Consider the following 43,089-nt stretch of genomic DNA (forward strand, 5'->3'; position numbering starts at 1 on the left):
ATATCGGTGATCCTCACGTGAGCAACCCCTTAGAACTTGCCGTGGCGGAGATAGGCTTCCTGCGGATCGACACCGGCGAGAATCGCGCTGCGCACGAGGTTCTCTGCCGAGATCGCCGTCTGCGCGGCATCGATTACGTCCTCGACGCGCGCCTTCGGGACACGGATCAGCCCGTCGCGATCGCCGATGAGATAGTCGCCCGGCGCGATCACCACGCCGCCGATCCGGATGTCCACCTCGACGGCGCGCGGAAGCCAGTAGCCGACGATGTCGCGGGGTGTGTGGCCGCGCGACCAGGTCTGGAATTCCATGTTGAGCAGGAACTGGACATCGCGGATCAACCCGTCGATGACGCAGCCGCGCAGGCCCTTGTTTTTCAGGGTTTCGGCCGAGAGCTCGCCCATATTGGCGATCGTCATGTCGTTGGGTTGCGACACCCAGATATGGCCTGGCTTGGCCTTCGAGAGCAGCCCCGTCCAGGCCAGCAAGGTCTCGTGGGGATCGGCCTTCGGATCGGTGCGGCCATCGATGGTGAAGGCCGGGCCGGCGAGCCGGCGTTCCGGCATCAGGGGGTGGAGCTCGACCGGCAAGGTGAAGTTCGAGTGGCCCATCGCGCGCATGACGTCATGGACAACACCGGTATAGCACTGCTCGAGGCGGGCGGAGATAGCATCAGACATCGCGTGACGGTCCTGGATTTGTGAGAGAGGCGGGCGGAGCCGAATCTGCGCCGGCCCAGTTCTTGGCATYAGAACCGGGGCAGTTCGGCGTTCTCGAAGCCCATCCATTTCTTCTGCAGCGCCTGAATCTCGCCATTGGTCCACATCATAAAGATTTGGGTGTTGAGCCAATGCAACAGGTCCGGCTCTCCGCGCTTGAGGCCGATGCCCATCGGAGCCTGCGAAACGACGAACTTGTTCTCAAGATTGGGGTTCCGGCCCCGCACCGCAGACGACAGGCCGCCGCTTGTGACGATACCGTCGACCTGACCCGAAAGCAGCGCCTGGGTGGTCGAGGCGTCGTCGTCGTAGCGCTGGACGATGACCCCTTCGACATTGGCACGCGCCATGGCGATATCGTTGGTGCTGGCGCGCGTGACGCCGATTTTTTTGCCCTTGAGCTCTGCCAGAGCGCCGGCCTTGCTGTCCTTTGGCCCGAGATAGACCTGCTGGTCGACGAAGACTGTGTTGGTGAACGCGATCGTCTTGGCGCGCTCGGCGGTGATCGAAAAGGAATAGATGACGATGTCGAGCTTGCCGCTGGTGATGTTGGGGATGCGGTTCGAGGCGACGGTATCGACGATGTTCAGCTTGACGCCGAGWTCGCGCGCGACCGCCTTGGCGAGCTGAACGTCATAGCCGTCGGGCTCCATCTTCTCGTTGGTGAGGCCGAAAGGCGGCGTGCCCAGCCCGACGCCGACATTGATCGTGCCGCGCTTGATAATGTCGTCGAGCAGGTTCTGGGCGGACGCGGCGAACGTCGAGCCCAGCAGCAGCGCCGTTCCGAGCGCAAGAGCCTGGATAGTCTTCACGTGTCTCTCCCTTTCATGGCGTGGCATTGTTCTGGGGCGCATGGATGTTCATGCGCACGCTCAGCCAGCGGCTTGTCTGCGACAGCAGCGAGCAGATGACGAAGTACAGGGCAGCGACCGTCAGATAGACGCTGAGTGGCTGGAAGGTGGAGTTGGAGACGATCTGTCCGGCTCGCGTCAGCTCGATGAAGCCGATGACGGAGGCGAGCGCTGTGTTCTTCACCACTTGCACGGAAAAGCCGACTGTCGGGGGGACTGCGAGCCGCAACGCCTGCGGCAGGATGACGAACCGCATCGCCTTGGGCCAGCTCAACGCCAGCGCGTCGGCGCCCTCCCATTGGCCGCGCCCGACCGACTCGATCGCGCCGCGCCAGATGTCGGTCAGGAAGGCTGCCGCATAGAGCGTCAGCGCGAGCCCCGCGGCAACGATGGCCGGCAAGTCGAACCCGAGATGGGATACCCCGAAATAGGCGATGAATAGAAGCACCAGCAGAGGCGTGCCCTGGATCAGATAGACGTAGATCCTGGCGATCCAGCGCAAGGGCGCGAAGATCGAGACGCGCATCAAGGTCAGTCCGGCTCCGAGCAGGCCGCCGCCGGCAAAAGCGATCAGCGACAGCAGGAGTGTCCATTGCGCTGCCTGCGCGAGGTAGCCGACATGGTAGAGGGAGTAAGTCTGGAACATCGGCGTTAGCGACCCGCATGCCGGAAGGCGAAGGCACTGCGGCCGGCCAAGGCGAATACGCCATGGAAGATGGCTGTCAGGGCGATGTAGAGGCCCGCCACGATCAGGAAGGCCTCAAGGCTGCGGAAGGTGAAGCCCTGGATGTCGTTGGCCGCACCGGTCAGCTCGGGCACCGAAATGGCGGAGACAATGCTCGATGCCAGCATGATTAGGATGAATTGGCTCGTCAGAGAGGGGTAGATCGCGGCGATGGCCGGTTTCAGCACGACATGGCGGAAGGTGAGATAGGGCGAGAGGCCCAGCGTGCGCGCCGCCTCGATCTGTCCCTTGTCGATGCTGTCGATGCCGGCCCGCACGATTTCCGTAATGTAGGCGCCGGAATAGACCGAGAGCGAGATCAGCGCCGCCGTCAGCGCGCTGATCCTGATGCCAACGGAKGGCATCCCGAAATAGATGATGTAAATTTGGACGAGGAACGGCGTGTTTCGGATGAGTTCTACGTAAGCCGCCGAGACCACGCGCAGCGGACGCACCCGTGAGCGACGCATCGCGGCGCCGACGATCCCGATCGCCAACCCCAGCGCCATCGCCATCGAGGACAGAGCTGTCGTGTAGATGCCGCCCTCGACGAATTGCGGCCAGCGAGCGAGCGCGCCAGAAAAGTCCAGATAGTTCATCGTGTTCTCCGGGATGTGCGACGGAACGCACGCGGCCCGTTCAGGGCTCTTTTGTCTCGCTGAGTTTTGAGCGGCTCACATTTTCAAGCGCGTTGTCGCGGCTGCGCAGGAGATGCCGGCGCAGAGCTTCGCGAGTCTGGTCGGGTGAGCCGACCTTCAGCGCGTCGAGAATATCGTGGTGCTCGTCGGCCGAGCGGCTGTAGTCACCGGCCAGATAGACGAAGACCGTATGGGTCTGGCCCAGGATTCGTTGGTGCCATTCGCAGATGAGCCTGTTGCCGGCAGCCGCCATAAGGGCGCTATGGAACTTGCGATCGTGGACGAGGGCGGTGGTGATGTCGTCGAGCGAGCCGCGCCGCGCGTAGAACTCATGGGTCTCAAGGCAGCGCGACAATTCGCCGAGCAGATCGGTGCTCACCGCGTGCAGCTCGAAGAGGCGGCCTACGGCGTTGAGCTCGATCAGCATGCGCCCTTCATAGAGCTCCTCCACATCTGCGAAGGTGAATTGCCGCACGACTGCCCCCTTGCGCATCGCGGACACGACGAGACCGTCCGCCTCCAGCCGCAGCAGCGCCTCCTTGATGGGCGTCTGGCTGATGGCAAGGCTGATAGCGAGCTCCTCGGGAAGGAGTCGTTTGCCGCTAGGTAGAGCCCCGGAGAGGATGCGCGAGCGCAATTCTTCATAGGCCTGATCGGACAAGGTGGCGCGGACGACGGAGTTCATGTCGCCATGATCGCTCCGCGGGCAGATAATGCAATATCGAAAATAAAAAATTTTCTATTTTATTTTGGAGAAGGCTCCGATTATGGTCCTTGCCGGAGGATCACAATGACAAGCGAGTCCCTCGCAGATTCCGCGGCGTTCGTGAGCGTGCGGAAGGCCACCAAGATGTTTGGCCCGTTCAAGGCGCTGGATGACGTCGATCTGCGCGTCGCCCGTGGCGAGAGGATCGTCGTATGCGGACCCTCGGGGTCAGGCAAATCGACCCTGATCCGCTGCATCAATGGGCTCGACCGTATTCAATCTGGCGAAATCAGCGTCGCCGGCGCGCCGTTGATGTCGAGCCGCCGCGGTTTGCTTGCGCTACGCCGCGATATCGGCATGGTGTTCCAGCACTTCAACCTGTTCCCGCACCTGACGGTGCTGGAGAATTGCACGCTGGCGCCGATGCAGGTGCTCGGCCGCCCCGCCGGAGAGGCGCGGGCCGAAGCACTCGCGATGCTACGCAAGGTGCGCATCGAGGACCAGGCTGATAAATACGCCTCGCAGCTCTCGGGCGGCCAGCAGCAGCGGGTCGCGATCGCCCGCGCCTTATGTATGAACCCCAAGGTGATGCTGTTTGACGAGCCGACCTCGGCCCTCGATCCCGAAATGGTCAAGGAAGTGCTTGACACAATGGTCGCGCTCGCCGGCGACGGCATGACGATGATCTGCGTCACCCATGAAATGGGCTTTGCTCGTCAGGTGGCCGACCGCGTCGTCTTCATGGACGCGGGCCGGATCATCGAGGAAGCGCCGCCGGAGGGCTTCTTCTCAAGCCCGCGTCATGAGCGCACCCGTAGCTTTCTCGCGCAATTGCTTCACTGAGCTCGCCCATCCCCCTCCCGGAACACTTTAAGGCCCCCATGAAGATCGTCGCCGTCGAACCGTTCATCCTGCACCTGCCACTGACGCAGAGCTCGATCTCGGACTCCACCCACAGCATCACCCACTGGGGTGTCGTCGGCACACGTATTCGGACGGATAACGGGCTGGAGGGCTACGGCTTCACGGGCACCCATGCCCATATCGCATCCGATCGCCTGATCACCTCCTGCATCGGAACCTCCTATGCGCCGTTGCTGATCGGGGAGGACGCCAACGACCGCTCGCGGCTCTGGACGAAGCTTGCGCGCTCTCCTGCGCTGCAATGGGTCGGGCGCGCCGGCATCACGCATCTGGCGCTCGCGGCCGTCGATGTCGCCCTTTGGGATCTCGCTGCGAAGCAGGCGGGGCTCCCGCTATGGAAATTCCTCGGTGGCCAGGGCGTCAAGGCGCTGGAAGCCTACAACACCGATATTGGCTGGTTGTCCTTTTCAAGGGAAAACCTGATTTCGGGAGCGAAGAAGGCCGTTGAGGTCGACGGCTTCACACGCATCAAGGTCAAGGTCGGCCATGACGATCCCAATGTCGACATCGATCGCCTCGCTGCCGTCCGCAAGGCGATTGGTCCAGGCGTGCGCATGGCGATCGACGGTAACGGCAAATGGGATCTGCCGACCTGCATGCGCTTCTGCGCGCAGGCCGAGCCCCTCGACATCTTCTGGTTCGAGGAGCCACTCTGGTACGATGATGTGGCGGGTCATGCGGCCCTTGCCCGCTCGACCTCGATCCCGATCGCRCTCGGCGAGCAGCTTTACACCCTCGACGCCTYCAAAACCTTTCTCGCAGCCGGTGCGCTGACCTACGTTCAGCCTGACGTAACAAGGCTCGCGGGCATCACCGAATACATTCAGGTCGCCGACCTCGCCCACGCGCATCGCCTGCCGGTCGTGCCCCATGCGGGCGAGATGAGCCAAGTGCATGTGCACCTGTCCTACTGGCACCCAGCCTCGACGATCCTGGAGTACATTCCCTGGATCAAGGACCATTTCCAGGAGCCGATCCGGGTGGAGGGCGGCCTCTATGCGCTGCCGCAGCAGCCCGGCGCGGGAACCACGCCGCTGGCTGCGAGCTTCGAGAGATTTGGCAAGCGCCTGTAGGCGCGGGCCAGCGCAGGCGGCAACGCAAGAAACAAAACAAATCAAACAGGAGGGAAGAGATGACCAACGAGATCGATCGGCGCCGTTTCGTCGGCGGATTGGCGGCCGCGACGGCATTTGCCGCCTCGGCCCCGGGCGCCCGCGGGCAGGTCGCGAAGCCGGCATCGCCCCTGACGATATCCGTCATCGACGCAGCCGGAAGTCTGGCTTTGACGCAGCCAGTTTTCGAAAACTACCGCAAGGCGAGGCCCGACCTCGTCGGCCGCTTCGTCTTCACCAAGGCGCCCTCGCCCGAGCTGCCCGGAAAGCTCAAGGCCCAGCAGGCGGCCAACCGCGTCGACATCGACATCGCCTTGGTCGGCACCGACGCGATTTCAGCGGGCGCAGAGCAGCAGGTCTGGACGAAGCTGTTTCCCGACCACGCCGCGGCCCTGCCCAAACTCGCCGACATCTATGCCCCTGACGTCCAGCGCATGCAGGCCGTCACCCAGGGACAGGGCGTCTGCATTGCCTTCACGCCGTCGGGACCCCTGCTCGAATACATGCCCGACCGGGTGAAATCGCCCCCGACCACCGCGGCCGAACTGCTCGACTGGTGCCGGCAGAACCCGAACCGCTTCTTCTACGCCCGGCCGTCGAATTCGGGACCGGCGCGCGGCTTCCTCATGGCCTTGCCCTATCTGCTCAAGGACACCGATCCAAAGGACCCTGCCAAGGGTTGGGACAAGACGTGGGCCTATCTGCGCGAGCTCAATAACTTCATCGAGTATTACCCGACCGGCACCGCCGTGACGATGAAGGAGCTGGGCGACGGCTCCCGCGACATGATCACCTCGACCATGGGATGGGACATCAACCCGCGCGCGCTGGGCATCGTGCCGAAGGAGGCCAAGACGATCGCACTCAAGGGGTCGCATTTCATCGCAGACGCGCATTTCGTCGCCGTACCCGCCGGCGTCGCGCCCGAGCGAATGGCGGTCATCCTCGATCTGGTGTCGTTTATGCTTTCACCGGAGCAGCAGGCGCTCGCCTATGACGAGGGCTACCTATATCCAGGTCCAGCCGTGAAGAACGTGCCGCTCTCGGCCGCGCCCGCCGCGAGCCAGAAGACATTGGCGGAGTTCGGTCGGGAGGAATACGAGGCATTGATCGCCTCGGTTCCTGTCGAGATGCCGCTCGAGCTCAACCAGATGGTTCAGGCGTTTCGGATCTGGGACATGGAAATCGCGGGGAAAAAGAAGCCCTGAGAGCGTTCGCGCTATGGTTCGTCAAGCACGTGCACATTCGTGGTTCTGCGTGGCTTCGGCATGCCGCCGGCGGCTTACGTAGGTCGTGTCCCGCAAGGTGGTGTAGCTGAGGCGGTCATCGGCGGTTGCCGGTTAGGTTTGGGTTGCGAGATCCAACCGTGAACCGAGAGACCTCCGATGACCGATGAGATGCTGTGCGTGTGAATAGGCATCCAATTTGACCCGTGAATCGGCGTCCTGCGTGACCCCACGTAATTCGAATATTCTCTAATCGATTCAGGAACCTGCCGCCGATTTGATGGGTGAGCCTTGGGCGCCGATCGGGGGTCAAACGGCATGCCGCTTCACACACGCTGGCTCTCAAGGCAACGACGCCTCGCGATCTGCTCGATGCAGATTGGATCACCGTCGCACGCTTCGATAGCTTGACCACGCCAGGTGACATCGGCAGCATCCTGGCCCGCGAGGTGGACGATTGGAACGAGGCCGGGGTTGCGACTGTCCGGCTGGGAACGCGCACGACCGATCATCCCATCTACACGACGGATCGGCCCCATTTCATCCTGGCGCTCGAATGGCTGGCGCAACCGATCGACGGCGACGCGCTGATCGCAGGTCTGATGCGGGCGATAGATGCCAGCACGTCGGTATCACGGCAGATAATCTTCCAAGGGCAGCGCCTGTTTCCTTGGCCGAACGTGGCAACCGTAGGGGGCTAATGGACTTAGTTGCAATTTAATGCGCCCGATGTGGCACCTAATACGCAAGGCTGGAGCGCGCCTCAGGCCCTGAGCGCCGTCAGCTGCGTAGAGAGGCTCTTGATTTAGCGGGACGTCACCGGCGCAGGTCGTCGTGAGCGAACTGCTAATCAGAGTGGTACCCCGACGTTGGCGCGGTTCGGCGCCACAAACTTGTATTCGGCCGATCCGTGAGGATCGCGACCTTGATGCAGTCATGCGCTCGACGGCGAAGTTCCGGGGCGGCGGGCCCATTCTAAGCCGCGGCTCAAAGACCAAGTCCCCTATCGGGTTGCCGCCACTTCGGCTCGGTGACCACAGTCAGCCCGAAGGTGACTTCGGCGGGTCTCGTTAAGAACCAGAGAGCTCATGCGGCGCGCAGCACCATGCCCTCAGGAACGATACCGCTGGTCGCCAGTCGCGATGAGCAGTTTCCGGGCCAAGGCCACTACCATCGTCTTGCACGTGCCGCTGCGGGCGTCGGCTGTCCGCTTCCTGTACTACGCGGCCAACGCGCTGTTCTGCTGATGGGATTATGGCGCAGTAATTAGAAACACGTTGCTCGTTACCGTCCCAAATTTGGGCCACGGTACCGGTAGAGGAATGCGCCGCCGCTGCTGTTAATGGCCGGCTAAGTAATTGCGCAGTACTGGGGGCACCCAAGGTTGATTGCCCCCGGAGAATTATGCTGCGACTGGGTGATGTTATAGTGCTACTGGCCGCCTCGTTTGGTGTGCTCACCTGCTTCGTGATGCTGGGGCTCAGTGGCTTCGGGACGACCCCCCATCCACATTCCGCTCATACAATATTCATGCACGAAGTCTGCGGACTGGTCTTCTCGCTTGGCACGGTCGTGCTAGGAGCGGTCTGCATCAGCACCTCGTCCTGGCTGCCTATGGTTCTCCTGCTGGGGGTTTCACTATCCGGAGCTTTGATTGCCGATAGTCTCGTTTCCGCATCCATGGCCGTGGCATTTTGCGGGGGGCTTATAGCAATTGCGGAATCTGCTGCGATGCGCCGTTGGGGGAATTGAGCCGTCGGTTAGCGTAACGTTCTGGTGCAAACGGCCACTCTCACTTTGCGTCGGTCAATCAGCTTGTGAGACGTGAACTGGACGAGTGCGCACATCGTCGGCAAGGTTGGCGGCGGGTTCAAGGTTTTCTGACAATCCACACATCGCGAGAACAATCAAATGTTCACGGCAGGGGCGCTTATCCTCCTGGGAGGAATAACTTGGTATGTTGAACGGTCGAACGTGAAGGACCGTTCGTCATTCGAGTATGAGGATAATCCTCTCTACTTCCACATCCGGCAGGATTTGAAACTCATCGCGTTCCTGCTTGCGGGCGCGTCGCCGGCACGGCCGCGCTCGAACTCTCGCTCACCGGCAAGCGTCGCGCGCTCGCGACGATGTGCATCGGCGTCGGCCAGGGAATCGCCGTCGCGCTCGAAGCGGTCTGACCGACGCGCCTCTCGTACGGCAAAAACAAGGCAACCGAACATCGACAGGCTCCGTCGCAAAGCCTTGCAGCATCAGCTGCAGGCCGCCTCTAACTCAACCCAGATGAGCCAGAGCCTCTGACCTGCAACTCGCAAACAGTCTCAAATCATCTGACGACGGACAGGCACAAAGAGGCGCTCGCGATTCCCACTATCGACTGTTCAGGAGGCAGACTTTGCCTGTCGCAAGATACGCGGTAGTCGCCGCTTCCACCGCTGCGCGGCTGGCAGAGTCTCGCCATTTCCGTGGCGCGACCGCGTCTTCGGCACTTCGCACCCAACTCCCTCGGGCCCCGTGGCACGCGCATTCGATCCCACCGGCGCCTCCCCCATCTCGTCAGGGTCATCTTTACGCTCGGGGGCCGATGTGACGATGGGCGGTATTTCCATCAGATCCAGGGCGGGAGTTAATGCGAGTGCGGGCAGGATTCGCTAAGCCTTTGGAGGTTCAGGCGAAACCGATAGAATAAACGGGTTGGGCGATTGCTGCGGACCCATCTTCACCGCGCCCAGATTCAGTTTATCCGCAGAGCCTCCCAGATCGACGGCGGCCCACATTGAGAGTTGCGGCTTAGTGCGGGCATGGCGCGCCTGCTTGAACTCAACGATGRAAGGTTTTTTCGGCGGCTTCATTGCTGCAGATGTCGCTCGATACTGTCATTGCCTTGCCCGATTTGCGCGTGCAGGGAGGACCATTCTCTACGGCTATCCCTATCGTTGGTCCAGATGGTGTACAGATAGCGCAGCAAGGTTATTCGCTCCCGCAAGGATCGGTGAATATTTGGGTTTCGCCGCGAGGCGTCGAGCCCGTAATGGCGAAGCTCGCGTCGGAACCGCTGGCCTGCCGGTTCTCGGGCAGCATCGTTCAACACAACGGAAGGTCCCGCCCCGTCTGGGTGTCTCGCAGAGACGGGGCGGCAAGGTGCTTGACCAATTCCGTCACTCTGCGGCGACGTCTGCCAGCTTTATGACGTCAATCCAGTCTACCGAGAATGGAGGAATACGCTATTCCAACAAGAAATGGCAATCGCCCCGGCCTGCGGCATCATAATTCGACCAAGGGCTTTGCATTCATCCAGCCGGACGATGGCGGCCAGGATGTTTTCGTTCATATCAGCGCGGTCGAGCGGGCGGGCATGCGCGAGCTGCGCGACGGGCAAAAGATCTCGTACGAGGTTGTCCCTGACAAGCGGTCGGGTAAAGCGTGAGCCGAGAATCTTCGCGCTGAATGATGCCCCAGCTTGAATGCAAGGGCCCGGACGGCTCCGCCGACATGATCTGAGTTCAGAGCCGCGGCTCAGTTCCACCGCCGGGTCCGAGTCATCAAAGGAGAGGCCGTCGCGTTCCGCATCGCCCTCCCCGTCGTCGGCGCCACTCGTGGGAATCTCCTCAGCCAGGAGGGAATCCTTGGTCAGCAGGCCGGCATCCTCGAGCTTTTCGAGATCGGGCAGGTCGCGCAGGCTGGCGAGACCGAACACCGACAGGAATTTGTCCGTCGTCACGCCCCGGCTCCGGGCTGTGGCTGCGGGGTCAGATAATCCGCTCATTTGTCTCCGAATGGAGCTTTGTTTTGAGTCTGGCGAAATGAGCGTCACCGCCATGCTTTACGCCCTCATCGGGCTTACGGCTCTTTTTGCTGTAGCGGTCTTCTCGCACAAGACGGCCGAAAGCCGGCGGCAACGCCGGCTCCACGATCATCGGCACATGGAGTTTAACCGGAGGAGCCACATTTAAGATTGGCAATTAGTGCCAGATGTCGCGCGGACCCGGTTCCGTCCGCCGGAGCCGGCGGGCGTAATCCCGCCCGAAGCGCAAGAGGCCGAGCCGCCGCGACCTCTGGCATCTCGACGAGGTTGTCGTCACCATCGCCGGAAAATAAGCACCGGCTCTGCCGGGCGGTCGATCAGGACGGCTATACTCTGGATGAGATATAGCCGCCCGATATAAATCATCAGAACTTGTCATCGGACGTAAAATGGTCGCTGCTTCGGGGGGCGGCCCATTAGAACCMAGCGGCCAAGCCATCTTTGCGGTGGTCCGAGCCGGCGACATAACCGTCTTCAAGGCGATGGATGAGCTGTGCGCCGCCAAAGCCAAAGCTCGCATCCGGCTCTTCTAGAGTGATCGCATGGCCAAGCTCGGCCAGCGCGCTTAGAGCCGCTTGCGGCATCGCGCTCTCAATGGCGACGGCATTGTTCTTGACGAAGCGCCAGCGAGGGGCGTCACTTGCGGTCTGCGGGTTTTGGCCGAAGCAGCACGTGCGCAGCACCATTTGGACATGCCCCTGCGCCTGCATCGGCCCGCCCATCAAGCCAAAGCTCATCAGGGGCTCCGCGTCCTTCATGACGAAACCCGGGATGATGGTGTGGAACGGCCGCTTACGCGGACCGACCTGATTGGCGTGTCCGGGCTTCAGCGTGAAGCCGAGGCCTCGATTCTGCAGGTGGATACCGGTACCCGGCACGACGATACCGGAGCCGAAACCGCTATAGTTTGACTGGATGAACGAGACCATCATGCCCGAGGCATCGGCGGCAGTAAGATAAACCGTACCGCCGGTCGTCGGGGCGCCTGCCTCARCGAGGCGTGCCCGTGTCGACGAGATCAAGGCAGAACGCTTCTTCAGATAAGCACGGTCGAGCAGCTGATCTGTCGAAACATTCATGGTGGCGAGGTCGCCGATATAGGCATCGACATCAGCGAAGGCGAGCTTGATCGCCTCGATCTGGAGATGCAGGGCCTCAGGGCTTTCGGGTGCGTAGGCATCGATATTCGTGTGTTCGAGCATGCCCAACGCCATCAGCGTGGCGATGCCTTGGCCGTTAGGCGGAATTTCGTGAACGTCGACGCCACGGAACGTCGTCGAGATCGTGCCGCACCAATCGGCCTCATGCGCGGCTAGGTCCTSGCGGCTCAGCGCCGCACCGTGATGGCTGGCGAAGCGGGCGATCTGCTCCGCCAGCTCGCCTTCATAGAAGGCCGCGCCTTTGGTCCGAGCGATTGCCTCAAGGCTGCGTGCGAGGCCTTCGTTGCGAACGATCTCGCCGGCCTGGGGCAGGCGCCCACCCGGCATGAAATTCTCTCGGAAGCCCGGCTGCTCGGACAGGACTGCGGCGCCCTTGCGCCAGAGCACGGCAATCGTCGGCGAAAGCGGAAAGCCGTTACGGGCATACTCGATGGCGGGCTCGAAGAGATCGGCGAAGGGCAGCTTGCCAAAGCGATCCGAGAGCTTGACCCAGGCGGAGACGGCGCCCGGCACTGTGACGCTCTCCCAGCCGCGCTCGGGCATGCTCCGGCGCCCCGCGAAGCGATCGGGCGTCCAGCCGGCGGGTGAGCGACCCGAGGCATTGAGGCCATGTAGTTCGTTGCCGTCCCAGAGGATAGCAAAAGCATCGCTGCCGATCCCGTTTCCGGTCGGCTCGACTACTGTCAGCGTGATCGCCGCCGTCAAGGCCGCGTCGACTGCGTTGCCGCCGCGTGCCAACGCTCGCAGGCCGGCCTGCGCCGCCAGCGGCTGCGAGGTTGAGACGATGTTGCGGGCCATGACCGGCACGCGCCGGACCGAATAGGGTGAAGCGTAGGAGAAGGAGGTCATGGGAGGTATGATGCCTGCTGCTGAGAAGTCGACTGCTGCGGTTCTTGGCCGCCTATTCATTAATTGGTCGGCTGGGTCGCGCGTGTTTCGCGGAGCCAGTCCATCGCCTGATAGCTCCAATATGTGACCTGTGCGGCAGCGACGCCGGCAGGGCCGCCGTTCCAGGCAAGCCCAAATGGTGCGAACAAGCGAATACGATCCGATTGCCCGGTAATCGCTTCTGCCACCACACGCCCGCCAATCGCCGTCGTATTGAGCCCGTGGCCCCCAAAGCCAAGGCAATGCCAAACGCCAGACTGGAGCTGGCCAATCTGGGGCATGAGATGGCGGGCATAAGACATCAGGCCGGTCCAGGCCGTTTCGACCGCGACGTCAGCCAATTCCGGATAGGTTTCGACCATACTCTTGCGCAGCATCTGGGCCAGGCGGCGCGGCTCGCTTGTACGCGCCGTGATGCGACCGCCCCAAAGCAACCGACGGCCGTCATCGACCAGGCGGTAGTAATCGCTGGCGCGTCGATCATCGCCCACGCCTGCTCGGATACGGATGCTGTCCGCGAGCGCGTTGGGGGCTTCCTCCGTAATCAGGACGTAAGTCGCAATCGGCAATTGGCTGCGACGCAATTGCGGCACAAGACGATCAGTATAGCCGCCCCCGGCGAAGACGACATGCTCGGCGCGGACCTCACCGGTCGTGGTGCAAACGACCTTTTCGGGTGTGTCGAGCCGTGTCGAGAGCGCCCGCGAGCCTTCGAAAATCCGACCGCCGCCGGCCTCGATCGCGGCAGCAAGCGCACGGGCATAGTTCAGCGGATGGATGTGGAAGGCCTGGGGATCATAGAGCGCCTGAAAATAGCGCTTTGAGACGAGTTTTTCGCGTGTGGTCGCGGTGTCCCAGAAATCCAGCCCGTAGTTGTGGCGGGTTTGCAGGCGTTCGCGCGTGCGCTGCATGCTATCGGGGTCGTGATAGCGGATGACGCGCAGAATGCCGTCGACACGTTTCGCGTCGGACATACGGAAGTCACGGATGTTGTCGGCGACGATGGTCATACCTTCGATCGAAAGGTCGTGGAGCTTGCGCGCCGGTTCCTCGCCGAGCAGCCGTTCCAGGGATGATAGGCCGCGCGAATAGCCGGGGCTGACGAAACCGCCATTGCGCCCCGACGCACCCCAGCCAACCGCCTGCGCATCCAGCACCACGACGGACCGGCCTGCGCGCGTCAGTTCGAGTGCGGTAGTGAGGCCCGCGAAGCCGGCGCCGACGATGCAGACATCGGCTTTCTCTGACCCGGTGAGGGGCGGCCGCGCGCGACGATCGGCTAGCGTGCGCGTGTAATAGCTGTCGATATAAGGCGTCATCTGGGATCCGGAAACGAGAGGTTTTTTGGCCAAGGCGCCCGTGTCGGCTGGGTCACCAGCCCACGGCGTAGGAGGTGCGCCTGGGGTCGGCGGCGCCAGCTTTCACGCCCGTCGCGTGCTCATGTTGGATGGCGCAGACAGCGCCGGCGCGCAGCGTCCAGTCCGGCCAAGCCTGGATGTCATGCCCCCGGTCCGCGAGTTCGCGAACCGTCGCATTGTCGAAGCGGCCTTCCAAGGCAAGACGGCCCGGGAAATAGGCATGCGGCTGGAAAGCGCCGGGGAAGCTGTAGCTGGCGAAGCGGGGTGCCTCGACAGCGACCTGCAGATCCATGCCGAAGACGAGCCGGTTCAGCAGGACCTGCACCATGGCCTGGCACTGCACATCCCCACCCGGAGTGCCGAAGGGCATCGTCCAGGCGCCGGGCTTGATCGCTATTGCGGGATTGCACGTCAGGCGTGGCCGCACGCGTGGCGCGACCTGTGCGACATGGCCCTTCCTGGTGAAACTCTGCGTCCCGCGAGAAGACGGGCAGAGCCCGGTGCCGGGAACAAGCACGGAATCGTAGGAAGTATCGCTCGGTGTTGCGGCAAAGGCATTGCCGTGCTTGTCGACGACGCAGACGAAGGAGGTGTCGCCGGGGAGTTCGGGCCAGCCGGTAGAGGCTGGCATGGCATTGGGGGCACCCGCGCCGAAGGATGGTGGCGGCATCTCGGGCCAGGCCTGCCAGTCCCTCAGCAAGCTGCGCCGTGCCGCGATGTTCTCAGGCCCGAGCAACACATCCAGCGGCACGTCGACTTGGCGCGGATCGCCGTAGAACTGTTCGCGGTCGGCAAAAGCAAGCTTCAGCGCTTCGGTGACGCGGTGCACATAGGCCGGCGAGTTGTGGCCTAAGGCCTGCAGTTCGTCGGATTCGAGCAAGGCCAGGGCCTGATGGATCACCGGCCCTTGCGTCCAGGGCCCACAGGTATGAATCTCGGCGCCGGCGAAGCTGCGGACGACCGATGGCTCGATCGCCGCCTCGAAAGGGGCCATGTCCTCGAAACGCAGCCAGCCGCCCTCGCTTCTGTGAAAGGCATCGATCGTGCTCGCGATGTCACCTCGATAGAACGCATTATGGACAGCTGTCAGGCCGGCGATGCGGCCGTTGCCGGAAGCCGCACGCTCCTCGTCGACCAGGTATTGGAGAGTCCGCGCGAGATCGGTTTGAACGAAGATCTCCCCAACCCGCGGCAGGCAGCCGCCCGGCAGGAAGACGGCTGCGTTCGACGGCCAATTGCGATAATCGGCCTCATGATCGGCGATCATGTCAGCGAGCAGCGGGTACATCACGAAGCCGTCGCCGGCGAAGCGGATGGCGGCCTGCGCGACGTCGCCAAAGGACATCGTGCCAAAATGCTGCAGAGCCTTGACCCAAGCCGAGGGCGCGGCCGGCACCACAGTGCGGAGTAGGCCGGGCGGAATCAGGCCGCCGTACTCGCGCAGGAATACCTCATGGTCCGCCAGCGCCGGCCAGGGACCAATGCCGCTGATCGTCTTGGTGCGGCCCGATTTCGCGTCATAGACGATGATTGGCGCGACGCCGGCGAAATTGACGAGATCGCACTGCACGACGCCGAGAGCGATGCCCGCCGCGACGCCCGCATCGGTGGCGTTGCCGCCCGCTTCCAGAATGGCGAAGGCTGCGTGCGCCGCAAGATAATGTCCGGCGACCGCCATATGCTGCGTGCCGAACAATGTCGGGCGAAAAGCGCCTGTCGTTCCGATGGTCAACCCAGGATCAATTGGAGCAACATTCATTACATTGGCATCCTTGGCAGAAAATAGAAGCATACCTTGTATCTATGTTAAAGCAATATTTGCGCTTGCATCGCTATTACGGGAACGTATACTGAATTACATCAACCATTATTGATTGGATCGCTTGCAATGATCATCGGCCTTCTGCGCGAACTCAAGCCAGATGAGCGGCGTGTCGCGCTGCGGCCCGTGGAAGTGAGGCGACTGGTCGAACTGGGGCACGAGATCGTGGTGGAAACCCAAAGCGGCGTGGCTGCGGGCTTCGGCGACGATCTCTATGCGGGGGCAGGCGCTCGGATCGCGGCGGCTCCGCAGGTCGTCTTTCAGGACGCGCGGCTGCTGGTTAAGGTCCATGAGCCGCAGCAGCATGAGCCGGCTTTGCTGAAGCGCGACCATATCCTGCTCGCCAGCCTGTATTGCGAGGCCAATCGCGCCCGCCTGAATGTTCTGCTCCAAGCGGGGGTCACGGCCTTTGCCGTTGAGCACGTCGTGCGGCCGCTCTCGGCGAGCAGCGCGCTCGGCGGCGAGATCGGCGCATTGGAGGGCGCGCGCCTGCTGCTCGCCCCACATAGCGGCACAGGCAAGCATTTCGCCGGACATTTCGGGCTGGCTCCAGCGCGCGCGCTGGTCATCGGACTGGGCACGGCGGGGCGGGGCGCATTGCGAGTGCTGCTCGGGCTGGGCATGTCGGTCGCGGGCTTCGACATCGATTGCCTGGCGCTCGAGCAATCCAGGCTCGACTGGCCCGGCCGCGACTTCACGGCACTGCATGTCGACAACCTGCCGACGCATCTCCCGGAAGCCGATCTCGTAGTGAACTGTGTGCTCTGGGACAAGACGCGGCGCGACCACCTGATCACCCGCGCGATGCTCGGCGAGATGAAGCGGGGCGCCGTCATCGTCGATGTTGCGGCCGATCGCGCCGGTGCGATCGAGACCAGCATGCCGACGACCTGGCTGAGCCCGGTCTATCAGGTGCAGGGCATCACGCATTTCTGTGTGGAGAACCTGCCCAGTGCCAGCCCGGAAGCGGCCTCCACCGGCTATTCCCGCATGATCTTCGAGGCGGTGGCGTCGATCGCCGGGCATGGCCCGATCGAAGGTGCACGGCGCGATCCGACGTTGGCACGTGGGCTGGTCTGCAGCGATGGCAAGCTGCTTCATGCCGGCGCGGCGCAGCTGCAGGGCTTGACGCTGACCCGGCTCGACGCACTCTAGCTTTGCGGGCGCGAGCTTCATTGCACGCCGGCGAGATGGCAGGCGGCGAAGTGCTCGGCGCCGAAACTACGCAATTCCGGCACAGTGGTCGTGCAGCCGTCCTCGCGCAAGCCGCAGCGGGTGTGGAAGCGGCAGCCCCGAGGCGGATTGAGCGGGCTCGGAATATCGGAATGAAGCACGATGCGCTGGCGCCGCAGCGCCGGATCGGTCGAGGGCACGGCCGAGAGAAGTGCCTTGGTATAGGGGTGCTGCGGATTGTTGTAGATGTCGCGATAACTGCCGATCTCGACGATCTGGCCGAGATACATCACTGCGATCCGGTCGCAGAGATGCTCGACGACGGCGAGGTCGTGCGAGATGATGATGTAGGAGAGCTTGAACTCGGCCTGCAACTCGACCAGCAGGTTGATGATCTGGGCCCGGATCGAAACGTCGAGCGCTGAGACCGGCTCGTCGCCGATGATGACCGAGGGTTTCAGGATTAGCGCGCGCGCGATGCCGACGCGCTGGCGCTGCCCGCCGGAGAATTCATGCGGATAGCGCTTGGCTTGATCGGGGCGCAGGCCGACCTTCTCAAGAACATAGGCGATGCGATCTGCCCGCTCCTTCGCCGAACTCACGCCATGAAGACGCAACGGTTCGTCGAGCGAGCGCGCGATCGTCATGCGCGGATTGAGCGAGGAATAGGGATCCTGGAACACCATCTGGATCTGGCGTGCAAAGGCGCGGCGATCGCGTCGGTAGAGGGTTTGGACCTCGACATCGTCGAGACGCACCTCGCCCGAGGTCGGCTCGAGGAGGCGCATGACGGCAAGGCCCATGGTCGACTTACCGCAGCCGCTCTCGCCGACGATGCCGAGGCATTCGCCGCGCTTGAGCGAAAAGCTAACGCCGTCGACGGCACGCACGGTACCAGCGGAGCGCTGGAATAGGCCGCCGCCAAGCGGAAAATGGACCTTGAGGTCCCGAACGGAGAGGACGGTATCGCTCATCTCGCGCCTCATGATTGCGCCTGTTCGAGCCAGCAGCGGACCTGGCCGCCGCTCCTGCGCGCCAGCAGCGAGGGCTCGTCGACGCGGCAGCGATCCATGACGTTGTTGCAGCGCGGGTTGAAGCGGCAGCCCGGCGGCAACTCGGACAAGGCCGGCACGATGCCGCGGATTTCCTGAAGTGGCGCGCGGCCATGCAGCGAGCGCTCGCCGAGCCGCGGCAGCGAGGCGATCAGCGCCTGCGTATAGGGGTGTGCGGGCCAGGCGAAGATATCCTCCGCCTTGCGCTCCTCCACGACCTTGCCCGCATACATCACCAGCACGCGTTCGGCGAATTCGGAGACGAGCCCGAGATCATGCGAGATCATCAGGATCGCCGCGCCGGTTTCCTCCTGCAATTCCCGCATGAGCTCGATGATCTGGGCCTGGATCGTCACATCGAGCGCGGTAGTCGGCTCGTCGGCGATCAGCAGATCGGGCTTGCAGGCCATCGCCATGGCGATCATGACGCGCTGCTTCATGCCGCCGGAGAGCTGGTGCGGGAATTCCTCGATGCGTTTTTCAGGCGCCGGGATATTGACGCGGCGCAGCRCCTCGATGGCCTGGCCCCAAGCTTCCTTGCGGCGCATGCCGAGATGCAGGGTGAAGATCTCGGAGACCTGCTGGCCGATGGTCAGGACCGGGTTCAGGGCCATCATAGGCTCCTGGAAAATCATGCCGATGCGCCGGCCGCGGATCGCGCGCATCGCTTTGGGAGGCAGCGACAACAGATCCACACCGTCGAACAGGATGCGACCGCCCGAGATCCGGCCAGGCGAGCGGATCAGGCGCATCAGCGAAAGCGAGGTCACGCTCTTGCCGCAGCCGGATTCACCGACCAGCGCGACCCGCTCACCCCTGCCGATCGAGAACGATACGCCGTCGACGGCACGTAYTGGTCCCTGCCGCGTCATGAATTCGGTCTGGAGGCCCTGTACGTCGAGCAGTGCCGCGCGATCTTCCGTCGGGTTGATCATGGCGTTCACCGGCGCGAGAGCTGGCTGTGCGGATCGAGCACATCCCGCAGGCCGTCGCCGAGCATGTTGAGCGCGAGCACGCAGAGGAAGATCGCGCAACCCGGGAACATCGAGATCCATGGCGCGGTGAAGATCTCGTCGCGCGCATCCGAGAGCATGCTGCCCCAGCTTGGCCAGGGCGGCTGCACGCCGAGACCGAGGAAGGAGAGCGCCGCCTCGTTCAGGATCGCCGCACCGATGCCGAGCGTGGCGATCACGATGATCGGGCCGACGATATTGGGCAGAATCTGGGTCAGCATGATTCTGCCATGGCCGTAGCCGAGCCCGCGCGCCGCCTGGACATAGGGCAAGGCGCGCGCCGTCAGCACCTGCGAGCGCGTGATCCGGCAGGTATAGGACCATTGCGTCACGCCGAGCGCGATCAGCAGGTTGACGAGGCCGGGGCCGAGCAGCGCCATGATCGCCAACGCGAAGACGAGCGAGGGAATGGCAAGCATGACATTGGTGATGCCGGAGACGAGATCGTCCCACCAGCCGCCGAAATAGCCGGCGCTCAGGCCCAGAACGATGCCGATCACCGAATTCGCGAACTGCACGAGCAGGCCGACCGTCAGCGAGACGCGGGCGCCATAGAGCACGCGCGAGAGGATGTCGCGGCCTTGCGCATCGGTGCCGAACCAATACTCGCCGCCGGGCGGCTGGCCCGCCGACATCAGGTCGGCATCGAGCACAGGATCATGCGGCGAGATCCAGGGTGCCAGCATTGCAAGCGCCGCGAACAGGCCGAGCGTCAGGATGCCGAAAAACAGCGCCTTGCGCTCCAGCGCGGTCTTGAGAAGCGCCTTCATGTCAGTCTGATCCGCGGGTCGATGCGCGAATACAGGATATCCGTGCCGAGATTGACGATTAGGAAGAAGACCACGATCAGCACGACGCAGCCCTGGATCACCGGCAGGTCGCGCTGGAACACGGAATCAACCAGCAGCGAGCCGATGCCCGGCCAGGCGAATAGTTTCTCCACCACCACCGTATGCCCGAGCAGGGAACCGAACTGCAGGCTGGCGGTCGTCAGCACCAGCACCATCGCGTTGGGCGCGACATGCTTACCGTTAAGCTTCAGCTCCGACATGCCCTTGGCGCGGGCGGTGCGGACATAATCGGCGTTCAGGATCTCGATGACGGCGGCCCGCGTCGATCGCGCCAACAGGGCCATGTAGCCGAAGCCGAGCGTCAAGGCCGGCAGGATTAGATTGACGGTGGCGCCATCGCCATAGCCGAAGGGCGGCAGGATGCGTAGCACGACTGCGCCGACATACATCAGGAGCAGGCCGAGCCAAAATTGCGGCATCGAAACGCCCGAGACCGCCCCGACCATCGATAAGCCGTCGAGCCAAGTACCCTGTCTCAGCGCCGCCATGAAGCCGACGGGGACGCCGAACAGTAGCGCAAAGCCCATGCCGGCGAAGGCGAGCTTGAGCGAGGGCCAGATGCGATCGCCGACCATCTTCGAGACCGGCTCGCGCGACTTGAACGAGGTGCCCATGTCGCCCTGGAGCAGGCCGCCGATATAGCGGCCGTAGCGGACGGGCATCGGCTGATCGAGGCCCAGCTCGACGCGCATGCGCTCGGCCACTACGGGATCTACTTCCCTGGCCTCGCCGTCGCTCAGCATACCGACCGAGCCCGGCAGCACGTTGAGTACGAAGAAGATGATGAAGGTCGCGGCAAGGATCGTCGGGACGGCCTGCCAGAGCCGCCGCAGCACGAAGGACATCATCGTTGAACCATCGCAACACCAGGAGCGGGCGGCGAGCGCAGGCCCGCCGCGTCAGGACGCGGCACGCTCACTTCGCGTTGGCGCGCGGCGAAGTATCGTCGAGCCAGAGATATTCGGGGTACTGGTTGGTCAGTTCGACGGCGTTTGTCTGCACCCCCTTCAGCCAAGGCTGATGCACCAGAACCGCCTTGTTGTAGTTGAACAGCCAGATCGGCGCATCCTCGACGATGACGGCGTCGACCTTCTTGAGCAACGCCGTCTGCTCGGCCTTGTCCTTTGCGGCGCTGGCCGCGTCGATCAGGGCGTCGACGCCCTTGTTCTTGTAGTCGAAGATGTTGCCGCCAGCGCGGCTCGTCGTCGAATGAAAACGCTTCATCGCGGCCAGCGGATCGGGGCCGGAAGCAAGCGACCAGATCGCGGCGTCGAAATCACCCTTCTGGAAGAGCAGGTCCTGGCCGACGGCGTTCTCGACGACCTTCGGCTTCACGGTGATGCCGACCTTGGCGAGGAACGGGATCGTCGCCTCGACGATCGTGCTGCCGAAGGACTCGTTGTTGGTTGTCACCAACTCTACGGTGAAGCCCTTCTCGTAGCCGGCCTCCTTGAGGAGCTGCTTGGCCTTCTCTGGATCGTAAGGGTAGCCCTTGATGTCGGGGTTGTAGGCCGAAGAGGTCAGCGGCAGCCAGCCCGTGGCGCGATAGGCCTTGTCCTTGACCAGCTTGCTGATGATGACTTCCGAATTGATGGCGTAGTTGATCGCCTGTCTGACGCGCTTGTCCTGGAACGGCTTGAAGCGCGGGTTGAGGGCATAGAAGCGCGTGCGGTATTCCGCGACCTCGACGATGTTCTTCGAGAACTCTGGATCGTTCTTATAGACCGGGTACTGGGCGGAACCGAGTAGGTTGATGTCGATCGTCTTGGCGCGGAAGGCGACATCGCGCGCCGCGGCCTCGCCCATGATGTTGTAGATGATATGGTCGAGATGGGGCTTGCCCTTGTAGAAATCGTCGAACCTGTCGACGACGATGCGGCTTCCCGCTGTCATGCTGGCAAATCGAAACGGACCGAGGCCGACCGGTGCGTTGGCGAAGCCCGGACGCTCAACCTCCTCGCTCGGCAGGACCGAAACCTCCGGCCAGAACAGGTACTGGGCGGGGTCCACGCGATCCTTCAGCGTCACGCGGAGGGTCACATCGTCGACAGCCTCGAGGCCGGAGATCGACTTCGCCTTGCCGGCCTCGAACTCCTCGGCGCCTGCGATGATGCGCAGATAGCGCGCGCCAGCGAAGGTGCCCTTGGGGTCGAGGACGCGCTGATAGCTCCAGATGACGTCGCCGGCCGTCATCTTGCGGCCGTTGTGGAAGCGGATGTTGTCGCGCAGCTTGTAGGTATAGACCATGCCGTCGGGCGAAACGGAGACGCTCGTCGCCAATTCCAGGACCGGCTCGTTCTTCTCGCTGCTCCAGGAGTAGAGCCCGCGATGGATCGCGAGCGAGACGATGCCGTCCTGCGCCCGCGCGGAGGAATGGATGTCGAGCGTGGTGATGCTGGCGCCATAGGGCAGGACCAGCGAAGCCGTGCCGCCATCCCGTTGAGCATAGGCCGGCGCTATAGAGGCCAGCAGGGCCAGCGTGCTCAGAAATGCCTTGATGCGCATTGTTTCGTCCCAGTCCCTTACCGGCTCCGGCTGATCCGGAGTCCTCATTCACGCAATTCGCTTGAAGCGCGATATATACACAGCCTATGTGGCGCTGGACGAAATCGCTAATGATACCCCCAATAAGCGTCAATCAATTTATAATCTATCCCTGTCATAGAGAAAAACTATGGATGTTCGCTCGCTTGCCTATTTCGTCGCCGTCTACGAAGAACAGAGCTTCAGTCTCGCCGCGCGCCGATGCACCGTCTCCCAGCCCTCGATCTCAGCTGCGATCCGGCAACTCGAAGAGCATCTCGAATGCCAGCTCTTCATCCGCAACGCGCGTGGCGTCAGCCCGACCTCGGCCAGCGACCAGATTTTTCAGACCGCCGTGCGATTGATCGCGGAGTTCGGCTCGCTGAAGGCGATGCTGCGTCGGCCTGTCGCGACAAAGCCCGTGCGCTGCGCCGTGATGCCGGGCCTCTCCGGCGAGCGCGTCTCCGGCTTCCTGAAGGAGGCGGCGATTGCGTCTCCGGAACTCTATTTTGAGCTGCAAAGCGAAGGCAGCGCATCCGAGATCATGATCGTCTCGGAGGCGGCCCTGTCCGAGGACGAGGTCTTCCACCCGCTCTGGCGCGACAGCTATCGCGCCGTGGTGCCGGTMGGTCATCCCCTTACGATGCGCGAGGAGGTGACCATGGCCGCCCTCGCGGAGGAACCGATCGTGGTGGCGAACTGGACGGACGCGCCCGGCTCGCCCCACCGCGCCTTTCAGGACAAGGGCATCGCGCTTGCGCGTATGTCGGTCGCCCATTCGCATCAGGACGCACTCGCCATAGCGGGCGCTGGATTCGGCGTGGCTATCGTACCTAGCTCAGAGCCGATCAGATTGGGCCTCGCCGCCCGCGAGATCGATGACATGAAGGTGGAACGCAACGTCGGACTGAGCTGCGCACGCTCCTACCTATTGCCGAGCGGCCTCTCCATCGCGGTGAATATCTGCCGATTGCGCTGGCAGAGCCGCTAGCTTAATGACGGTTTGCGGTCAAACTCGCGATCGCAATGTCCGGAACTTGCGCATTCAGACCGGCCGGCGTTGTCACGCCGGGACGGCGCCCTTTGAACAAGGGGATTTCTTTGGTCTCAGGCGCACAAAGATTGGCACCGCGAGGCGCTAACTTGGCACCGAGAAGCACAAAGAATGGCACTAGCTGAGGATCGGTATCTGCTCGTGTGAGTGGAACCGTGGTTTGCCATTTTGACGCTTCGGCGCGCCGCAAATGACGCAACAGCCTGCCGCACTAGCGGCAGGCTCCTTTCAGGAGCCTTCAACAGCGGAAGGTCGTAGCGACCGGTGTCTGAAGTGAGAAACATGCGAGACAACCACGCTGCGCGAGCGTGAAGTACCGAGCTGCTTGTGTAGGCGCTCCGGAAGTTTGGTCGGATTCTACCGGAAGCGTGTCCCAATGTGAGCGGAAGTCCGCCGTACCCATAAAATCCCCCGCCGCCTAGTCGCGGCGGGACCTCACGCCAGGAACATGACTTTCGCAGACCTCCGTCCCAAACCGAGGTCGATCGCTCTGGGGCTTCGGCACCGTCAGGGGAGTCGTACGTCGTTGGAGAGGGCACGGGTTGATGTTGCCGGGGATCTTCTCAAGAGCGTGATCCCTCGCGACAGTTTCCGAACACCGGAAGTTCTCGAGGCCTTCTCAATCGCCAACGAATGGCGTGAACGGCACCTCGTTGCGATGAGGCAAATCCGAGCCCAGCTCGCGGCTACGAATCGTGCGCTCGAAACCGGCGGTGTCACGGCCGCGCGCCTCAAGCGCATGCCAGCAATCCGAAGGAAGCTTCGGAGACTGAACCATAAGCTTTCCGAGATTCAGGACCTCGGCGGATATCGCGTCATCCTACCTACCATCGAAGACGTCAGGCGTTTCAGTGAGCGCCTCCAGCAGTCCGATCGTCATCAACTCCTTGACACCAACGACTACATCCATAGGCCGAAGAAGGATGGGTACCGCTCCCTCCACCTCCTGCTCAATCATGATGATCAGCGCTTTCCCGAGCAGAAGGGGCTGAAAATCGAGCTTCAGGTGCGTACCCATCTTCAGCATGCCTGGGCCACGGCAGTAGAGGCGCTCGGTCTTTATCTGCGCGTCAATATTAAAGGCGGAGGCGGAAGTGAGTCATGGCGCCGCCTCCTGATGCTGATGTCCTGCGAATTCGCCGAGAGTGAGGGCTGCCCCCCGGTTCGCAGTGCACCGATTGGAGAAGAGCGTCGACGCGAAATCGTCGAGCTCGACCGGCAGCTCGGCGCTCAGGCTAAGCTCGACAACCTCGCGTACGGCTTTCAGGTCATCGAGCGTTATGTGATCGATCGCTTCGCGAAGTACCTGCTGCTCCGGTACGATCACGAGGCCAAGACGATCGACGTTGAGACCTTCACGGAAGCGCCGGACACCGAGATATCGAACGTCGCCTGGCCGTAGACAGTGCCGATGATGAAGACCCCGCGAGCGATACGGTCTTGGTCAGTCTCCGCCAGCTCAACGATCTAAAGAAGGCATTCCCGAATTATTTCGGTGACGTCAGGGTTTTCCGAGAACAGCTCGGACACATCTGCCGCGGTCGCGGAGTGGCGACATATGACCTTCCGAGGCAGGCGCTCGTGCCGCCCCGGCCTCGTGAAGTAGTTGATCCAGCTTGGTTGACGAGGCTCTCGTGCGAGTGATCGCCTAGCCCTTCTTTGTCAATGCGCAAAGAAGGCGATTGCGGGACGCGTTAGCACAACTCGTCCCGCCCGACGGCCTTGGCTTTCGACCTCAAGCAGATTGCCTTCCGACCCCAGGACACCCGACTGGCCGCTGCAACGGAAGGATGTGCGAATGGCCGAACGTTTGACCAAGACGGGAGCGCGCAACGTCTTCTATGGCGGCTCGATCTTCTTCTTCGCCATCTTTGTTGGGCTAACGGCCCACAGCCACTGGTTCATGCGCACCAAGTCAACAGACGAATCGACGCTGACCCCGGCAGTCGCGCGCGGCAAACATGTCTGGGAGCGAAACTCCTGCATCAACTGCCACACGCTGCTCGGTGAGGGCGCCTATTTCGCGCCCGAGCTCGGCAATGTCTGGAAACGCTWTGGCGGCGACCGCGACACAGCCGGTGCTCGCGAGACGCTGAAAGCCTGGATGGGCGCACAGCCGACCCGGATCGAGGGGCGGCGCCAGATGCCGCAATTCAATCTCACCGACCAGGAACTGAACGACCTCGCCGATTTCCTGGAATGGACGAGCCGTATCAAGACCCAGAACTGGCCGCCCAACGACGCCGGCTGAGACGCCTAGCGCGGAGACTGTCATGACGAGATACAAGACCCAAAACGTCGCGATGCTGTATTTCTACGGGGCACTTGCCCTCTTCGTCGCGCAAGTCGCATTCGGCGTGCTGGCGGGAGCAATCTACGTGCTCCCCAATACGCTCTCTGAGCTTCTGCCCTTCAACATCGTGCGGATGATCCACACCAACGCGCTGGTCGTCTGGCTGCTCCTCGGCTTCATGGGCGCGACCTACTACCTGCTGCCCGAAGAGGCCGAGACGGAGCTCTACAGTCCAAGGCTGGCGGTCATCCAATTCTGGATGTTCTTCATTGCGGCAGCGGTCGCGGTCGTTGGCTACCTGTTCCGTATCCATGAGGGGCGCGAATTCCTCGAACAGCCCTTCGCGGGACTTGCGGTCTTCTTCCTCTTCGCCTTCTACAACCCCGCTAACCTCGCGCTCGACAAGATGTACTGGTGGTACGTCATCCATCTCTGGGTCGAGGGTGTCTGGGAGCTGATAATGGCTTCCGTGCTCGCCTTCCTGATGATCAAGCTTAATGGCGTCGACCGTGAAGTGGTCGAGAAGTGGCTCTATGTCATCGTCGGGCTGGCACTCTTTTCCGGCATCCTTGGCACCGGCCATCATTATTACTGGATCGGCGCGCCCGGTTACTGGCAGTGGATCGGCTCTCTGTTCTCGACCCTGGAAGTCGCCCCGTTCTTCACCATGGTGATCTTCACCGTCCAGATGACCTGGAAGGCCGGCCGCAATCACCCCAACAAGGCCGCGCTGCTCTGGTCGATCGGCTGCTCGGTGATGGCCTTCTTCGGAGCCGGTGTCTGGGGCTTCCTGCACACGCTTTCCTCGGTGAACTACTACACCCATGGCACGCAGGTCACCGCTGCCCACGGGCATCTCGCCTTCTTCGGTGCCTATGTGATGCTGAACCTCGCCATGATGGCCTATGCCATCCCAGAACTGCGTGGCCGCGCGCCCTACAACCAGTGGCTCTCGATTGTGAGCTTCTGGATGATGGTGACGGCGATGTCGGTGATGACCTTCGCGCTGACCTTCGCCGGCGTCGTCCAGGTCCATCTCCAGCGCGTCCTCGGCCAATCCTTCATGGAAGTGCAGGACCAACTCGCACTGTTTTACTGGGTGCGTCTCGGCTCCGGCGTCATCGTGGTCATTTCAGCACTGATGTTCGTCTGGGCCGTGCTGGTCCCCGGCAAGGTGCGGCGCGAACAGCCCCTCGGGCGTGTCCAGCCGGCGGAGTGATATCATGCGCAACCCAGACAATCCTCCGATGGGTACACCTGCCATGTCGTTGCCCGATCAGATGCTGCCGTCTTGCGGCAGCGTCTCGCGCGCACCGGATATCCCGGCCTATACGGCCAGCGGCAATGAGAGAGCCCTGTTCGAAAAGGCTTGGGAACGGCGCCTGCCACTCCTGCTCAAGGGGCCAACCGGCTCCGGCAAGACGCGCTTCGTCACTCACATGGCTGCAAGTCTCGGGCTGCCGGTCTTCACCGTTGCCTGCCATGACGATCTCTCTGCGGCCGACTTGACCGGACGCCATCTGCTCAAGGGCGGCGAGACCGTCTGGGTGGATGGGCCGTTGACGCGCGCAGTCCGCGAAGGCGGTCTCTGCTATCTCGACGAGATTGTGGAGGCCCGCAAGGATGTCGCAGTGGTGCTGCACCCGCTGACCGACGACCGCCGTATCCTGCCGCTGGAACGAACCGGCGAGGTGCTCACCGCCCCGCCCTCCTTCATGCTCGCGGTCTCCTACAACCCCGGCTACCAGAGCCTGCTAAAGAACCTGAAGCCCTCGACCCGCCAGCGCTTCGTCTCGATCACCTTCGACTTCCTGCCGCACGATCGAGAGATCGCCGTGGTCGCAGAGGAGAGCGGGCTAAACGAGACTGCAGTCGCTCCGCTCGTCGATCTCGCGCGACGGCTACGCGGCCTCAAGGGCCAGGACCTGGAAGAGGGCGTCTCGACCCGGCTTCTGGTCTATTGCGCCAGCCTGATCGATGCAGGCCTGCCGCGACGCGAGGCGGTCATCTCGGCGCTGATCGAGCCGTTGACCGACGAGCCAGAGGTGAAGGCTGGGCTGATGGAGATCGCCCGGGCCGTGCTGGACTGAGAGGGCCATGCTGGATTTCCTGGAGTTCGAGGAGACGGTCGGGCGCTTCTGGCACCGGCTTGTTGGCGAGACCGCGAGTTGGCCGCGCCATCCCGAGGCCGCCGTGACGCTATCGCAAATCGCCCCAGTTCTCTCCGTTTGCTTTCGCGGGTTCGGCGGCGAGCACGGCGTGAGGCTGGCGCCGGTCCGCGGGCGCAGCGCCGCGCACCGACTGAACTGGCGCCAGCGCGTCGGTCTCGGCGAGGAGCGGCTGGCCCAGCCATCGCGGACGGCCGACAACCTGCATCTGCCCCCGGAGATCGCGCTCTTCGCCGATCCCGCGTTGAATCGCGATCTCTATCTCTGGCTCGTCGCCTGTATGGCAGTGATGCCGACCAGGCCCGTAACCGAGACGGACCCGCTACGACGCGACCTCGCTCTCATTGCCGCAGCGGAGCACCTAGTGGCATCTGTCCTTGCCGCCTTTCCGGGCATGAGCGAGCGTTATCGTCGGCTGGCGGCTGCAACGCTCGCCATCCGGCGGCGCGCGTCCCTTCCCGCGATCGAGGCCAGGGTCGAGGCCCTGATCCGCAGGCTTCTCGAAAACGGAGCCGCAGGCTCTGCGCCCCCGCCAGACAAGCCCGAGGACAAGGCACCGTCCGGCTATCTGCCCGCGCTCGCCGTCCCGCTATGGCCAATCGTCGTCGCGACGGAGCCGACAACCGCACGCCGCCGCGACGATGATCGACCGCCTTCGGCCGCTGCGCCCGAGACCGGCATGCAGCATCATACAGCGAGCCGCGAGCAGCTGGCGGAGCATGACAAGGAGCGCAGCCCCTTCATCCTCAACCGCTTCGAGAAGATCCTCGCCATGTCAGAAATGGTGCGGGTCGACCGACCATCCGACGACAGCGACGACCACGACCCCCAAGCGGCCGACGAGCTCGACGACATGGTGCTCGGCGAGCGCAAGGGGCGCCCCGCCTCGCGCTTCCGTTTCGACCTCGACCTGCCGCCGGAAGCGGTCGACCCCACGCCGCTGACCGGGGAGCTGACCTATCCGGAATGGGATTTCCGCACCGGAACCTATCGCGAGAACCATTGCCGGGTGGTGGTCGGCACCGCGAGCGGCGGAGCGCCTTGCGTGCCCCCCGATGATGCGACGCGCGCCTTGGCGCGCCGCGTGCAGCGCCAGTTCGAGGCGATGCGGCCCTGCCGTGAGCCGCAGCGGGGCCAGATCGACGGCCCGGATCTCGATCTCGACGCGGTGGTACGTCGGCAGGCCGATCTTGCAGCAGGTGGGCCGGGCACTGATCGCATCTATCTCGCCAGCCGTCCGCAAACCTTCGACCTCGCCGTCACCACCCTCCTGGATGTGTCGCTGTCCACCGATTCATGGTTCGACGACCTGCGCGTGCTCGATGTCGAGAAACAGGCACTCTCCGTGCTCGCTCATGGGCTCGCCGCCTGCGGAGACCGCCATGAGATCCTGAGCTTCACCTCGCGCCGCCGAGACTGGGTGCGGATCGAAACGCTCAAGCGCTTCGACGAACCGATGGGGGAGGCAGTCGAGGCGCGCATCGCGGCGCTGCGGCCCGGCTTCTACACCCGTATCGGCGCCGCGATCAGGCATGCCAGCGCCCGGCTCAAGCGCCAGCCTGATCGCCGGAAGCTGCTGTTGGTGCTGACCGACGGTAAGCCGAACGATATCGACCACTATGAAGGTCGCTTTGCCATGGAGGACACGCGCAAGGCGGTGGCCGAGGCGCGCTGCGCCGGGCTCGTCGTCTTCGCTGTCACGGTGGACCGCGAGGCGCGCGCCTATCTGCCCTTCCTGTTCGGGCAGCACGGTCATGCCATCGTCTCCAGACTGTCTCGGCTGCCGGCTGCGCTGCCGGCGATCTATCGCTCGCTCGCGGCCTAAKGAGGGTCTCATGACCGACGCCCAGTTCGGCCTGATCGTCGCCACCCCCGCCATCATCGTCATGGCCGTGCTGCTCTACCGCATGGGCGTGCTGCAAAAGAGCGGAGTGGCGACCGCGATCATCTGCAGCTTGCTCATCGCTGTCGTCCTCTACCTTGAGCAGTAGTAAGCCGGACTCGCGAGGATTCTGACGATATGAATCTACAAGACGCTAGGTCGCTGGCGCGAGTATCCGAAGAAATCAATATAGTTTGTCAACAATCGGCTCTTGAAGCCTTCGAGATCGCGAAAATTCAGATCTTATGCTGACGGGCTATAATCCGGATTTGATCCCGTTCGTCAGCAAGGGTGGCACTTCTGGCGAAAGCCGCGACCGGGCGAGCCATGCTATCCGCGTCCTCCGTAGAGTTTAGATGGCCCAGATCGTAAACGCCGACCGGCGCCTCTGCCGAGGCTCAGTTGAGTAATGGCGTGCCTATTAGCGATGAGCTACGCAACTGACCGCTTCTTTGAGCTTCAACAAAGTTGTTTCTGCCCCGACGGCTTAGGTTGTGCTTGTCCGACGGCCAACTGGCGTCTGCAACGAGGGTCCAACTATGGAAATTTCGAGATTCGAGCCACTTGATGTGCGCACGATCCCGCCGACTGTCCGGCACGCCACCATCTTCGGCATCATCGAGCAGCTGCAGCCTGGGACGGCCTTCTGTATCGTGAATGATCATGATCCGGTCCCGCTGCGCCGCCAAATTGAGGCGCGTTATCCCGGCGCCTATGTGTGGACCTATATCGTCGAGGGTCCCCATCTTTGGCAGGTTGCAATCGAACGCACTGATCATGCTGCCGATCACCGGACCGAGGAGCCTTCCGATGGCTGTGGCGGCCATGGCGAAGGCAATCACTGTACCTGCGGCAGCTAACACTCGTCCCCTTGCGAAGGAGCCCGGTCGTGCCGATTGCATCGCTCTCTCGCTGGACGATGAGTTACTTCGCGGCCGCGCTCGTTTGCCTATTTGCGGCCGAAGCCATGATGGTGGCTGGAATTAGCTACCCGGCATATGGGCTCGCCGAGCCCGCCACCCTCATCACTGTCCATCTACTGTCGATCGGCTGGCTCAGCCTGGTCATGGCTGGCGCCTTGCTTCAGTTCGTGCCCGTTCTAGTCGCACGTCCTCTCTCCTGTCCGCGATTGGCGTTACCGGCTCTTGCCCTGACGCTGGGGGGGCTCGCTGGGCTCTGCGCTGGTTTTGCGTCCGTATCTGGCATGCTGCCATTCGCGCCGGAATTGCTGCCGCTGTCGGGCCTGGTGCTGTTGGCGGGCTTCAGCCTGCTCGGCATCATGCTCGCCATTACGTTGTTGCGCTCTCGTCCCCTGACACTTCTGCCTCGCTTCGTGCTCGTCGGACTCGCCGCCCTCGCGGCCACGGGACTTAGCGGGTTTCTATTTGCCTGCATCCTCGCAGGGCATCTTTCTGCCCTGCCTTTTGCTGCTTTGCTGACGGACGGTTTGTCCCTGCACGCGATGCTCGGCCTCGGAGGCTGGCTGAGCTTCACTGCCTTCGGCGTCAGCTACAAATTGCTGGCCATGTTCATGATGACGCCTGACACCGAGCGTCGGACCACGCAGTTCGTTCTGGTTGGCGGAACGCTTTCGCTAGGACTCGCGGCGGGCGCCTTCTTCTTCATCACTCTCGAACAGGGGCGAGCCGGACTGGCATTTCTTGCCATGACCGGCCTTGCGCTTGTTACCCTGCTTTACGGTGGGGACATGATTTCCCTCTACCGCGCTCGCCGCCGCAAGGCACTCGAACTCAATATGCTGGCGAGTATCGTCGCCTTTGCGGCGCTTGGCCTGTGTGCATTGCTTCTGCCGATAGTGTTGCTCTGTGGAGCCCCTGAGCCGTGGGTTGCCGCTCTGGTCTTCCTGCTCGTTTTCGGATGGTTGAGTGGACTGACGCTTGCTCAACTCACCAAGATTGTCTCGTTCATGACCTGGCTCGAAGTGTTCGGGCCATTGCTCGGTCGCGTCGCGCCCCCACGGGTCGCGGACCTTCTCAACGCGAAGCGCGCGCGTCACTGGTTCTTTCTCTATTTTGTGGGTGTTATGCTTGGAACCGTCGCGCTCGCCGTCCAGGCAGGCAGCATCTTTCAGCTCGCCTCGCTGCTGTGCCTCGCCGGCACGGCTGGCATCGTCGTGGAACTTGTCCGTATTCGCCAGCTCGCCGAATTGATCCCTGCCAGCCGGACGGCGGGTGGCGTGCCTCGGCTTTTCTTACCTCAGCCCATTCGGAAAGGACCCGTTCATGGCAGCTTCAACGAACCCGCCCATCCGCGAGCTTGATGTTCGGCCGATCCTGCAGGCGGGAGGCGAACCCTTCCAAGCGATCATGGACGCCGTAGAGGCATTGAAACCTGGCGAGAGCCTCAAGCTCTTCGCTCCGTTTCGGCCCGTGCCGCTGTTTTCAGTCATGGCCAATCGTGGCTTCGGCGCCAGCGATCGGCCACTGGACGGCGGAGACTGGGAGGTGATCTTCACGCCGGTCGAAGTTGAACAGCAAGAGACATCGCTTGCCTTCGGTAGCAGTCCGTCAGCAGCTCACTGGCCCGATCCGGTTGAAGAATTAGACCTCTGCGATCTTGAGCCACCAGAACCGATGGTGCGCATTCTCGAAACGATGGAAGAGCTACGCTCCGGAGAGACTTTGTTCGCGCTACTGGCTCGTGAGCCATTGTTCCTCTTCCCGGAACTGGCGAAAAGAGGACATGAATGGGCCGGCAATTTCGATGCCAGCGGAACGGCCTACCGCCTACTGATCCGCCATGGCGGCAAGGCCTCATCATGACGGCGACACTCGACGCTGAGATCCGTAACGCTTTACGCGATGTTATGGATCCTGAATTGGGTCGCAGCCTGCTCGACCTAGGATTGATCTATTCGATCGAGACCAGCCCGGACGGCGGCGTACGGATCGCAATGACTACCACGGCCAGAGGCTGCCCGCTGGCGGGCTTTCTGAAGGACGCGGTCGAAATGCGCGTTAGCGCCGTCGAGGGTGTCTCATCGGTCGAGACGTGGCTTACCTACGACCCTGTCTGGACGCCCGCGATGATGGCGAACAACTGAATAGGGCGAAATATTGACTTTTGTTGTGCCGCAACAAAGAACGTCTCCCTCAAGTCTCTACAAAGGTGATGACCGGTAACGACCGGCCGTTCCGTTAGGAGACACGTCATGGGCGAAGACTTCAAGCTGACTCGGCGCAGCATCCTGGCAGGTGCAGCAACATCCGGAGCCATCGTGCAGGCTGTGATGGCCCCCCAGACTGCAGAGGCTGCCCCGGCGCCCCTCGTCAAGGCCAGCGCCGCCGACATTGCCAAGCTTCCCCGAGTCAAGGTCAAGCTCGTCGACCCGCCCTTCGTCCACGCCCATGAGCAGGTGGCCACGGACGGTCCGAAGATCGTCGAGTTCGAATTGAAGATCGAGGAGAAGAAGATCGTCCTCGATGCTGAGGGCACGGAAACCTTCGCCTTCACCTTCAATGGCACCGTGCCGGGACCGCTGATGGTCGTCCACGAGGGCGATTATGTCGAGCTGACGCTCATCAATCCCGAAACTAATGAGCTGATGCACAATATCGACTTCCATTCGGCTACCGGCGCCTTGGGCGGCGGCGCACTGACGGAAGTCAATCCGGGCGAAAGAACCGTGCTTCGCTGGAAGGCGACCAAGCAAGGGGTGTTCGTCTACCACTGCGCCCCTCCCGGCATGGTCCCATGGCATGTCACTGCCGGCATGAATGGCGCCATTATGGTGCTGCCGCGCGACGGCCTGAAGGATCATCAGGGCAAGTCGCTGAAATACGATCGGGTCTACTATGTCGGCGAACAGGATTTCTATGTGCCGCGCGACGCGAACGGAAAGTACAAGCGCTATGCCAGCGCCGGCGAAGCCCATGAGGATGTGCAGAAGGCGATGCGCACGCTGACCCCGAGCCACATTGTCTTCAACGGCAAGGTTGGGGCACTCACCGGCAAGAATGCGCTAACTGCGAAGGTCGGAGAAACGGTCCTTGTCATCCATTCCCAAGCCAATCGCGACACGCGCCCGCACCTGATCGGCGGCCATGGCGATTATGTCTGGGCCACTGGCAAGTTCCGCAACCCGCCCGAGCTCGATCAGGAAACCTGGTTCATCCCCGGCGGCTGCGCAGGTGCAGCGCTCTACACCTTCCAGCAGCCCGGCATCTACGCCTATGTGAACCACAACCTGATCGAAGCCTTCGAACTCGGCGCTGCCGGTCATTTCAAGGTCGAGGGCGAATGGAACGACGACCTGATGAAGCAGATCCGCGCTCCCGTCGGGATCTGAAGTCGCTCAGGAGTAGCTTCTCGCAATGGGGGGCTACTCCTTTCACCAAGGCAACCAGACATGGATATGCCCTTCCGCCGCTTCGGCTGGCCATTTGCACTGCCGCTCGCACTCATTGCGGCAACCGGCGCGGCCGCATTGCTCCCCCTGCGTGATGCCGGAGGAACCCCTCCCTTCCAACCGCAAACCGTCACCGTTCCTGCCGCCACGTTCCAACATCGGCTTGCTGGCGAGTACAGCCGCGACGGGCTGCCGGTTCGCGGGCCCCTTGTGGAAATCCGCAGCAGCGGGTTCGAAATCATGACCTATCAGGTCTCTGTCGCGGATTACGCAGTCTGTGTAGCCGAGGGCGTCTGCAAGGGAATCGATAACGTATCAGCGCCTGGCACTCTGCCCGTTACCGGCGTCAGCTACGCTGACGCAACCTCATACGCTGAGTGGCTGTCGCACAAGACCGGAGCAAACTGGCGGCTTCCGGATTCTCACGAATGGGTTCACGCGGCCGGATCACGTTTCGTCGAAGATCAAGGCGCCCCGGACAGCGGCGACCCGAACCCGGCGCGACGCTGGCTCGCAAGCTATGAACGCGAAGCCGAACTCAAGAGCGGGCGCGCACAGAAACCGCAACCCGCTGGCAGCTTCGGCACCAATGAGCACGGCGTCCACGATATTGCTGGCAATGTCTGGGAATGGACACGCACCTGCCTGACTCGCGTCACGCTGAATGCAGCAGGCGTGCCCGTCACTGAAGCGAAAACCTGCGGGATCTATGTCGTCGAGGGCCAGCACCGCGCGATGATGAGCTTCTTTATCCGTAACCCGAAGAGCGGTGGGTGTTCGGTTGGCGCGCCTCCGGATCATCTGGGCTTTCGGTTAGTCAAGGAACCGCGTTGGCATGAGCGGATCCTTGTACGCGCTCGCCAACGCCTGCGGCTGGCATGAGCAGTCACATGCTGCAACACCATGCCACGGCTGAAAGCACCGTCCGCGAGGAACCGGAGACAGATCTGCTTCTCTGGTTGCTGATCTGGAGCGAACTTATCATCTTCGCTGCGCTGCTCGCCGGCTTCGCAATCGCGAACATTGCGGATCCGGCTGGTTTCTCCGTCGCGCGGCAGCATCTTGACCTCAGGCTTGCAGGCCTTGCAACGGTCGTGCTGCTCGGCAGCGGCCTGTTCGCCGCACGCGCGGTACAAGCACTGCGGCCGGCGCGTGACCTGATCATCGCCGCAGTCGGCGGCTTTGCCTTCTGCGCGATCAAGCTGGCCGGCTATGCGCGCGAGATACCTACAATGCCTGACGAGAGCCGCCTATTCGAACTCTACTTTCTGATCACCGGCTTCCACCTCGCCCATGTCCTGTTCGGCGCCTTGCTGCTGCTCGGCGCCGCGTGGTGGCCAAGGCCGCGTTTCGTCGCGACCATTGCCACTGTCTGGCATGTCATCGACCTCGTCTGGGTTACGATCTTGCCGATTGTGCACCTAGGGTGACCTATGAGCCTGTTTCGGCCCCCTTCTCCACTGCGCATCTGGTTCGCGCTGCTGCTGGCCACCGCATTGAACCTTGTTGCCGCAGCTCAGTTCGGATCCGGGCCGTTTGGCGCTTTGGCCTTCTGGCTGCTTGGAACGGCAAAGGCCGCGCTAATCGTCTTTGGCTTCATGCAGATGCATCGGGAGTCCTGGCTTCTGAGCGGCGCACTCACTGGCTACACCTGCACCGTGCTGGCCTTGGCCGGCCTGAAAACAGTCGCTATCGGGGGGCTGGTTCCGTGAGTAATCCGCGGACTGACGTGCGACGTAGCGACCGCCAGCACACTCTTGAACATGGGTGGTCTACCCGCCATAGTCCGCCGCCGCTGACGGATAAAAACTCCTTTCGTACATCCGGGTTCGCCGATCCCCCGAGAGTGGAAGCCTGATACCATGGCCCTGGACCGCAGCGTCTTGCGCGAGGTTCCCCTCTTCGCCGCGATGAGCGAGCCCCAGCTGGACCGTCTTTGCGCCAAGGCGACCGCGCGCAGGGTTCAGCAGGGCGACGCGGTCTTCGAACAAGGCGATACAGCGGCGTTCTTCTATTTGCTCCTTCACGGCCGCCTCAAAGTCACGCAGGTCACACGCGACGGCCAACAGATCATTGTGCGCGTGGTACACCCAGGCGACCTCTTCGGCTTCGCCCAGGCCTTGAACCGGCGCGACTACCCTGGCACTGCCACCGCCGCCGTCGACAGTCTTGTGGCCGCCTGGCCGACAGAGTTCTGGGATTCCTTCGTCGAGGACAATCCGCATCTCGCGATGAACGCCATACGCACCATCGGCCAGCGCCTGGATGAAGCCCATACCCGCATTCGCGAGATGTCGACGCAGGAGGTTGAGCGGAGAGTTGCGCACACCGTCCTCCGGCTCGTCGACCAGGCCGGCCGCCGCGAAGTAGGCGGCACGCACGTCGATTTCCCGATCTCGCGGAAGGATATTGCCGAAATGACCGGTACGACGTTGCATACCGTCTCTCGTATTCTGAGCGCCTGGGAGGAGCAGGGACTGGTCGAAGGCGGGCGCCAGAAGCTGATGGTGCGCGACATCCCCGGCCTGACACGGTTGGCCGAGGATGCTGAATAGGCGGCCGGAGGCAGTCCACGACTGAGCAACCCCTCCGGCCCCTTCCCGCTACCGGGATCAGATGCCGAGAGGAGGCGCGAAATCGCACTCGCGTTTGCAAAGGCTGCTAGCGGTGTCGTCCCAACCGGACGTTGCTAAAATCCCGCCAACGGCAAGTGACCTCACGCTGAACGCATAACAGCTTCAGCCTTCGTGGCGAGACGCGGACCAGTGAGGACCTTCCAATAGGCCACCCCAAAGACAAGGAAGGCGGCCGACCAAGCGAGGCCCGCGATATGCAGCAGCGAAGCAGGCCCGTGGCCCGTTGCCGAGCAGATCCGGGCCACGGCGCCAATGACCACGAGGCCGTAGACAACCTGAGTGGCCGGGGTGGCGACGAGAGGCCGTCCCGTATGGCCAAGGCTGGAGCGTGACATCACTGCGAGTGTCAGTGTGGCCATCGCGCCAGCCGTCCAAGCATGCGCCCCCGCAGCGGCCGGAAGCAGGTCGAAACTAGCCATTCCAGTGAGTGCGAAGCCGAGCGGCACAAAGGCGTAGGCAACATGAAGGATGACCAGTAGCGGATTCCGCCATGTGCGATGTCCAGCCCAGCGCGCGAGCCGGAAAGCGTGGAGCCCGGCTCCGGTAAGGAGCAGCCCCCCTGTTGCGGGGCCGTCAGGGAGAACAATCCAGCCAACCAATGCAATTGCTGTCGCGGCTAGAACTGCCTTGTCATAAGCGCCGAACGAAATAGGAAGGCGCCCCGGTCCCTGTGCGGCGAGCCAGTTGCGCGTGAAACTTGGAATGATGCGCCCGCCAATAAGCGAGACGAGCGTAATGATGACGGCAATGGCGAGCCGCCGTCCATACACAGCCGACCCGGCGATCCCAGCCTCGAGGTGAAAGGCAAGGTTGGCTACGAGCAGCAGGCCAACAAGAATGACGACCTTGAGGTTGCGCCAATTGCGTCCGGCGAAAATTTCCCGCGCAGCGGCAAGTGCGAGCAGTGTGAGAAAGGTGCCATCGATCAGCATCGCCGTGCGCCAGCCCAGCCACGCGGAGGTTGCGACTGCGATGCGGCCAGCAAGCCAGGCGATGACCAGTACGAGCAGAGGAGTGCCTTGCACTGGCAGTCGCCCCGTCCAGTTCGGAATAGCCGTCAGAAGGAAGCCTCCTATGGCGGCAGCCTGATAGCCGAAGAGCATTTCATGGATATGCCAGTCAACCGGCACGAAGGCCGTGGGGAGGTCCAGCCGACCAGTCACGAACGGCAGCCAGATCAAAACCGCGACGCCAGCATACAGCGCGCCGATGAGATAGAGCGGACGAAAACCGTAGGACAGCAGGGCGGGGCCGCCATAAGACCGCAGACGGGGAATCGGAGCCATGATACCTGCTGTCCTCTGCATATCGCGTTCAATCAGATCGCCGAACGATGCCGGACAATTTGATCACTTCGCCGCCCGATCCGCGAGCTCATCGCAGACATTTCCGGAACGGCCGGGACTGGAAATCTAGCCGTTCGTCTGATGCACCGGTTTGCGAAAAGACAAAGAATTCGATTCTTCAGATGCGAGCGTCCAACGCCCTGAGGGCTGTCGCGCTGGCTTGAGCGCAATGGGCGATCTCGATGAAAAGCAATGCCATCTCCTCAAAGACCGTTCGATCACTCTCAGCTTCCGTGACCTGATCGAGTTCCGACAGGAAAGCGAGAAGTGCGACGATGCGCTCCTTGTGATCACGAGCCTGGGCGAGCCTACGCCGTCCGATACGGCGCTTTTCCATCAGGCTAAACCGGTCCAGCGCGCCGGTGAGTGTCTCCCGGCATTGGCAATCCAGGCCGGCCGGAAGGAGGACATGGCGAAGCCTTCCGATTAGCTCACCGGCTTCATCAACCGGTATACGGGATAGGGCACCATCGGCGGCCGGAATTTTGGGATCCTTCGGCATAGCTGCCTCCCTGCGATCGTGGCGCGGATATCTAGGCCACCGCGGTCGCGCCGGATTGAACCCGGGTGAAGCCGGGTGCGCCGTGGAGAAAACCGTTTGCGAAAGCCACTCCGGGGTAGATCTCTTCGAGTAAGCGACTTGCCTCGCCGGCTTCGACACGCCCGTCAATCGCATCACGAAAAGCCTGCGCGACGCCCACCATGTCGCACCGTTGCGGTGACAGCCGAAGCGAGTCCACACCAGCCTTCGTCAAAGCGGGGATGTCTTCGATCAAATTGGCGCATGTATGGGACAGCGTCTGAACGCCATTCACCGTGAGGAACCCCTCTCCCGTCAGTGTCTCTACCGCAAGACCGTCCAAATCCTTCTCACAGACAAAGCGACAGTTGTCCTTAGAGAGCTTGTGGATGCGGGCATGATAGCAGCGCGCGGAGATGGCCAAGGGCACCTTCCCGAAGGCGAAGACCTCGATAGCGACGTCCGGAACGGCGGTCGCGATCGCAGCGACCGATGCCAGGGGCAACTCCGGCGGCAAACAGAGGCGCTGCGCGCCCAGTCCAGCCACGAACGCAGCGGTAGCTTCGTTATAGACATTGACGAACGGTCCGATCGCATGCGGACGCTGGGCCAGCGAGGCCAGGCAGGTCAGATCATTGACTTCGACCGTTACCCCCCCCTGCATCAGTTCCGCCATCTGTCGCCGCTCACGCAACAACGAAACCAGGATGAGCGAGGAGTGCAAAACAACTTTGCCTGCAGCCTCCAGCCGTTCAACGACGGCGGGCAGATGTTCGATGAAGAATGGCGATCGCTTCGAGCAGACAGCCTCGCCGACTACGACAATATCGACCGGCGCCTCATCAGCCACCCGAAAGTAAAAATCGCGCCAATCCTCGGCGGACCAATTGAACAGCACTGGGCCGAGAGTGAGCTGCATATGAGATGTCCTCGGAATTTGCCGCGCGAATTCGTCAGCGCCACGTCTTGCGATAGGCTCCGACTGTGGTCGTCTGACCCTCGGTCATGCGATTCAAGCCTTGGGCCTCGATCGTTCGCCCCTCGTCGAGCGCTGCGATGGCTCGCTTAAACGAGCGCACGACCTCAGCGACATACGCGCGTCCGCGCTGGCGGCCTTCGATCTTCAATGCCGTTACGCCAGCTTTCTGAAGGCCTGGTAGCATGGTGGCGGCATCAAGGCTGACCGGCTCTTCAAAAATGTAACCAGTTCCATGCTCGGTGGCGAAGCGCCCCTTGCATAACGTCGGGTAGCCGACCGGCTCGCCCTTCTCAAAGGCGTTTATGGTGAACCCGCCGAGCCGCGAAACAGTCCGGCGGTTCACCTGCTCATAAGCAACATGGCTAGCTGGTGAGCAGACCCCTTGCATGTTCGGTGACTTGCCGGTGGCATAGGACGAGAGCGAGCAACGGCCCTCCTCCATGACGCAAAGCCCCCCGAAGACGAAGACTTCGGTTTCGCAATTTGCCTCGCGAACCACGGCTGCGATCTCTGGCACACTCAGAACCCGGGGCAGCACCACGCGGCGAACTCCGAAGCTCTCGATATAAAAGCGAATTGCATCCGCATTGGCCGCACCAGCCTGCACCGACAGGTGCAAACGCTGCTCCGGATGGCGAGTGGCGGCATAATCGAGCACTCCGACATCCGCCAGGATCAGAGCATCGGCACCGGCGGCCACGGCATCGTCCACCGCGGCGCGCCAGAGGCTGAGAGCGCCCGCCCGAGCAAAGGTGTTGATCGCCACCAGGACTTTGACCCCATGCCGATGGGCTAAGGCGATCGCCTGACGCAGCTCTTCACGGCTGAAGTTGAGGCCAGGGAAATTGCGGGCATTGGTCTCATCGCGGAATCCGCAATAAACCGCGTCGGCTCCAGCTTCGACCGCCGCTCTCAAAGCCGCGGGGGTTCCGGCCGGACAGATCAGCTCCATGATCCAGCTCCGGCCGTCCCGGTTGCGAACTGATGCCGGCTGAGGAGTTTGGCGATCCCTCGTCCGGGCAAGCCAAGCCCGGCTAGGAACTCGTTCGCGAGGTTGAGTCCGGCATCGTCTACGGCATTGCGCAATGCGAGCACGGCTTCGATATCCCCTTCGATATCGAGTTGGCGCGAGAAGAACAGTGCGTCGCCATCCAGCCGGCCTTCAGCCATCCCGACCAATGCCGACAACGGGCCGCGAATGCTCGCATCAAGTCGAGAAGGAAGGCAGCGAACGGCGGTTGCTTCGGGGCGTATCAGTTTGGGCTCCAACACGAATGCGAATGGCAGGTCGGTCGGATCGATGCCGAAGCGCTTGTTCGCGTGGCATCCCAATCGCTCGTAGAGGCCGGGATGACGTTTCCCGATGCCATATAGGAACAGAGCAAGCACGTGCTGCAGAGGCGCGAGCGGAAGCGGGCGCAAAGCCAGCGACAACAAATGGGGCAGGCTCGGGGAAGCTGTTGGGGACGATGGCATCAGGTGACCTCCGACCGGCAGAGTAGCGAGGAGTGTTCGGTTTGATCGTTGCGCCCGGACAAAGACGGCTGCGAATGGCTCAGGCGATGATCGCTCAAGAACGGAGCGCTTATCTTGCTGAACCGCCGCCACCTTCCCGCCTTTCGCCACTTACGTGGCTTCGTCGATCACCTCGAGGAGGCCGGTCAGCTTAAGCGCATCAGCGAGCCGGTCAGCGTGGTGCATGAGGTCACTGAGATTCACCGCCGCGTCCTCAGTGAGGGCGGCCCCGCCTTGCTCTTCATCCGACCGATCCGGCCCGATGGTTCTCAGGCCGAGATGCCACTGCTGACCAATCTCTTCGGCACAGTCGAGCGTGTGGCCTGGGGGCTCGGTGTCCGGCCCGAGGACTTGCCGGCCTTGGGCGAAGCGCTGGCCGAACTACGCGCGCCGCAGGCCCCCCGTGACCTTGCCGATGCCTGGCGCAAATTGCCGCTGGCGCGGGCGGCGATGACGATGCGCCCACGTCGGCAAAACGGGGCCCCTGTACAGGAACGTGTGTTCCGCGGTGACGAGATCGACCTGCGCGCCTTGCCGGCGCAGATCTGCTGGCCAGGCGAACCGGCGCCGCTACTCACCTGGCCGCTGGTCATTACAAACCCGCCCTTGCCTGAGGGCGAGAGCAATGTCGGGGTCTACCGGATGCAGGTTCTCGGCCGTGATCGGGCGATCATGCGTTGGTTGGCGCATCGCGGCGGGGCGCGTCATCATGAGCAATGGCGCCGTTTAGGTCGCGACATGCCGGTTGCCGTTGTAATCGGAGCCGATCCCGCCACCATCCTCTCCGCGGTCCTTCCGTTGCCGGAGACGGTCTCAGAACTGCGGTTTTCCGGCCTGCTGCGCGGCGAGAGGCCTGTGCTCACCCCGTGTGTGACAGTACCGCTCTCCGTTCCTGCTGAGGCCGAAATCGTGATCGAAGGCACGGTGTCGGCAAGCGATACAGCGCCCGAAGGCCCTTTTGGCGACCATACTGGCTATTATAACGCCGTCGAACCGTTCCCCGTGCTGACTGTCACCGCGGTGACCATGCGCCGCTGTCCACTCTATCTTTCCACCTTCACCGGCCGTGCCCCAGATGAACCATCGCGGATCGGCGAGGCGCTAACTCCGCTATTCCTGCCTCTGTTGCGCCGCCAATTTCCAGAGGTCGAAGATTTCTGGCTACCGCCGGAGGCCTGCTCCTATCGCATCGCAGTCGTTTCCATCAACAAGCGCTATCCGGGCCAGGCGCGCCGGCTGATGCTTGGGCTCTGGTCAATACTCCCGCAATTTACTTACACGAAGCTGCTTGTCGTAGTAGATACGGATATCGATGTCCGGGACTGGCGGGAAGTCATGTGGGCTGTCGCGACGCGCTGCGACGCCTCTCGCGACCTGGTGAAGTTGACCGATACGCCGATCGACTACCTCGATTTTGCCAGTCCCAAACCAGGGCTCGGCGGCAAGCTCGGCATAGACGCCACCAACAAGATCGGCCCTGAAACCGAAAGGGAGTGGGGTGAGGTTCTGGAGATGGATCCCGCAGTGGTCGCCCGGGTCGATGCGATCTGGGCCAGCCTCGGGCTGGATTCGCCCAGCGCAATCAAACGGGCATCATGACGAACCTCCCAGAACGCGTCGTCGTCGGAATTAGTGGCGCCTCCGGTGCCGCGATAGGGCTTCGGGTTGTCGAACTGCTGGCTGCGGCTAGGTCAGTGGAGATTCATCTCGTTGTCTCCCAGGCAGCCGAACGGACGCTCGTTCACGAAGTCGGCCCGGGGGCCTTGGAGCGTGTGCGGGGGC

At 62.6% G+C, this 43,089-nt stretch carries 43 protein-coding genes and 1 pseudogene; 25 read left to right on the plus strand and 19 right to left on the minus strand.

Features of this window, described 5'->3' with window-relative positions:
• Nucleotides 1-29 precede the first annotated feature (29 nt).
• The 5 genes from AC1D34_RS10870 to AC1D34_RS10890 form a co-directional block, all read right to left on the minus strand.
• Nucleotides 30-680 (minus strand): RraA family protein, encoded by a 651-nt coding sequence (locus AC1D34_RS10870; RefSeq protein ID WP_441507975.1) that lies wholly within the window; start codon nucleotides 678-680, stop codon nucleotides 30-32.
• A 68-nt stretch (nucleotides 681-748) separates the two neighbouring features.
• Entirely contained in the window at nucleotides 749-1,573 is an 825-nt protein-coding gene (locus tag AC1D34_RS10875) for a transporter substrate-binding domain-containing protein (RefSeq protein WP_476824244.1), read from the minus strand.
• On the minus strand, nucleotides 1,545-2,216 hold the full coding sequence (locus AC1D34_RS10880; protein WP_441507977.1) for an amino acid ABC transporter permease: 672 nt from the start codon (nucleotides 2,214-2,216) through the stop codon (nucleotides 1,545-1,547). The genes AC1D34_RS10875 and AC1D34_RS10880 overlap by 29 nt, the downstream gene beginning before the upstream one ends.
• Nucleotides 2,217-2,221: 5 nt before the next feature.
• On the minus strand, nucleotides 2,222-2,893 hold the full coding sequence (locus tag AC1D34_RS10885; protein ID WP_441507978.1) for an amino acid ABC transporter permease: 672 nt from the start codon (nucleotides 2,891-2,893) through the stop codon (nucleotides 2,222-2,224).
• Between the two features lie 40 nt (nucleotides 2,894-2,933).
• Nucleotides 2,934-3,593, minus strand: coding sequence for a GntR family transcriptional regulator (locus tag AC1D34_RS10890; protein WP_441507979.1), 660 nt, complete (start codon nucleotides 3,591-3,593; stop codon nucleotides 2,934-2,936).
• Nucleotides 3,594-3,722: 129 nt separating this feature from the next.
• Here AC1D34_RS10890 and AC1D34_RS10895 point away from each other — a divergent pair, with 129 nt between their 5' ends.
• From AC1D34_RS10895 to AC1D34_RS10910, 4 genes are all read left to right on the plus strand, one after another.
• A complete protein-coding gene (locus tag AC1D34_RS10895) occupies nucleotides 3,723-4,481 on the plus strand; it encodes an amino acid ABC transporter ATP-binding protein (RefSeq protein ID WP_441508017.1) in 759 nt (252 codons plus the stop codon).
• A gap of 38 nt (nucleotides 4,482-4,519) precedes the next feature.
• Nucleotides 4,520-5,635 carry a mandelate racemase/muconate lactonizing enzyme family protein gene (locus AC1D34_RS10900; RefSeq protein ID WP_476824237.1) on the plus strand — a complete coding sequence of 372 codons (1,116 nt, stop codon included), beginning with the start codon at nucleotides 4,520-4,522 and terminating at the stop codon, nucleotides 5,633-5,635.
• A 59-nt stretch (nucleotides 5,636-5,694) separates the two neighbouring features.
• Complete coding sequence (locus AC1D34_RS10905; RefSeq protein WP_441507981.1) at nucleotides 5,695-6,882, plus strand: extracellular solute-binding protein; 1,188 nt, start codon at nucleotides 5,695-5,697, stop codon at nucleotides 6,880-6,882.
• A 302-nt stretch (nucleotides 6,883-7,184) separates the two neighbouring features.
• Nucleotides 7,185-7,601 carry a hypothetical protein gene (locus tag AC1D34_RS10910; RefSeq protein WP_441507982.1) on the plus strand — a complete coding sequence of 139 codons (417 nt, stop codon included), beginning with the start codon at nucleotides 7,185-7,187 and terminating at the stop codon, nucleotides 7,599-7,601.
• 1,314 nt (nucleotides 7,602-8,915) lie between these two features.
• Here AC1D34_RS10910 and AC1D34_RS10915 read toward each other — a convergent pair.
• Nucleotides 8,916-9,122, minus strand: coding sequence for a hypothetical protein (locus tag AC1D34_RS10915; RefSeq protein WP_441507983.1), 207 nt, complete (start codon nucleotides 9,120-9,122; stop codon nucleotides 8,916-8,918).
• A 1,034-nt stretch (nucleotides 9,123-10,156) separates the two neighbouring features.
• On the opposite strand from AC1D34_RS10915, the gene AC1D34_RS10920 reads away from it, so the two are divergent.
• Together AC1D34_RS10920 and AC1D34_RS10925 are read left to right on the plus strand one after the other, a co-directional pair.
• Nucleotides 10,157-10,327, plus strand: coding sequence for a cold-shock protein (locus tag AC1D34_RS10920; protein WP_441508018.1), 171 nt, complete (start codon nucleotides 10,157-10,159; stop codon nucleotides 10,325-10,327).
• 602 nt (nucleotides 10,328-10,929) lie between these two features.
• Nucleotides 10,930-11,050: pseudogene (locus tag AC1D34_RS10925) on the plus strand (DDE-type integrase/transposase/recombinase); the annotation flags it as partial.
• A gap of 71 nt (nucleotides 11,051-11,121) precedes the next feature.
• Here AC1D34_RS10925 and AC1D34_RS10930 read toward each other — a convergent pair.
• The 3 genes from AC1D34_RS10930 to AC1D34_RS10940 are packed head-to-tail and all read right to left on the minus strand — an operon-like array spanning nucleotide 11,122 to nucleotide 15,843.
• A complete protein-coding gene (locus AC1D34_RS10930; protein ID WP_476824238.1) occupies nucleotides 11,122-12,714 on the minus strand; it encodes a gamma-glutamyltransferase family protein in 1,593 nt (530 codons plus the stop codon).
• 59 nt (nucleotides 12,715-12,773) lie between these two features.
• Entirely contained in the window at nucleotides 12,774-14,072 is a 1,299-nt protein-coding gene (locus AC1D34_RS10935; protein WP_441507986.1) for an NAD(P)/FAD-dependent oxidoreductase, read from the minus strand.
• Between the two features lie 52 nt (nucleotides 14,073-14,124).
• A complete protein-coding gene (locus AC1D34_RS10940) occupies nucleotides 14,125-15,843 on the minus strand; it encodes a gamma-glutamyltransferase family protein (protein WP_441507987.1) in 1,719 nt (572 codons plus the stop codon).
• A gap of 156 nt (nucleotides 15,844-15,999) precedes the next feature.
• Between AC1D34_RS10940 and AC1D34_RS10945 the strand changes: the two genes are divergently transcribed.
• Nucleotides 16,000-17,088: an alanine dehydrogenase gene (locus AC1D34_RS10945; RefSeq protein WP_441507988.1), complete on the plus strand. Its 1,089-nt coding sequence runs from the start codon at nucleotides 16,000-16,002 to the stop codon at nucleotides 17,086-17,088.
• Between the two features lie 17 nt (nucleotides 17,089-17,105).
• On the opposite strand, the gene AC1D34_RS10950 is transcribed toward AC1D34_RS10945, so the two are convergent.
• The 5 genes from AC1D34_RS10950 to AC1D34_RS10970 form a co-directional block, all read right to left on the minus strand.
• Entirely contained in the window at nucleotides 17,106-18,080 is a 975-nt protein-coding gene (locus tag AC1D34_RS10950) for an ABC transporter ATP-binding protein (RefSeq protein WP_441507989.1), read from the minus strand.
• A gap of 8 nt (nucleotides 18,081-18,088) precedes the next feature.
• A complete protein-coding gene (locus AC1D34_RS10955) occupies nucleotides 18,089-19,093 on the minus strand; it encodes an ABC transporter ATP-binding protein (RefSeq protein WP_476824239.1) in 1,005 nt (334 codons plus the stop codon).
• 5 nt (nucleotides 19,094-19,098) lie between these two features.
• Complete coding sequence (locus tag AC1D34_RS10960) at nucleotides 19,099-19,857, minus strand: ABC transporter permease (RefSeq protein WP_441508019.1); 759 nt, start codon at nucleotides 19,855-19,857, stop codon at nucleotides 19,099-19,101.
• An 80-nt stretch (nucleotides 19,858-19,937) separates the two neighbouring features.
• Entirely contained in the window at nucleotides 19,938-20,870 is a 933-nt protein-coding gene (locus AC1D34_RS10965; protein WP_441507991.1) for an ABC transporter permease, read from the minus strand.
• 67 nt (nucleotides 20,871-20,937) lie between these two features.
• On the minus strand, nucleotides 20,938-22,527 hold the full coding sequence (locus AC1D34_RS10970) for an ABC transporter substrate-binding protein (protein ID WP_441507992.1): 1,590 nt from the start codon (nucleotides 22,525-22,527) through the stop codon (nucleotides 20,938-20,940).
• Nucleotides 22,528-22,696: 169 nt separating this feature from the next.
• Here AC1D34_RS10970 and AC1D34_RS10975 point away from each other — a divergent pair, with 169 nt between their 5' ends.
• From AC1D34_RS10975 to AC1D34_RS11050, 16 genes are all read left to right on the plus strand, one after another.
• Complete coding sequence (locus AC1D34_RS10975; protein WP_441507993.1) at nucleotides 22,697-23,536, plus strand: LysR family transcriptional regulator; 840 nt, start codon at nucleotides 22,697-22,699, stop codon at nucleotides 23,534-23,536.
• A gap of 634 nt (nucleotides 23,537-24,170) precedes the next feature.
• The gene (locus AC1D34_RS10980) at nucleotides 24,171-25,001 is read left to right on the plus strand and encodes a RelA/SpoT domain-containing protein (RefSeq protein ID WP_441507994.1); all 831 of its coding nucleotides are present in this window, start codon (nucleotides 24,171-24,173) and stop codon (nucleotides 24,999-25,001) included.
• 396 nt (nucleotides 25,002-25,397) lie between these two features.
• A complete protein-coding gene (locus AC1D34_RS10985) occupies nucleotides 25,398-25,850 on the plus strand; it encodes a c-type cytochrome (protein ID WP_476824240.1) in 453 nt (150 codons plus the stop codon).
• A 22-nt stretch (nucleotides 25,851-25,872) separates the two neighbouring features.
• Nucleotides 25,873-27,111: a cbb3-type cytochrome c oxidase subunit I gene (locus AC1D34_RS10990; protein ID WP_476824241.1), complete on the plus strand. Its 1,239-nt coding sequence runs from the start codon at nucleotides 25,873-25,875 to the stop codon at nucleotides 27,109-27,111.
• Between the two features lie 61 nt (nucleotides 27,112-27,172).
• Nucleotides 27,173-27,982: a CbbQ/NirQ/NorQ/GpvN family protein gene (locus AC1D34_RS10995; protein ID WP_441508020.1), complete on the plus strand. Its 810-nt coding sequence runs from the start codon at nucleotides 27,173-27,175 to the stop codon at nucleotides 27,980-27,982.
• Between the two features lie 7 nt (nucleotides 27,983-27,989).
• The gene (locus tag AC1D34_RS11000; protein ID WP_441507997.1) at nucleotides 27,990-29,885 is read left to right on the plus strand and encodes a nitric oxide reductase activation protein NorD; all 1,896 of its coding nucleotides are present in this window, start codon (nucleotides 27,990-27,992) and stop codon (nucleotides 29,883-29,885) included.
• 10 nt (nucleotides 29,886-29,895) lie between these two features.
• Nucleotides 29,896-30,051, plus strand: coding sequence for a hypothetical protein (locus tag AC1D34_RS11005; protein WP_441507998.1), 156 nt, complete (start codon nucleotides 29,896-29,898; stop codon nucleotides 30,049-30,051).
• A 430-nt stretch (nucleotides 30,052-30,481) separates the two neighbouring features.
• On the plus strand, nucleotides 30,482-30,802 hold the full coding sequence (locus tag AC1D34_RS11010) for a DUF2249 domain-containing protein (RefSeq protein ID WP_441507999.1): 321 nt from the start codon (nucleotides 30,482-30,484) through the stop codon (nucleotides 30,800-30,802).
• A 29-nt stretch (nucleotides 30,803-30,831) separates the two neighbouring features.
• Nucleotides 30,832-32,223 carry a hypothetical protein gene (locus AC1D34_RS11015; RefSeq protein ID WP_441508000.1) on the plus strand — a complete coding sequence of 464 codons (1,392 nt, stop codon included), beginning with the start codon at nucleotides 30,832-30,834 and terminating at the stop codon, nucleotides 32,221-32,223.
• A complete protein-coding gene (locus tag AC1D34_RS11020; RefSeq protein ID WP_441508001.1) occupies nucleotides 32,186-32,725 on the plus strand; it encodes a DUF2249 domain-containing protein in 540 nt (179 codons plus the stop codon). The genes AC1D34_RS11015 and AC1D34_RS11020 overlap by 38 nt, the downstream gene beginning before the upstream one ends.
• The gene (locus AC1D34_RS11025; protein ID WP_441508002.1) at nucleotides 32,722-33,006 is read left to right on the plus strand and encodes a metal-sulfur cluster assembly factor; all 285 of its coding nucleotides are present in this window, start codon (nucleotides 32,722-32,724) and stop codon (nucleotides 33,004-33,006) included. Before AC1D34_RS11020 ends, AC1D34_RS11025 begins: the two co-directional genes overlap by 4 nt.
• 108 nt (nucleotides 33,007-33,114) lie before the next feature.
• Nucleotides 33,115-34,251 (plus strand): copper-containing nitrite reductase, encoded by a 1,137-nt coding sequence (nirK, locus tag AC1D34_RS11030; RefSeq protein ID WP_476776821.1) that lies wholly within the window; start codon nucleotides 33,115-33,117, stop codon nucleotides 34,249-34,251.
• 60 nt (nucleotides 34,252-34,311) lie between these two features.
• Complete coding sequence (locus tag AC1D34_RS11035) at nucleotides 34,312-35,193, plus strand: SUMF1/EgtB/PvdO family nonheme iron enzyme (protein WP_441508004.1); 882 nt, start codon at nucleotides 34,312-34,314, stop codon at nucleotides 35,191-35,193.
• A gap of 8 nt (nucleotides 35,194-35,201) precedes the next feature.
• Nucleotides 35,202-35,741, plus strand: a complete 540-nt coding sequence (locus AC1D34_RS11040) for a cytochrome c oxidase subunit 3 family protein (protein WP_441508005.1) — start codon at nucleotides 35,202-35,204, stop codon at nucleotides 35,739-35,741.
• Between the two features lie 3 nt (nucleotides 35,742-35,744).
• The gene (locus AC1D34_RS11045) at nucleotides 35,745-36,023 is read left to right on the plus strand and encodes a cytochrome C oxidase subunit IV family protein (protein WP_441508006.1); all 279 of its coding nucleotides are present in this window, start codon (nucleotides 35,745-35,747) and stop codon (nucleotides 36,021-36,023) included.
• Nucleotides 36,024-36,173: 150 nt separating this feature from the next.
• The gene (locus AC1D34_RS11050) at nucleotides 36,174-36,866 is read left to right on the plus strand and encodes a Crp/Fnr family transcriptional regulator (RefSeq protein ID WP_441508007.1); all 693 of its coding nucleotides are present in this window, start codon (nucleotides 36,174-36,176) and stop codon (nucleotides 36,864-36,866) included.
• A gap of 161 nt (nucleotides 36,867-37,027) precedes the next feature.
• Here the strand turns inward: AC1D34_RS11050 and AC1D34_RS11055 are convergent, their stop codons facing one another.
• The 5 genes from AC1D34_RS11055 to ubiT form a co-directional block, all read right to left on the minus strand.
• Nucleotides 37,028-38,233: an NnrS family protein gene (locus tag AC1D34_RS11055; RefSeq protein WP_441508008.1), complete on the minus strand. Its 1,206-nt coding sequence runs from the start codon at nucleotides 38,231-38,233 to the stop codon at nucleotides 37,028-37,030.
• A gap of 178 nt (nucleotides 38,234-38,411) precedes the next feature.
• Entirely contained in the window at nucleotides 38,412-38,795 is a 384-nt protein-coding gene (locus AC1D34_RS11060) for a hypothetical protein (RefSeq protein ID WP_441508009.1), read from the minus strand.
• Between the two features lie 31 nt (nucleotides 38,796-38,826).
• The gene (gene ubiV, locus AC1D34_RS11065) at nucleotides 38,827-39,732 is read right to left on the minus strand and encodes a ubiquinone anaerobic biosynthesis protein UbiV (protein WP_441508010.1); all 906 of its coding nucleotides are present in this window, start codon (nucleotides 39,730-39,732) and stop codon (nucleotides 38,827-38,829) included.
• Between the two features lie 34 nt (nucleotides 39,733-39,766).
• Nucleotides 39,767-40,744, minus strand: a complete 978-nt coding sequence (gene ubiU, locus AC1D34_RS11070; RefSeq protein ID WP_441508011.1) for a ubiquinone anaerobic biosynthesis protein UbiU — start codon at nucleotides 40,742-40,744, stop codon at nucleotides 39,767-39,769.
• Nucleotides 40,735-41,226, minus strand: coding sequence for a ubiquinone anaerobic biosynthesis accessory factor UbiT (gene ubiT, locus AC1D34_RS11075; protein ID WP_476824242.1), 492 nt, complete (start codon nucleotides 41,224-41,226; stop codon nucleotides 40,735-40,737). Before ubiT ends, ubiU begins: the two co-directional genes overlap by 10 nt.
• 159 nt (nucleotides 41,227-41,385) lie before the next feature.
• Between ubiT and AC1D34_RS11080 the strand changes: the two genes are divergently transcribed.
• Entirely contained in the window at nucleotides 41,386-42,906 is a 1,521-nt protein-coding gene (locus AC1D34_RS11080) for a UbiD family decarboxylase (RefSeq protein WP_476776830.1), read from the plus strand.
• Nucleotides 42,903-43,089 (plus strand): flavoprotein (locus tag AC1D34_RS11085; RefSeq protein ID WP_476824243.1); only part of this gene is annotated, 187 nt, incomplete at its 3' end. The genes AC1D34_RS11080 and AC1D34_RS11085, both read left to right, overlap by 4 nt.

The sequence above is a fragment of the Allobosea sp. P1_A7 genome (genome assembly GCF_056406775.1).

Coding starts and splice junctions, on each gene's coding strand:
- AC1D34_RS10870 (WP_441507975.1), bottom strand. CDS start 680: ATGTCTGATGCTATCTCCGCCCGCCTCGAGCAGTGCTATACCGGTGTT.
- AC1D34_RS10880 (WP_441507977.1), bottom strand. CDS start 2,216: ATGTTCCAGACTTACTCCCTCTACCATGTCGGCTACCTCGCGCAGGCA.
- AC1D34_RS10895 (WP_441508017.1), top strand. CDS start 3,723: ATGACAAGCGAGTCCCTCGCAGATTCCGCGGCGTTCGTGAGCGTGCGG.
- AC1D34_RS10905 (WP_441507981.1), top strand. CDS start 5,695: ATGACCAACGAGATCGATCGGCGCCGTTTCGTCGGCGGATTGGCGGCC.
- AC1D34_RS10915 (WP_441507983.1), bottom strand. CDS start 9,122: ATGTTCGGTTGCCTTGTTTTTGCCGTACGAGAGGCGCGTCGGTCAGAC.
- AC1D34_RS10935 (WP_441507986.1), bottom strand. CDS start 14,072: ATGACGCCTTATATCGACAGCTATTACACGCGCACGCTAGCCGATCGT.
- AC1D34_RS10945 (WP_441507988.1), top strand. CDS start 16,000: ATGATCATCGGCCTTCTGCGCGAACTCAAGCCAGATGAGCGGCGTGTC.
- AC1D34_RS10950 (WP_441507989.1), bottom strand. CDS start 18,080: ATGAGCGATACCGTCCTCTCCGTTCGGGACCTCAAGGTCCATTTTCCG.
- AC1D34_RS10960 (WP_441508019.1), bottom strand. CDS start 19,857: ATGCTGGCACCCTGGATCTCGCCGCATGATCCTGTGCTCGATGCCGAC.
- AC1D34_RS10965 (WP_441507991.1), bottom strand. CDS start 20,870: ATGATGTCCTTCGTGCTGCGGCGGCTCTGGCAGGCCGTCCCGACGATC.
- AC1D34_RS10970 (WP_441507992.1), bottom strand. CDS start 22,527: ATGCGCATCAAGGCATTTCTGAGCACGCTGGCCCTGCTGGCCTCTATA.
- AC1D34_RS10990 (WP_476824241.1), top strand. CDS start 25,873: ATGACGAGATACAAGACCCAAAACGTCGCGATGCTGTATTTCTACGGG.
- AC1D34_RS10995 (WP_441508020.1), top strand. CDS start 27,173: ATGCTGCCGTCTTGCGGCAGCGTCTCGCGCGCACCGGATATCCCGGCC.
- AC1D34_RS11000 (WP_441507997.1), top strand. CDS start 27,990: ATGCTGGATTTCCTGGAGTTCGAGGAGACGGTCGGGCGCTTCTGGCAC.
- AC1D34_RS11005 (WP_441507998.1), top strand. CDS start 29,896: ATGACCGACGCCCAGTTCGGCCTGATCGTCGCCACCCCCGCCATCATC.
- AC1D34_RS11010 (WP_441507999.1), top strand. CDS start 30,482: ATGGAAATTTCGAGATTCGAGCCACTTGATGTGCGCACGATCCCGCCG.
- AC1D34_RS11020 (WP_441508001.1), top strand. CDS start 32,186: ATGGCAGCTTCAACGAACCCGCCCATCCGCGAGCTTGATGTTCGGCCG.
- AC1D34_RS11025 (WP_441508002.1), top strand. CDS start 32,722: ATGACGGCGACACTCGACGCTGAGATCCGTAACGCTTTACGCGATGTT.
- nirK (WP_476776821.1), top strand. CDS start 33,115: ATGGGCGAAGACTTCAAGCTGACTCGGCGCAGCATCCTGGCAGGTGCA.
- AC1D34_RS11035 (WP_441508004.1), top strand. CDS start 34,312: ATGGATATGCCCTTCCGCCGCTTCGGCTGGCCATTTGCACTGCCGCTC.
- AC1D34_RS11040 (WP_441508005.1), top strand. CDS start 35,202: ATGCTGCAACACCATGCCACGGCTGAAAGCACCGTCCGCGAGGAACCG.
- AC1D34_RS11045 (WP_441508006.1), top strand. CDS start 35,745: ATGAGCCTGTTTCGGCCCCCTTCTCCACTGCGCATCTGGTTCGCGCTG.
- AC1D34_RS11050 (WP_441508007.1), top strand. CDS start 36,174: ATGGCCCTGGACCGCAGCGTCTTGCGCGAGGTTCCCCTCTTCGCCGCG.
- AC1D34_RS11055 (WP_441508008.1), bottom strand. CDS start 38,233: ATGGCTCCGATTCCCCGTCTGCGGTCTTATGGCGGCCCCGCCCTGCTG.
- AC1D34_RS11060 (WP_441508009.1), bottom strand. CDS start 38,795: ATGCCGAAGGATCCCAAAATTCCGGCCGCCGATGGTGCCCTATCCCGT.
- ubiV (WP_441508010.1), bottom strand. CDS start 39,732: ATGCAGCTCACTCTCGGCCCAGTGCTGTTCAATTGGTCCGCCGAGGAT.
- ubiU (WP_441508011.1), bottom strand. CDS start 40,744: ATGGAGCTGATCTGTCCGGCCGGAACCCCCGCGGCTTTGAGAGCGGCG.